The following is a 57,671-nucleotide window of genomic DNA, read 5'->3' on the forward strand; positions in this document are numbered from 1 at the left end:
ACTTCCCAATCGTGTGAGAACGATAAAGAAGTGTACAGTATCAAACCTATGCAATAAAATTAGATGAATGTCGACATTTTTCTAATACTAACTATTGAGCGCGTACAGCTACCAACTGTATGCGTTCTTTTTGGGTTAGAATGGGATGCAGTATTCGTGGTTAATGTAAATGATGAATTATACTCTCGGATTATTGAACAAGAAGAACAATTATTAGTAAGTAGTATTGATGTTGCAGAGATGACTGGGAAACGACACGGAAACCTAATCCATATTCCTTTTTACCCAAACCAGTGAAATGGTTCTCTTCGTTCCGAATCTAACTTCCCTGGTATAGACGAAGCTGAAATAGTGCTTTCGATGAGTTTACCAATCAGAAGGAAATGCTGTTTCACTCTGTCAACATTAATTATTCTTATCTGGAAGAATGGATGGGACATCATCCATTTTCAGATGACTATGTGATGGAAGAAAAAGTAACTCAGGCTGGTATGCGTCAACAGTCCATTAGGAAAAACTCAAAATCAACTAGATAACCTATATAACGCTCATTCCCAATTGCGTACGCCAAATGCACTTACATTCAACATGCCACCAGCAAAAACAGAGATCCCTAGTATAGGTGCGGCTAAAGGTAGTAGAATTGAGGTTCCTTATGGAGCGTACATTGGTAAAGTTGGTAATAGAAAGGTATTAGAAACGAATGTAAAGTACAAAACAACTAACGATTTTCCGTTCCTTTGCCAAGTCGTAATTCAGCATCGACGCCATCAATACGACCAAATTCATTTGTTTCATAAGTGTATCCTCTCAAAGTAATGTGGGGGAAACAGACCGAATCCGAGGTATTTATCCAGAGAGAGATGACGGCGGTCATTTAATTGGTAGTCAATTTAAAGGAACCGGAGATATTGATAATTTGGTGCCTATGAATTCCCAAATAAATGAAGCAGGTGGGAAATGGCATCAGATGGAACAAGAGTGGGCATCAGCTCTAGGTAGAGAAGGAGGTAGCGCGAAAGTAAAAATAAAACCTCAATACCCTGGTAGTTCCGACCAGATAACTTTATAGTCGAGTATTCAATCGATGGTGGTAGGGTAAAAAAGGTAACAGTCCAAAATCAGAATGGGGGTTAGTAAACTTATGGAACAACAGATGAATCAGATGTACCCCGTGATAGCAGAGGATATCCTTGGTATGATACCTGATGGTAATTGGTATGAGATTTACTTATATGCTGAAATTTTGGATGGTTCTGGAGAAGTGTTCTTTTATTTCAATACTTACGAGAATAAAGATTTTATATATTCTCATGATATTCCTGCAAAATATAATGTAAGTGAAAAAACCTATGATAGCTTGTTATTAGGATTACAAACTAAATTTCATGATTTAAGACAAATATTTATTGATAATGATCAAGAGCCTTGGACGAATTTAACACTAATATTGAAGTATCCTGGAAAGATAAAAATTAATTATGATTATGAAGACGTAATAAATTCGGTTATATCTCCAACGCAGCGACAAATGGTTTTTGAATATCAACATTTAGGGTTGTTACCTCAAAGTGAGATAAACAGACAGTTTGTGCGAAATTATGTAAATAATAAAAATGAGAAGAGATAAAATTCGAATATCTAAAATTCTGACTAGCTGTATGAATTACAAGGCTTATATAAGTGTCGGGTACCAGGTACTCAAACAATTCGCTACTCTAGTAATTTAAATGTAGGTCCAGGAGTTAAGTGTATAATAGCTTCACATCAGGATTTATCTCCTGTGTGGGGCTTTTTGTACATATATCCCACTGACTTATGGGTAAAGGAACATGAACAGCTGATCGGTACGATGATTAATGCAGCAACTTTTCAAACCCTTGAAGGAAAGAAAGTAACTACTATTGAAGAAAATGTAGAGGGAAATATAAAATATCATGAGTATATAAATGGTTTTCTCATTAAAGAGTATGTTGTAGGACAAACAGTTTTCTATGAAGTTGTTTCCAAAGTTGAATATAAAGCAGAAGAGATCGTTAAAGTCGACAAACCGAAAGAAAACAAATTACTAGATTTTTTTCAGGTTGGATTAGATATTGCAGGGCTTGTACCTGTTTTTGGTGAAGCAGCAGATGGCGTAAATGGTGTTATCTATGCGGCGAGAGGGGATACATTAAATGCGGCCCTTTCTTTTGGAGCGATGATTCCCGTTGCTGGCTGGGCAAGTACGGGTGAAAAATTAGCCATAAAAGGTAACGATTTAAATCAAGTAAGTAAAGTGGTAAGTACAGAGAAGATGGAGTCCATCTATTCCCCAATTTACCAAGATGTCGTCAACAGTTCACTAGGCAAAACTCAAAATAAACTAGATCTTTTATCTAACACTCATTACCAATTGGGTACGCCAAAGTATTTGATTCGAAATCGACGGCTACTCGGCCGAAAGGAACTCAACAAACATATGAAGTTTTTAACAGCCAGTTTGGTAAAATTAAACCTAATCCTAGTTTTCCTATAGAGCGAAAAAAATTCAATGCAGATACAAGAGAATATTGGAAATTGAGAATAGAAAATAAATAAATAAATTGTAGAGAGGGATTGTATTATGAATAAAAGAAATTTAGAAATGAAAAAAAGATACGAAACTCTTTATTCTGATGATGGAATTAACAATGAAGAGTTAATAGAAATAGAAAAAATGTTAGAAATAGAATTGCCAGAAACTTTTTGCGAAATATCAACATTTTTTAGTGGGGGATATTTGGGTAGTATTAGTAATTATTCTTTTTCTAGGGTAGGTAACAGTTTAAATATCATCGATGAAACGATTAGATTGAGAGAGTCTGAAAATTTGCCAACCAGATTTGTCGTTCTAGCTGAGCCATCAGAAAGTCTTATAGTCATGGATACAAAAAATACTCCTTCAGTTATTTGGTTTGATGCAGTGGAAATTTCTGAATTGGAAAAAAATCTTTTACCTCAAAACCAGATGAATGGGAGACCTATGCTGATTATTTTAATGAACAACTTGAGATAGAAGAGGAAGAGCAAGGGTTATAGGTTATACAGCTTAGAACACTTAAGGACGACAAAAAGTGTTAAACCCATCTTTGTTTCTTGTGGAAACTGGATTGATTTAGATACAAGCACCGAAATGGTTATGAACTGTATCAATAAAGAGAGTCGTTTACCTAAATCTGTTAGATTAACAGATTTAGAAACACAAAAGTGAGAAAACAACTAACACAATGATGATTAGAGCATTAAAAAAGAAAATTGTTACTTAGATTAGCTAATGCTAATCTAGGTTTTTTTTATAGAAGAGGGCTCTGGACCAATATTACAAAAGCTGATGATGTTGTAGAGAAGAAAAGTGATAGTATTGGTGACGTTGCGGGTGAGATTACGGTAAATGGTAATTTGCATGATATAAACGCAATAAAAAAAACCTAGTTATTGGTAGCGACAAGGGGACGTTTGATAAATAATTGAATCATTGCCGACTTCAACAATGGAGCGTACTCCCATCACGGATACGCTCTTTATTATATATATATACAGAGCAGAACACCTATGCATATTGAGTCCTGTTATTCCACGAGACAAAAACACATCCGAGACTAATAAACAGAAACAACCAACATTTACATCTGTTTCTTTGTAACTCCAAAGTCAATCCCAGAAATTATATAAGGAATGGCCGATTTGATAAATTCCTCTGGCGCTATCTCCTTACTATATCTTTTCCACTCTACAGAAGCTCCATAAATTCCCCAGCTTAATATGACAGCAGTAATTTTTAGAGCTTTATCCTCTTCAGTTTTATTTTGATTTAACAGCATTTTATAAAAAATGATTTCGAGCTGCTCCCTAATGATACGGGCAATTGTATCTTCGTATCCTCTATGACAACGACTAGATAATGATTTTTGAAAATTTGTAATCGCTTTGAAAATGTTAACCAGCGTTTCTTCATTTAGTTCATTTTTTTGATAGTAGTCAAAATCCAAATTAACCAATAATACTTCCGATAATACCTTTTCCAATAAATCATATATATCTTCAAAATGATAATAGAATGTGGCACGATTAATCATAGCTTCAGCAGTAATATCCTTAACGGTAATATCCTTAAATTCAGTTTTACTTGATAGTTCCATAAAGGAATCCATGATTAATTTACGGGTACGTTGAATTCGAGGATCCGTTTTTGGTTGAGTCATATTGATCTCCCTCCTACTTTTTAAACAAATTCTTCAATGTGTTGTATAAACGACATTTCCAACGAACTATTGGTGTTGATAATTTTCATTATGTTATAAGATTCAATTGTAAGCAAATAATCCACTTTCAAAGCGATGTTTAATAACTATGCATTGTAATCCATAATAGGGGGGAGTTGTTTGGTTAAAATCGGTATAGTTACTGGGAGCACAAGAGATGCAAGAGGGAATTTTCAAATTGCAGAATGGAGTTTAGTATGAAAAAACCGTGAACGGTTTATTTTCGTCACCCGGAATATAACATAGCCGTTACGTCCGAGTTAAAATATCTAAATGTTGAGTGGAATCTTGTTTTGTATGTATGTAATCGTAATATTATAGAAATGAGGGATGATCAATTGAAGAACAATAATAATATGATTTGTGATTTAGAAACTGGTGTATGCGGTGTAGCTGGAGAAGAGGAAATTGAAATCATCGATTTTAATCAACCAGAAAAAAAGATTAATCTTTATTATGTGACAGATCCCATTTGTTCTCATTGTTGGGCAATTGAGCCGACACTACGTCGTTTTGTAGAGCAATATGGTGATTATTTTAATTTTCATACGGTTATGGGCGGTTTGCTGGAAAAATGGCATGATGGACCCATCGATCCTGCCAACGGAATATATAAACCAGCTGACGTTGCTGGTCATTGGAGAGAAGTTGGAGAACATTCAAGAATGCCAATTGACGGTACTTTAATGATTGATAATCCAGTTCAATCTTCTTACCCGGCTTCTCGTGTGTTTAAAGTAATCCAAAAAAATCATAATGATGCTACAGCATTTGAGTATTTACGCCGTGCCAGAGAAGCACTTTTCGCATTTAATCAAAATATTTCAGATCCATCGGTTATGATTGACATTGTAAATAAACTTGGTCTTGATGGAGAAGCCGTTGTAAATGAAGCCGAACAACCAATTGGACAACAATTATTAAACAAAGATTTTGAACTAGTTAGAAGCCTAGGTGCCAGAGGATTCCCTACAATTATCATGATGAATGAGGACAATAAAGGTGTGAAAATTGTTGGTGGACGTCCGTTTGAATACTATGTTGACGGATTAAAACAAGTGCTAAACACGGAAGAGCTTCAACCAAAACAACAACCATCCCTTTCTAGCTTGCTTGAAAAAGAAAAACTTCTATTTTCCAAAGAAATTGAAGTCATGTACGATCTTGAACAATCAGAGATTAACTCTTATATTGAAAAAGAGCTTACACCAGATCGTTATCAAACGCAGGAAATTCTAGGAGAATTCTATTTTACAACTACTAAATAGGTTGGACCTGTGCATCAAACAAAGATAAGCAATTCACAGATCTAAACAAACATACGAAAAATAGTGATCTTCTAATTCTTCTGACTTTCATTGTGGTTTTATACAATAGCAGTGAATTACCAAGTTTGTGCCGCATGCAGATACCTAAAGAGACGATTTCATCTATCCAATAGATGAAATCGTCTCTTTTTACGTATAAAGATTTTAACGACAAATTAAATGAAGTATATTTTGGTCAAGTATAGAAATACAATTCACACATCTGAATTCACATACAAAAAATCGGTAATTCACTGCAATTACATATTATATTAGCGTGGACTAGGTATGTACTGCGATTTCTAATTTCATTATTTTAGTAAGACTTCATTTAATGCTTGTTGTAAAGTACCAAAGGTTTTCGTTTCTTTATCAAAATTAATACCTAAACTGATTAATTGTCTAACAACATCTGGACGCAAACCAGTAATGATTGTGCGACATCCCATCATGGAAGTGCCGTAAATAGTTTTCATAAGATGTTCAATTACATTACTTTCCATACTTGCTATGCCAGATAAGTCAATGATTAATGTTTGAACATGGAGTCTGTTAATCTCTTCTAAAACTTTTTCCTCTAGGATAGTTGTTCTAAATGAGTCCATTGAGCCAATTAAGGGAAGTATACATATGCTCGGTGTTATCGGAATAATAGGGACAGATAAGTTTGCAACTATTTCCTTTTGAGCCGAAATCAATGAATCTTTATATGTTGAATAGCTAATAAAGAATGAATTTAAAAAGTCATCTATTTGACTATTAAATTGTTTTTCCAATATGAAAACCATATCAATCGTGAACTTTTGCTCATCCTTGTTATATTCTTGTATGAAGTTCCAAAGAGTCCTGCGAATCGCTTGTACCCATTCTAGTTTAAAAGATAAAGGTATGGAATGTGTAGCCCATGCTATTCCTTCCTGTTTAGCAAATAACTGAAGTTCCGTAATTTCATCACCATTAATGACATAATTAACTAGTTTATGTGCATTGTTAATGAGGTCAACTTCCCCAAACTTTAAGATATCGTCAATTTTATCTCTTACATTTCCAGCTTGACCTAATAATTGGTTTTCAAAAGCTTGTTTATGATCTTTAATATATTGTTTAATTTCTTCATCTATCAATACGTTTTCCAAATCTCTTCCCCCTCAGAATAATATCCCCTAATTCCTATATTCCCTTATAGCTAGACGTTAAACTAAAAAAAATATACCAACAATCTGAACTAACACGTCCCATACCCGCTATTTTTTCGTCATATGGACAAACTATATTTAAAAGCTTCGTTGGTCGCTTTGATGGTTTGGTGGGAAAGCTTTCGATTGGTCGGCCACTTTGTGGGTTTCGTTGGACACTTGAAATTTAGTGCCTCTGCATCAAACAAAGACAAATAATTCATACATCCAAGTAAACATACAAAAAAGCCGTAAATCGCCAACCTTTCTGACTTTCATTTTAGTATTATACAATTGTAATGAATTACTTGATTAGTGCCACACACGGGTACCGATTTTTAAAAGCACTTGCCTTATGACTTTGTAACTTTAGTTGTGAAAGTATCGAAAAAGAATAAGTCTTTTGGATCTTTTTCTGTAAATAGGAAACTTATACCTCTTTGTATTCGTATGACATGATAGGTAAGTATTTTTATTTATTAGATTTTTGAATAAAACGAGGAGAGGGATGTTTATCGTCAGGGGATTAGTGACTACTAAAAGAGATTGGGAGCAGTTGAAAGTGATTGTCATTGTTGCCAGACAATGGGGGGGCGATACACTTTGAAGGTACTTGATGTTCATCCGTTAAAGGATGGACTCCATCGGAACATCACGATGCTTGATCGTCTAGGCAATGAAATGGAAACCATCCATCGAGCGGTTCAAGGACTCGTTGCGATGGAAGATTCGCTGAAAGGCGAAGGGGGAAACGCAATCCGTGCATTTTACGCGAACTGCCACTTGCCGTTCCTTCAGTTTTTCAAGCTATTTCAGAGCCGTTCCACATACGTCCTAAAACAGATGGACGCAGCCCTTGATGGACTTGAACCAGATTCGTCAGGTTTCATTCGTGAGCATTTCCTAGACGCAGAAATCGAACAAGGGCTGAAGACTATTGCGCAACTGACGGAGAGTCTAACGGATGAAGCGAACAGCATAATGAATCAAGTTGCAGACATCGTTGCTCTTCCACATCTCGATGATAGCGAAGTGCAGGAAGGCGTTCATACTGCTACAATTAAAAGAGATACTACCCTTACACAACTGCATGAATTTGATGCGAATCAGACGACCGCATTAACGCCAATTGCGCAGGATCTACTGACAATGGAAATATGGATTTCGGATATTGAGGGGCTGTTTACGGACGGAGTCACTGACGTAGATTTTCAATCGAACCAGTGGGATGCGATATCAATGAACAGTGGATTGAAAACGGCCATCGAACAACAGAGCTCTCCGGTTAATGGAGGCGTAGAGACCAGAAATCAGGAGAATCTGATAGGCACGGAGATCACACCGGGAACCTTTCAGGCACTCGAGGGTAAAAAGACCAAGACAATTAAAAGAGATGCTTATGGAAACTATAACCTGTTAAAATTCCACGTGTACGAAAATGGTCTGATCGTCAAAGAATACCAGCTTGGGACAAGCAAGCCAATTCAATATGAAGTGGACAACAAAGTGGAAGAGGAATTCGATGATGGTGGTGTCCGCGAGCTCGGTGGGTACTTTGAAGGTACAAAACTTGCATTTGTTGATTATCTAAAACCGAATGCGATTGTCCAAAAAGGTTTCAAGCTCGCTTTCATCTCCGGAGCCAAGCCATCTAAATATAAAGGGGATCTTTCTGTAAAGAAGACTCCCACTGTTGAAAATAAGTCTAAGGGTAGTGTGAATGGTAGTAAAGAGGCGGGAAGCCCTAGTAAGGGGACTGATAAAGGTGTAAAACAAGGTGGATTCTCAGTAACTAATTGGGATGGATATCCAATGAATGGACCGAAGCCTGAGGGACCTTTTAGATTGCTTGAAGGTGAAGAATATCAAAACGCAAGAAAAGCAGCTAATAGTGCCAATGCTGCATTGCATAGAAAAAACCCAGAGCTAAAGGGAAAACAAATTCATGAAATTCAACCAGTTAAATTTAATGGAAGTCCTACTGATAATGGCAATAAAATCCCGTTGAGCCCAAAAGAACACGCTGAATATACAAGATACTGGAACAACCTTATGCGTAACCTGAAAAAGTAGATAAATTGTGAAGGAGGATAAAAATGGATAATCAAATTAAAGCTTTATTAAGCCAGTTTGAACTTAATGAACCAGTTTCAGAAATCGAGATTAAGAAGGTTGAAGAACTACTAGGTGTTAAGTTTTCACAAGATTATTATGACTTTTTATTAATTTCAAATGGTGGGGAAGGTTCAATTGGTGAATCGTATTTAGTTTTGTGGAAATTAGAGGATTTAATAGAATTAAACGATGCTTATGGGGTTGAAGAGTTTGCCTCAGGTTTATTAATCATTGGTTCTGATGGTGGAGATACAGCTTATTGTATTGATATTAAGAGTGAAATTAAACCATTTGTACAGGTACCTTTCATTGGAATGGATTTAAGCGAGGTGCAAGGTTGTAGTAATGATTTCAAAGGGTTTCTTAGTTTCTTAAACAAAGAATAATTTATACTGTTTGACCTTGATTGACTAAATCCCTTCAAGGTTTTTTATGACTTCATACAGTTTTATGGTAGCACTGTAGTAGATGGTACGATAGAAATCCAAGGTGATTTCGGAGGCGCGAAACCCTAATAAGGGTATAGGTAATACTGGTAAGAAATCTAGTGGGATTACTGGGCCCTTTAACAAGTAGTTATAAAGACAGATTGAATCAAATACCTGTCAATAATGGAAAATGGACTGGCGAAAGAGGAGAATCTACTTTTCTTACAGATAGTCAAGTAGTGAAATTATATATTGATGAAGCTAGAGTTAAAGACGCAGAATATAAGAATTTAATGCCAGGCTTTACTCCATTTTAGAAACGTGGGGTTGAAATCTTGGATATGTCAGCTTCTAGACCTTCAATTTTTTCAAAAGCAGACGAATTATTTGCGGAAAATGGTCGATATTTGAAAAGCAATGGACGTAGGCGGATGTTGCGAAATGGAGAGCGCAAAATAAATACACATGGCATGAATTAAACGATGGAAAAACAGTTCAGAATCAAATATAGGACTTGATACCCTTCATTAACTTCAAAAAGTAGCACGACGCGAATAAAGTGATAGGGGGAGTATGACCGGGACTGAGTTGTGTGAGCGGCACCGAAACTAGTCAAAGAGCATTGGCTGACTCTAGGTCATTTACCTTCTGACGTTGAAAATGAAAACGAGTAATAGCGAGTGTAAAGGGCGCCACAACAGTCTATTGTTGTAGCGCTTTTTTGCGTTTGTTAAAAGTAGAAATTCGAAGATAAAATAGTTTTTCAAAACATCACGATGCTTGATCGTCTAGGCAATGAAATGGAAACCATCCATCGAGCGGTTCAAGGACTCGTTGCGATGGAAGATTCGCTGAAAGGCGAAGGGGGAAACGCAATCCGTGCATTTTACGCGGACTGCCACTTGCCGTTCCTTCAGTTTTTCAAGCTATTTCAGAGCCGTTTCACATACGTCCTAAAACAGATGGACGCAGCCCTTGATGGACTTGAACCAGATTCGTCAGGTTTCATTCGTGAGCATTTCCTAGACGCAGAAATCGAACAAGGGCTGAAGACTATTGCGCAACTGACGGAGAGTCTAACGGATGAAGCGAACAGCATAATGAATCAAGTTGCAGACATCGTTGCTCTTCCACATCTCGATGATAGCGAAGTGCAGGAAGGCGTTCATACTGCTACAATTAAACGAGATACTACCCTTAAACGAGATACTACCCTCACACAACTGCATGAATTCGATGCGAATCAGACGACTGCGTTGGCGCCAATTGCGCAGGATCTACTGACGATGGAAACATGGATTATTGAAGGGCTGTTTACGGATGGGGTTACTGCCATTAATTTCTCAGCGAATCAATGGGCTGCCTTGTCGTCAAAAAATACGCTAAAGACGGAATTGGCGCAACATACCGCAGCTATGGCTGGTCTTCCTGTCAGGATGGGTGTGAATGGGCAGCCTACAACGATGCTTGGCGCGCTGTTAGGTGGTGGAAATCCGCTTAAGTTTAGCTATGGATTTGTGGATGGACCGAATCTGCTTTATGATCTAGGCATTTTAACATATTCAAACATGGCGAATTATGGAAGACCGATCGCCACGGTTTATGGAGACCATATTACCAATGAAGAACAAGTAAACGGGTTCATTACTGAGGGGGAGGAGCTAAGTTCAGATGAAGTTGTTCAACTAATTAACTATCTTAAAAATACGGATTTTGATGATCCAAATCGCAAAAGTGGCATTCAGACGCTGCCACCTTATGATGAAGAAATTACATTTGAGGGTATGAGGAAAGTCGTAGGTGGAAATGGACCTGGAACTCCGGATGGCCTTGCGCCCTATGCCATGGGTGCGTTTGACTTCTTTACGGAAGATATCGGTACTATGCTTAGCGCCGATGCGACAGCAAATGAGAGATTAGAAGCTGCGGCTTTTACTTTAATTAAACCTGCTAAAGCACTGGATACTGTGAATGATATTCGGAAATCTGGGGATAAGGTTAAGGACACTGGGAAGGCTACGGGTAAAGATGTTACGGGAGTTAGTGGGGCTGTAGATGATATTATAAGAGATGGAAGTCACAAGATTAAGGGTGGTAAATTAAAACCCAATATTAAATATCAAGCAGGTGAATATGATTATTTATATAAAACAGATGAATCAGGAAGACTTACCGAATTTAATGCAGATGACTTAAAATTAACAGAACGTGATAATAGATTACGGCATAAGCCCAATACGCCAGGAAAAGAATCCGGAGACCATGCAGGGCACTTAGCTGCAGATAGATTTGGAGGATCTCCAGATTTAGATAATCTGGTGTCTCAATCAAGTAGCGTTAATTTGAGTATATATAAAAAGTTAGAAAATCAATGGGCTAAAGCAATAAAAGTAGGAAAAGATGTTTCAGTTAATGTTAAAGTTAATTACAAAGGAAATAATTTAAGACCGAGCGGCTTCGATATAGAATATGAAATAGATGGTCGTATGAGGTTCACAAGTATAGAGAACTAGGGGTGATTAAGTGAAGGTTTTTGAGGATTATTTTTCAGAATTACAAACAGACATGGTGGCTATTTGTTTAGAGTATGTCGAAAATAAAGCAGATGAAATCTTTATTTATTGTTCATATGAACCCGAAATGTATGTTTTTGATTTTTTCTATAGAATTAATGGAAAGATTTTGCATAAACATCAACTAAATGAGGCTACAAAAGAATTAGACAGTCAACACAATCAAGTTTACGATATTTCGAGAGATAGACAGAGGACTGCACTAAGAATTGGAAATCAAAATTTAAAGCTTATCCATAAAAAATGTGAAGAGTTCAATAAAGAAATGCCTACAGAAATGAAATTATATTACAATGTAAATCAAAATAGTTTAAAAGGAAAATATAGATATGATTTAGTTTATACGAATGACGACGAACTATTACCCGATGATATTTTTGATTTATGGTTCGAAGAAGTGAATAAAACTAATTTGTAAAATCAGACCTTGATTGGCTATTCGCCTTTCAAGGTTTTTTTAATAAATAGGTGATAAATAAATATACTTAAACAGTTACTCCCCTCATCAATCCTCAAGAAAAGTAAAAAGGCATATGATTTCCATTAGCTACATCGTACACCGTCGAATGGTATAGCGGCTTCTATTGCCCATCTGAATTTTGGAAAAGATAAAATGGGGCCAGCTCTTGCAGGAGTTTATGATAAAACAACTGGGCAATACCACTATGCTATAAATGCTTTTGATGGAGCAGTTCCGGAGTTAGTTCCTTTACTTAAAAATAGACTTGATAATATACCAATAGAAATATTTGAATCTTATAGTCAGCAAAGTAAGGGGGCAGGCTCCCATGCCGAAGTTATAGCTGTAAATAATGCCCTAAAGACGAATCCTAATGCTCGAATAGAAGAATTAAATGTAAATGTAATAAGAACAGGAATTAATAGGACTAAACCTGGTGGAATTATGTTTAAATGTTGTCCACACTGTACGTATTTACTAGACGGATTTGAAGTAATTTCGGAGGTGCCAAAGATTGGAAGATAAGATATTTTATAAGGAATATATTGTTAAAAATGGTAAAAAATTCGGGAGCAGTTTTGGTTATGGAGGGGATGAATATGATTCCTTTATAGTAGAATATGATCAAGATAATAATGAACATTTATTTACTGGTATAATTTATGACTGTTATGAAAATGGTGATTTAGCAAGTTACTATGTAGTTAAGGGAGGGGTTAAGAACGGAGAAATGCTTTATTTTTATCCTAATGGACAAGTTAAAGAAATTAAATATCTAGCCAAAAATACATTAGAAGGTATACAAAAAGAGTACTATGAAAATGGTGTTTTAAAAGTAGTTGAATATAGAGTTTTAGGTAGATTAAGGACTTTTAAAAAATATGATGAACATGGCAATGTGTTAGAAGGAAAGATAGAACCAACAGAATCAAATTAAACTTATGCTAGAAAATTGGTGGACAATGGAAAGAGAAGAAGTGTTTAAAAGAGAACAAGAAAAATGGATTTCAAAAATTTCATTAAAAAATAGTTTTCAATTAGAAGATATTCGTTTAGTAGCCGGTATTGATATTGCATATTGGACAGAGGGGAAAATAGATTATGGAGTTTGTTGTATTGTAGTAATAGATTATATTACAAAGAAAGTTATTGAAGAAGTAGAATGTTTAGGACAAATAGATGTACCATATATTTCAGGGTACTTGGCTTTTAGGGAACTTCCTTTGGTAATGGGAGCAGTGAAAAAGCTACAAAGTGATCCGGATCTTTTTATGTTTGATGGAAATGGTTATCTTCATTATAGGCATATGGGAATCGCAACACATGCCTCATTCTATCTGAAGAAACCTACGATAGGTGTTGCAAAAAGCTACTTAAAGATAAAAGATACCGATTTTCAAATGCCGAAAAACGAAATAGGAGATTTTACTTTAATTAAAATTGATGGAGAAGTATATGGAGCAGTGTTGAGAACGAGAAAAGATGTAAAACCCATTTTTATTTCATGTGGTAACTGGATTGATTTGGAGACTTCAATAAAAATAACCCTACATTTTGTAGAGAAAAATAGCCGATTACCAATTACGACACGATATGCAGATTTAGCTACTCACGAAAGAAGAGGTGAATATTTCCAGTGAATTCATTAAGGTATTTATTTTACTAGATGTTAAGAAAAAAGAGATAGCATTATATAACAAGAATTTTGCTTTTAGGGTGGTGGTTAAATTGACTGCCGCCCTTTTTTGTTGTTTCTCCATTTCAAGATGGGCTTCGCCGGAACATCGCAATACTGGATCGTCTGGGGAACGAAATGGAATCGAATCATAAGTCGATAGAAGGTCTCGTTGCGATAGAAGATGTGCTAAAAGGGAAAGGCGGGAATGCGATCCGCGCATTTTACGCAGACTGCCATTTGCCGTTCCAAAATTAAGAGAGTTGACCCATTTTTATTTTAAGAAATAGAGGTGCCCAAATGTTGATAGCAAATGGATTTGAAGAAATTTACAATACTTTAGATTTTACTGATAGTATTGTCGAGTGTATTAATTGGGAAAATGATTTGTTAGACTTAGTTTTAACCGTTGATTATTACAATAATAGTGATGAAGAGGAACTGTTAAAATTAAGGTTTAGGGACTGTTTAAAAGCAGACTTTTCTTTAACAACAAATCTTTTAAGTGTACGAGAAGAAGAAAAACGCTCTTACAGTTTGAGTTGGTATACAATTCAAAACTATGAGCTATTAAAAGATAGTGAACTACTCAAACAGTACAACCAAAAAGAGTTAATCCATTTCCAAATATTCACTACCGATCAAGTGATGCCATGGTTATCAGTTGTTAGTAGGGGGATACAAGTAGAGAGAGTCATTAATATTTAAGCTGTATTTTGTGAAAAGAACCTTGATTGGCTATACGCCTTTCAAGGTTCTTTTATGGGGTGGGGTGCCGAATAAACAATTTTTTATTTTAGAGTGGTGCATTAACAGCGTTACAATAAATTTATCTTCAATTTTTTAAGACGTTCCATGGCTGCTTCACAACAGCCCTAAAACAGACGGTGTCTGCCCCTGACTCACCCAAATGCGAATCAGATGACTGCGTTGGCGCGAATTGCGTAGGATCTTATGACGATGGAAACATGGGTTTCAGATATTGAAGGGCTGTTTACAGATGTAGTTACTGCCATTAATTTTCCAGAAAATTAATTTCAGGTACCTATTTAACATAATCGGTACCGATTACTAACTATAGAACTGCGCATGACAAAACAATAGAATCTGAAAGGCTGTGGAATTGGAAGAAAGACTATGAGGAGTGAAGATTCATGGCAGTTTTTGTATTGATGTTGAAGGAGTTTGAGGACGAAGATAGGGTAGTATATCTGTATGGACCAAATGAGAATTCAATGGGGCAAATTGAATATGATAAAAAAAATAGGGTTATAAACAAGATTTATCCAATAAATTCACAGGAGTTTGCTGATGATTTCTTCTTTAAGCGGGCAGGAAGACGTCTTTCAAGAATGATTATTAAAGAGAATCAGAACTTTGTTGATCGAACAACAATAGAATCTTGATAATAGCTAATGATTTTGTGTTTTTTTAAGTGAGAGTCTTCTTTCGGTAAACAGATAAAAAATGCCAATGCGCTTTGTAACCTTTTTATAGTCTATTACAGATAATGAAATAGATGTCGTGACAAAACTAACGGAGTTGTCTATTCAATTAGAGCAGCTCCTACTCGGTAGCTATCAAACCTTACTAATCAATAATAATTAGACAACGGAAAGTATAGAAAAAAGAGTTCCCTCATGTATCAAAGGAACATGGTTTTTCTATGTTGTTGATAATTATTTAAGATTTGCGGAGGAGTTTCCACTGGTAGGAGGGGACGACGTTAAAAGGGAATTATAGCAAATAACAGGGAGTAATAATGGCGGAAAAGGTGTTTTTGAATGGAATGTTGAGCCACAGGATATTCATTGAAAATGGTGTTATACCGGTAAGCCAAATCAAATCCCAAAATAGTAGGAGTTGAATAATATGAACTTAAAAGATTTAAAAAATCGACATATTAATTATGACTGGAAAACTATTTTTGTAGGTGTCCAAGAAAATTATTTTAGTAAAGACGTTATTTCTGATTATGCAGTAGAGTTGATGGAGATTGGTGATGAAAGTGGGTTTGTTAGTGAACTTGCATGGGGTGTATCTAGTGAAGATTTAGATAAAGTGATGTTAGAAATAAAAACTAATTATTTCCCTCAATTAGATGAAGAAAGCACAATATTAGTAGAGGAGAATAGAAAACTCAGATTTGTTTGTTTGTCTGGAATAAAAGAAAGATGTAAAGAAGATAATGAATTATTAAATAAAATTGCAGAGTTTTATGGAAATCATCACTACCCAGAAGATATGGTGAGTTTTGTTAATTATATGCCTCAAGAAGTCCCAACTACGAAAGAAAATATGGTAAATAGGTTAGATAGATTTTTAAAATTAGAGAGTGTGAGATTTAGTTAGCTATTTGACCAGTTTAGTAATCATGTCTAATGGTTGTTACTACCACTTATGACGCCAGATTTTTTAGAACCAGGCACTTTGTAAAGTTGGAAATTCCTACGCTCGGACATTCTTGATAAGACATCTACATCCAGACGACAGAAGGTGTGGATATCCATCTTAATGCGTCGGATATATGTCACGATTCATTATCTACATGGTAAACTAAAGGCAGATGAATTTCGAGGAATAGGCGAACTATTCTTAGAATACACAACAAGTTTATTGATATACATCGAAGCTGATGCCAAACGATTACGGTTTCAGTGATTGTACACATATGTGAATGAACGTGACTGTTTAAAAAAGGTAACCTGTAAGGGTTTACTGAGAAAATAATAGGTGGTGCTTCCATGATTGGCATGGGCTATCGGACGATAAAAACTTCTGTAGGAGCAGGGCTGGCAATTTGGATCGCGAGTATATTGGATTTGGAATTTGCAACGTTTGCAGGAATTATTGTTATTATGTGTATCGAGAAAACGAAGAAAAAGACATTAATTACAATGAAGGATAAATTCTTAGCCTCTCTCTTATCCTTGATGATTGGTGCTTTGTTTTTTGAAGTATTAGGTTATCATCCCATTGTCTTTTCCTTATTTATTTTATTATTTATTCCAATCCTTGTAAGAGCTCACATCCAGGCTGGTTTTGTCACAAGTATGGTTGTCGTATTACATGTTTATACGGTACAGGATGCTACCTGGTCCCTGTTTCTGAACGAGGTCTATATTATTTTCATCGGTATGGGAATTGCTCTTCTCGTCAATAGTTTCATGCCAAATTTCAAGCAAGATATTGAAAACTTTAAGAAGGAGATTGAACAAAAGTTTGAAATTATTCTCTTTGAATTCTCTGCCCATTTAAGGGATAGTGAGCGAAACTGGGACGGGAAAGAGATACTTGAGGTTGAAGATTTGATCAATCAATCCAAAAACGTTGCCATTCAAGATGAAGAAAATCGTCTGTTGCAAAAACGGAATATAGATTATTATTATCTGGAAATGCGAGAGGACCAAGTTGAACTCCTAAAGCATATGATGAAAATCGTTGCTATTTTCTCTTCATTCAGCCTAGACGTCAAACAGAAAGAAATGTTTGCAGACTTCTTGGAGAACTTAAGTAGGAACGTTCATTCGGGGGATACAACCGACATTTCATTAAATGAGTTAGAGGAATTAAATGCCTTGATCGGCGAGATGGAGTTGCCGAAGACTAGAGAAGAATTTGAAATACGGGCGAATCTGTTTTATTTGATTTTTGAAATGAAAAACTATATAAACATAAAGAAAAAACTTTTTGCGAAAAGAAGTCGATAGGGGAAGAATACTGAGAGAGAGGGTATTCAACCGATTCATCACGATTTTATAAAATAAACAGCTATTTTGTTAGGCAGCTTGTAAGGTCTGCATTCGGTATTGCACCGGATTCAGACCTTTTAGTTTTGCCTGGTTACGTTTTTGAGTAGTGGTGGCACCCTTCACTCATGTACATAATGGGCAGTTGCGGTATAATACTAGTTGGTGAATATATAGACTAAGTCTACGAGAATGATAGTAGTAGATCCCTTGAAGCTTAATTTTAAACCACATTGAAAATAGAAAAGAAGGTAGTGAAACGTATGGCAATCGCATCGCATTCCGTAAACATTTCAGCATCGGTAGAGAACGTATGGGAATATGTTAGTCACATTGAAAACTGGGCCACGATGGTTCCAGCTTATAAGGAGCATGAACAAATTGATGAACAAAAGTCCGTTTGGACATTTGAAGGGAACTTCAAGGGCCTAAAAAAGACGGTGAAAATGGAATTAGACATTACTGAATTTCAAGCGCCAACGACGATTCGTTTTGAAATAAAAGGGTTGACGGACAAATTCACTGGGAGTGGACAGTTTACTGCCGAGGAAACAGCAGAGCAAACAACGATGACAGGGACAATTGAGGTAAATGCGGGTGGCTTATCAGGTGCAGTGTTGTCACCTGTTCTTAAAATGGTGTTACCGAAAGTAACATCACGCTTAACAGAGAAAATTGCGCGTCAAATTAAACAAGACAAGGTGCTTGTCTAATCTACTTTTCTATATCTGAACACAAGAATAGCTTCAAAGTAAATAAAAGAGTGCCTGCCGGCCATACGATTTACATTTGTATGATTGGCAGGGACTCTTTATTTTTTCCTTAATTCCGTATTGTATACTGCGAATCAGCATTAAATTTTGGGGTACGAAACACAAAGACAAATAATTCACAGTACTGAACAAACATACGAAAAAACAATGGATTCGCCAATTATTCTGATTTTTATTTGCCTACTACCTATTTAATATAATAGACTACCTGAAATTAACAATAGGTTATTGCAAATAACTAAAGTTATAATATAATTTAAAAGAAAGTCTATGAATAATACTTTCGTTAAATTCAATATTCATTGGGGAGAGGTAAAACATTGAAGAAATCCAGCATCTTAGTCATTTCCCTTTTACTGTTTGTAGCAGGATTCACAATAGCACCCATCGTACAAGCAGATACAGTTCTTCCTTTTGATACGACTGTAACGGGAACCATTTCCGAACAAGAACCAATGGATGCGTACACCTTGACAGTCAAAGAAGCAGGTACATTGAACATTACTGTGGATGCATATTTTTCCGCGGCAACGATAGAACTACGTGGATCGAATAATGAACAGATTGGCCATTGGGGAGGGATTTATAATGGCCGACCGGAAAATCCGACTTCTTTAAGTAAAGATATGAACGTAGAACCCGGTGTATATACATTGTTTATTAAAGATATAAATAAAACCAGTTATGGTAAATATGCTGTGAATGTTACATTTGAACCGGCGAATAATACTGAAATTGAACCGAATCAGACATTTATAGAGGCGATGCCTATTCAAGTAAATGGGGAACGGATCAAAGGATTTATTAGCTGGAATGATACAAAAGATTATTACAAAATAGAATTGGAAGAACCAGGTAGATTGGTTTTTGATATTAATTCCAAAATGATGAATGGCGTCTTCAATCTATACGATTCGAAAGGAGAAAATATCTCCTGGGATCACTTCGGGTTCTACCAAGGGTTGCCTCTTCTATGGAAATCACATACAGATCTTGAGGCGGACACCTATTATATTAGTATAAAAGGCAACGATTCTTATCAAGGAATCTATGAGATGCTCGTCTCTTTTATCCCTGCTAATAATGAAGAGATTGAACCAAATAATAGTAGGAAGCAGGCTATCCCTCTTCAAATAAACGATATGAAAACCCACATCGGCTTTTTAAGTTACACGGATAAAGTTGACTATTATAAGATTGAAATGAAATATGATGGCTATTTAATGATTGACTTTTCATCCGAATTTAGTGGGTATTCATTGATGAAAGAAGAAAGTATTTCATATGATTCCCATATAAGCAGTGGCGCTATAGGGGATCCGGAAAAGTCATCCAGAAAAGTCGAGCTAGAGAAAGGCACGTATTATTTTATTCCCTCTGCGAAAGTCATTTGGCAGGGCGGAATCTATACAATGTCATTCAGGGCCGAACCCGCCTTCAAGGATGTAACGGGCAAATATTCTCCTGCTGTAACGTATTTGGCAGATAGGGAAGTTGCTAAAGGGATTTCCAAAAAAGAATTCGGGGTACAAGATAGGATTAAGCGCGTGGATGCGGCTATTTGGCTGGCTAAAATCCTGAACCTTGATACAACGAATTCTAAATCCACTCCATACTTTGATGTTCCTGAGAGGGCATGGGGCGCTGTAAATGCTTTAAAACGGGAAAATATCGTAAACGGAAAATCATCAACCTATTTCGGTGCTAATGATACGATGACACGTGGAGAAATGGCGCTATTGATCCAAAGGGCGTATAAATTATCCGGTGAAGGGGTGAAACTACCCTTTACAGATGTCTCCTCACGCTATGAAGAAGCGGTCAGGTCCTTGTTGAAAAACAATATCACCCAGGGGAAATCGTCCAGTCAATTCGGAACCATCTCGGCGATCACCCGTGGGGAAATGGCGTTATTTTTATATCGCGCGGATTCAAAATAATAAATGGGACCGGTGTGGATTTAATGATCTTGCGCCGGTTTGTTATTTGCTAAGAGTAGTCATGAAATGGGTACTTTCTTCTAACAAGGGTAGCCAAAACGGTGATAGTTCGTAGAAAAGAGGACCAATCCCTCATATATCTAAGGTAATATCGTATAAAACCAGTGATTATTTCCGTTACATAACCTGATATACAGGAAAACTCAAAAAAGTACGCCGAATAAGTGATAGTTCCAGTGGGATATGGGTACTTTCTTCTAACAAGGGTAGCCAAAACGGTGATAGTTCGTAGAAAAGAGGACCAATCCTACATATATCTAAGGTAATATCGTATAAAACCAGTGATTATATCCGTTACATATCCGGATATACAGGAAAACTCATAAAAGTACGCCGAATAAGTGATAGTTAAGTGGATATGGTAACTTTCTTCTAACAAGGGTAGCCAAAACAGTGATAGTTCGTAGAAAAGAGGACCAATCCTTCATATATCTAAGGTAGTTTCGTACAAAACCAGTGATCATTTCCGTTATATAACCGGATTTACAGAAAAAAATCGTTAAAAGTACGCCTAATAAGTGATAGTTAATGAAATAAAGCCGGATATTATGAAAAACACGTCTCTTCCGTAGATTATAGACCTCTATTCACGCCGAAAAAGCGATAGTTGAACACCGAAATACGATTACATCGGATAAATATCCATTTCTGCGCTGGAATGGTGATAGTTTAAAATGACTAACCCACTAATAAATGTAATAAATTTATTCGCACGCCTAATTAGTGATAGTTAAACAACAAATTGGTGATAGTTCACGCCGAATGAGTGATAGTTATACGACATAAACCCTTGTAGCTCTAAGGCTGAACGACTCTCTAAAACACTTAAATAGGTTTAAAACATCTAAATCAATTAAATTAGTAGTACAAACAAAGAGTCGTAGGTTGTGAGAATATAAATACTAAGTTACAGTTTAATACCAACGTTCAAGAACAGTATCAATGTTTCTGCACAGAAGGGATTGGAAAGTATTGATTTTGAAATTAACTAATCCCATAAATCCTACTAATTTTACTTCCAGCGTAAGAGAAGGGCGATTGGACTTACTTAAGTGGATTGCCTTTATGACAATGGTCATTGACCATGTAGGTTATCTATTCTTTCCAACTATCACTGAATTCCGCATGATTGGCCGCTTGGCTTTTCCTATTTTCGCATACCTTATTGCTGCTGGATCAATCCGAACGAGTAATAAACAGAAGTACATGGAACGCCTATTATTATTTGCAATCATTAGTCAAATTCCTTATATGTTGTTCTTTCAATCAATGAATCCGAATATCTTATTTACACTTGTAATCGGGCTATATTTCATCCGACTAACTGGATACCACGTAGCGGTCTTGATCCTAATAGGTCTACTTTTCCCAATTGATTACGATTGGTGGGGACTATTACTTCCAGCATTATTTGTCTATTGCCGCGACCGTAAAGTATTTGGCTTTGTCTTGCTTGCATCGTTTACGATTGCTTATGTACTTTCGACCGGAATGTTGATTCAATTATTCGCGATTGTGGGCCTCTTGTTGATATTTGGATTACCAGCAATGAACGGAATCAAAGTTCCTATTTTGAATCGTTGGTTCTTTTATTTGTTCTACCCTGTTCATTTATTATTATTATTATTTATACTCTCGTTATTCATATAGTCATATTTAAGCTGTAAACTGAATAACTAATTCATTTTTTGATTGGATTTCTCCCCCTTTTATTGCAAGAAAGACATTCCGGCCTTGCCGGGCTAATGACTTGATAGTTAATATTGTTTATATTTACTACCAAAAGTGAAACTTATTCTCTAGTAATATTTAATAGTCACAAAATACTGGTATAATAACCTCATTATCATTTTAAAGTTAAATTCAAATTAAGGAGAATCATTATTTATGGTCAGAAACATACTCATTAACATGAAAGAGAAAATTAAACAACTAGGTATAGTTACAGAAAAAGTTGAAACTGATATGTTTCCGATAGAGGAGACACCACAATATCTATATATTGTGACTAATTATAAGGAAATCCAATTCTGTCAAGAACAAGAGGATATATTGGGGGCAGAATCTTTTTATGACCGTCCAGATGAAATGAAAGCATTTATGAAGTATGGAAGTCGTAAAATGGTAGCCTATGACAGTATAAACGCTGTAAAAGGAGATCCAAGCTATAGAAACGCCCTACTGCATTACGAAAAAAAACTATCTGACAACATTTATAAGGCTTCAACTCAGGTCAAACAAACGACAAGCCCTGAATATGATTGGATTACAAGGCAAAGAGATAATATTGAATTTGCAGAATCACAAATCGCACTCCTAAGTATGAGTGACAAGGATGACGAGCTTGTTCAAGAGATAATTAACGATTATCAGAATCAAATTGCTGAAGCCGAGCACGAAATAGAAAAAACGAGACAATCACAAGCAGAGTATAGGTATTACAAGGAGTCTGATAGGACAACAAGTAACGAGGTTGAGGAGGTAGAAGAGGTAGAAGAGGTAGAAGAGGATAATTGGATGGACAAACTCAAGAGGGAAAATACTGAATCGGAAGAGAAAGAACAAGCTAAGCTTCGATCCCTGAACGCAAGAGGATTGGGGAGAGACGCGTACGATATTAAGCAACTTGATGATGACGCTGGATTATCAAAGTTAGAACGCGAAATACTTGATAGAAGGTCTGACTATGAAAGAAAGGAAGGCGATGTTTTTTGGTAATAAAATAAAAAATATAACCTTGAAACTTTCGTTTCTCCAACTTTTCGGGAAAAATACGGATGGTATATAGATGTGTTATCTAAGTAGATTGTACTTCAGTCTGTATTTTGCTACACTAAAAGCATATCTTTTTCTATTTGATTCTTTTGCAAATTCACCTCTTGGTGCAATTCTGCGGTGACGACTAATTGAGGCCTTTGGGCTGTTTGTGTTTCATAGCAATCTTTTTTCTTTTTGCTATGTGAACAAACTACCCAAGGGCTTTTTTGCGTTTTCACAACAATTGAAAAGATAAATTGGAAAAGACCGTAACTTAGATTTTGGTATGGAGAGTACATTAATGAACAATACAACAACACAAAACGTTCCGGAAATTTTCCTTTAAGAAAAGGAGGATGGACCATTTTAGTTGTTAGGCAGAGGCAAAATGGATTATCCGAAATATCGGTTAGTCCATTTTTTTATTAACTAAAAAAGGGGATGCATCAATCATGCAAACAGAACAATTATCAATTTTCGATATGCCGATTCAAGACACAAGTAGAGTTAAGTCAATCGAAAAGAAGGAAAAGAAAACAAGTTCACTAGTACGTGATGTTCGATCTACTGGACAACAAACAAGAACTGTGGCGTTTGATGTTGGTGAGAAAATAGGAGGAGCACGTAAAGATTTAGCGCAGCAGCGCGAGAAATTCCTTGCTCGGCCAAGTGTAATTCTCTTAAAAGAAATCGAGCAAATGGATGTGGCTACTGCGGCTGGTTTTATTATTCGTGATACATTCTTCAATTGGTTCTCGTTTGAGGATTGTCGTCAGCGGTGTGTTGAGCCTGGTGTTGCAAAAGCGATACAACTCATCATTAACCGCATACCCAAAGAATCGATAGATACAGCGGAAGATCGGCGCAAGTATGTGAATACAATGAACTTTCTCAGTGACTTACTCAAAACGATTAAGTCAAAAAAGGAGTATTCGCTTTTCGAGTATCGTGTTCTTGCAGTTATTTCAGCCCCTAGCAAACGTCGCACTGAATCTATTGAACAAGAGATAAGGCAGTTAGACGTACTATCATCTGATGACACTGAGGAACAAATCGCACAGAAAAGAAGGCAAATTCAAGAAAACACTGCACGATTGTTCTTGCACGACCTTGACCAGTCAATGGCGTTATATGACTACAAAGGTCCATTCAAGAATTATTTTAGTAAACATCAATCGCGCGTTTCTGTCTTGAATAATGCTTTTTCCGTAAAAGATTGGAGTGAATTGATTCCAACAACTGAGGTTATAAAAGTCGCAGGTAAGGGTGGTTCACGTAAACCTGTTTGGGAGCGTATATTGCCGGAAATTCCCACTCGTATGGGTGGATCTACTGTCAGTATAGAGAACCCGAAAGACTACGTTGACCATTTTAATTTTCGTGCTTCGGAGTTTGGACATTACGTGGATGACGAAAAAGGACGTGAGCATCTACTTCGTTCTGCAGAAGCTTATACGGACTTAGCGGAAATCTTAAACATTCCAATTCAAGCGGTCAGTTTGAAAGGTGAACTGGCAATGGCTTTTGGCTCGCGTGGACGTGGACGAGCGCTTGGCCATTATGAACCTAGTCGTAAGGTTATCAATTTGACCAAAGAAAAAGGTTCGCTTGGTATCTTGGCGCACGAGTGGTTTCATGGGCTTGACCATTTTCTGTTCAGTTATAGCCATTCCTTTGAAAATGGGAAAATCGGATTTTTGACTGACCAACAATTTGGCGAAATGCCCTATGAAGTTACCGACGCACTTAACGAACTGCTAGATGCTATAAAAATTGGACAGTCGAACGCATTTATTGATGTGCGTGACTGTAAGCGGACCTATTCAGTCAGGAGAGAATTTATCGCCTTGTATGACGAAGTGGAAGGCGATTTACAGCGATTCATGGATAAACGGTTAGAGGCATTTGCTATTCGAGTCGAAAAGCACCTGTCGCAATGTGTGAGTGAGAGCTATCAAAGTCAACTTCGGGTGAAATATGCAAAGCAGCGTTTGAAAGAAATAAAAGCGAGTGCAGAATCTCTTGCGAAGTATCACGAGAAGAGTACCGGCAAAGCGGTCGATCTTGTCCCGTATACAACTGAACGTTCAACCTATTTCCAACATGCAATCAATATGGATAAAGGCAAGATTGGGAAGTATTGGTCTTCAAACGTGGAACTGGCTGCGCGCGCATTTGAGTGTTAAGTGTACGAAAATTTGAAAGAAAGACTTTGGGTGAGTGATTATCTTGTATGTGGCATTCGGGATAGCGTATTTCCGCAAGGGATAGAACGTGACCGCATTTTTACGGCTATGTCCGCATTTATAGATACAATTCGCTCGTTTCTAGCTGAGTAACAGTGATTGGTGCCGCCTTGATTAATTGATTGATAGGCGGCATCGATTACCTAAATATACGATTATGAGTGAGAGGATGTTTATTTATGTGTAAAGAGATTAGTTATTGTCCGAAAAAGATGCGGGAATTCTCGAAACAAGATGGATTGTTGCGTTTTGTTGTCAAGGATTTGCAGTCGAATGGACACAAAGAGGTAGACGCCTTGCGAATCGCATTTAACAGTTATGTGTTAGAGGATTCTACGATGTGGAATATTTACAAGTCGATAAAAGGAGATGAATAAGTAAAAATAGATCTTATCAATGAATCTATTCAAAATGATAAGTGAGAAGCGGTTTTATAGTTGAAGAACTGCTATAATAATAAGTGTTACCGCCCTTTTAAATGTAAGGGCAAAAAACATGCGACCAATTTATTGGCTGCATGTTTTTTTGTTCATTTTCATTTTTTATCATATAAATGGTGTTTCTTGAGACCCCGTTTCTTTAAAGTTCGTTATATATGTGTTCTTGTTTATGCTTTACAATAAACATTGTTGATAGTGTCTGATTCCTGATATTCAAAAGTTACTTTTCCATCATTAATCACAAGTTCAATGCCACCACAATATAAACCTTTCACCTCGGTAACATCATTATAAACAGTTCTTTTTCCGAAACTATCAACTTTCACAATTTTTCCGTCAGTTCTATTACTATCCGTATTGATAATTTCTTTTGCGATTTTTTCAGATGTTTTTTTAGACATTTGAGAGTAATACCTTTTATGGAAATCAATCTTGAAAGCTTATTAAAATTCCATCTTCAAAATAAAGGTATTGTCCCTGTCCGTACACCCATTGCTCTCTTTCAGTATATTGAGTAACTGTTCTATTAATCTTTTCTGGTTTCCCCCAAAGTGATACTTCAACTTGTCCAGTTGTCATTCCAAGTGTTGGGTTTTTTCCTACTGCCTGAGCTCTTTCTTCTACGCCTTCTTGTTTATTTTGAGCTATATTTTCTTCGATAGCTTTATAATCCGATTGCCTTTTCTTCATGTCCTTCCATTGAAACTCTGCGAAAGGTGGCATAGTATAAGGATCATCCTTGTAAGACGTATTAGTTACACCCTGTAAAATTTCATTTCTCATTCTCCCTTGATAATTATATTCAACTGAAACACCTAAAGTTATAGAAGTATCCTGTGACTTCGGTTCAGTTTGTAAATACAAGGAATAATGATACATAGCGGATGCTTCTTTATCATTTTGAAGTATTGGTTCATTTTCATATAAATTCTTTACCTTATCAAATTCTTTGTTATTTAAGGCAATTTCCATTTCATCTAATAATGGTTCTTTTTCATTTTTTATGAAATCCTTAAACTTGTTTCCATTGTCTATACTTTCTATACTTATATTAGCGATATTACCGTAGTTTTCCAATATGAATGGAAAGTCCCTTTCATTTATTAATTTCATTACGAAAGAATCAATTATTCCTGTAAATTCCTCTTTTGGAATATCGGCTTTTTTCGCCTCGGTAATTGTATCTTTAAAATTAACGAGATCATTCTCTTGTGCATACTTTTTCAAATCCTCAATAACTTCTTGCTCTTTTGAATCCACTTCTTGAGTTTGAGAATCTACTGTCTTAGTTTCGGGTTTTTTCTCTACTTCATTGGCATTACAACCCGTTAAAATTAATATAATCGATAGCGAAATAAGTTTAGATTTGATATTCATTCCTCCTATTGGCAAAAATAATTAACCAATTGTACCATGAGTATTATCGGAAGTGAGTGAATAGTTAGTTCGTATAGGTAAATTTAAAGAATGAAATCGGTTCAATATATAAAAGTGCCAAAGAGTTTTTAACAGAGCGTACAGACAGCTTGATGGCCTTTAAGAGCGTATTTAAGGATTTGGTAGAATAAAGTGAAGAAGAAACCCCCCGAAAGGAGCAGTTAGACAAGCGTGAGCGACGTCTTGAGAGAAATCGCGGGGACTCAATTTCCTCAACGATGGTCGTTGATATATTTGGAACAGGAACTATGGCAGCAACGTTATTGCTTTTATTTGGTGGTAGATGATGATAGGTTAAATCTTTATACAACGAAAGATGGTGAACAAAAACTTTCCTATCAGTATGAAGTAGAACAAGAATCAAAGAATAATGTGACGTTTTATGAGCTGGATGAGGAGGAAAATCGAGTAGAGGGATCGACTATTAAACTGAGTAGATGATTTAAAAGTATACCTAACGAAAGTAGAAAGTTCTACTTTTGTTAATCCCTAAATCTCAAGTATATAGTATTTTGAAGAACCTTCTAAAGCTTGCCATTGGATTATATAAGAGCCATTTATATAAAATTGTTCATCTCTTTTTCCTGTTGGTTTAGTAATTTCTCCATGTAGGGGGTTATTCGAACGGAAATATCCATAAATACCGGCAATGTTTGAGCCACTATAAAATAATTTGTCTTCTGCATATGAAATTGCGTAAGTGTGAGAAAAACCATGTTCTTTCATTTGCTCCATGAATTTAATGTCCTTTGCAAAATTAAACATTGTCTCTGGGTGTTGACCGTTCTTTGGAAACTTCAGTTCGATTGCATATCTTTCATTTGCTGTCGGGTTATAGATGACTATATCCAATTCTTTTTTAATTAAGTTCTCCGTGATATCAAAGAATTTGACGTTGCGTTCAAATTGAATTTTGAAAGAGTTATCTAAATGATTTCTTAGGTATAATCCGAGCTCATGCTGTAATGAAAACTCGTTATAAATTTCAATCTTTTGAAACTTTACAAGTTCAAAAAAGGATTGGATGTACCTAGGTAAATTCATTTTAGTCAACTCCTTTTTTGTTTAGTATAACAAACATGAGAACCATATCGTGAAAGGTTATGTTGATGAAAATCCAGAACTGCAACATTTCAAGTCAGTTTTGGAGAGGGAGCAGGGGGCTACTAGGCAAGGTAGGTCAGGAGAGAAATTGTCGAGGATTTTAGGTGAAAATGCTGATAAAAATCATAAAAGGCCATTTTAAGTTTTAACGATAGTCTTAAAATTTTATAAAAGTTGTCTTATCTACAATGGTTCTAAGTCAATATCATGGACACAATAAAGTTAAGTTCTTTTCAAACTGGCGTCAACTCATTGTCTGCCCTGTATCCAGAGAAATTAATAAATGAAATAGGAGCCTTTAATTAGTTTCTCTAGATACAGGAAATGAGCGTAGGTTCTAAACTCACGGACTACTTAGATGATTATGAGAGCAGCTTCTCTCATCAAGTCATACGCTAATTGAATTGCGACATGAATCTTCTAGTTGCTGCGGCGTCATGTATTGAATTGCTCCGTGAATCCGCTTCCGGTTGTACCATGATTCGATAGAGCCCACTTAGATAAAATCTAGTGTATGTATGAAAGTTGAGAAGATTAACCTGGATCTGACATGTAAACTAAGAACTGACATAGCTAACCCTTGTTCAAAAAGAACGGCTGGCTGTTGGTAGTCCATGATCTTCCTGGATAGATTGTTCAGCGTCTGATGAATACGTCGTCTAGAGTAATCAGAAACAGCTTTTCCATTCGGAATAAAACGTCTTAGAAGTCCATTGTGTGACATTCGTTGGATCCTTTTCATATGGGGCGCAAGGACGAGCAAAATAGACAACCGTACTTTCTTTCAAGCCTCTTGATAGATTAGGAAACTCACTTCCAGTATCCGACGTTTTCAAGTACTTCGGGAAGCCTACCAGCTGACAGACGTCACATTAGGGATAGAGACGACAGCTCACTATCTATAAGGGCCTAAAAAATGGTTGCCTGTCCACCGCACAATTCAGATATTACTCAGAACTATTCTAGAGTGGTATTATACACAGCCGGAGTTCACTAGGATGGGGAATGTACAGGTGTGGTCAGTTAAACCACGCCTTGAACGGTTAAGATCACGTGAATAGCTGAATTACCATGCGTGTGCACGATTACGTATAAAAAGTATACGCTGAAGATAGAACGATGTTGGACACATTAAATTTCTATATACTAATCGTATATAGAAAGGGGTCGGATTCTATGAATACAGTTACACGTACGATGTTAGCGACTGGAGGTTTGCTAACGCTGGGTGCATGCATAGATTGGGGAAAATCGGAGTTGTTCGCGGGCGTTCTTTTTACTGGACTGGGCATACTGATTGCAATTTCGTTGCATGAGGCCGGTCATGTAGTGGGCGGAATGATCGTAAAATCTAAACTTATGTTTTACGCAGCAGGATTGCTAGCAATAAAACGGACAGAGCGCGGCAAACTCAGAGTGACGTGGCCCGAAAATTGGACGCAAGTATCAGGGTATGTGCAAATCGAGCACAGTGAGCAGCGGTTGGAGAAGTCAATTTTATATACGGTACTTGCGGGTCCCTTAGCAAGTATACTTGTTTCCAGTCTCTCTTTCAGTAATCTCTTTCTCTTTCAAGTGATTGGGATCACGAGTTTTTTATTGTTTGTGGTAACGTCTCTTCCTTACCAAATGAATGGGTTATTCTCCGATGGGTACACGGTCCTTCAAGTTGCAAAAAACAATACCGTGTTCATTAACTATTATCGTATGACAAATAAGCTGTTGGCTAAAAGTCATTCGTCTACATGGGATAAAACGCTCCAAATGAAGGCTTCAAATATTCCAGCATCGAAGTTATCGACTCCCGAATTAGCTATTTATCTCATGTACTTATTCTATAGTGCAATCGAAACGGACAATAAATATTATCTTAAGAAGTTTTACCAGTCAATTGACATCCACGGTCTGAAAGCCAATCATAAGAGTGTGCTGGCAGGTGTGTATCATTATTATATTGCCACGCAATACTATCTCGGTGAACCGATTACGATATCGAAGAATGTGATGGATGAATTACCGGTCATTGATCCGCTGTCATCGGCACGTACGAATGCATTACTAAGTGGGACCCCGTTAGTAAAAGAAGCGTATATGCAGTATGTGAAGACGATAAAAAAAGATTCGCATAGCTTCCTGCAAGCGGAGAAAAGATTTTTCGAACACTATGTTGTGAATTAACGGAACAGGTTGTTGTAAAAGACAGAAATGTCTTTTGCGACAACTTTTTTTATTTCACTTGAGTACACTACAGCTAACGTTACGGCCTTTGAAATTTCTCTACGACATCTGATCCACTAAATCTTTGAATAAAGGAATCGAGCTGACATAATTTTGATTATTCACATATGCAACAATAGCTAGTAAAAGTTTCTTTTATACGTCATTCGAAAGTACGTTAATGCAATCATCAACGTGAATTCTCACCTGTAAAATCTACGGTTAAGTGAAAAACAACACATGATATGGGGAATTAGGATGTTCATGATGGTGACGCTTTATAGTTAGGTTCAAGAACAGTTAAGTCATACAGTTCTTGAAAGGGGAGGGAAGTATTTGACAACAAAAGAATATGCAGGTCCAACATTTGAGGAACTATCGATGGATGAAATGGTAGCCATCCAAGGTAGTGGAGATGTACAAGCAGAGACGACACCAGTTTGTGCAATCGCAGCAACAACTGCAGCAAGTTCGGCAGCATGTGGCTGGGTGGGCGGCGGTATCGCAACAGGCGTCACAGTCGTATTGAGCATTAAACACTGTTAATCAAAAAAACAAAGGAGGAAAACAACATGACAACAAAAGAATATGCAGGTCCAACATTTGAGGAACTATCGATGGATGAAATGGTAGCCATCCAAGGTAGTGGAGATGTACAAGCAGAGACGACACCAGTTTGTGCAATCGCAGCAACAACTGCAGCAAGTTCGGCAGCATGTGGCTGGGTGGGCGGCGGTATCGCAACAGGCGTCACAGTCGTATTGAGCATTAAACACTGTTAATCAAAAAAACAAAGGAGGAAAACAACATGACAACAAAAGAATATGCAGGTCCAACATTTGAGGAACTATCGATGGATGAAATGGTAGCCATCCAAGGTAGTGGAGATGTACAAGCAGAGACGACACCAGTTTGTGCAATTGCAGCAACAACTGCAGCAAGTTCGGCAGCATGTGGCTGGGTGGGCGGCGGTATCGCAACAGGCGTCACAGTCGTATTGAGCATTAAACACTGTTAATCAAAAAAACAAAGGAGGAAAACAACATGACAACAAAAGAATATGCAGGTCCAACATTTGAGGAACTATCGATGGATGAAATGGTAGCCATCCAAGGTAGTGGAGATGTACAAGCAGAGACGACACCAGTTTGTGCAATTGCAGCAACAACTGCAGCAAGTTCGGCAGCATGTGGCTGGGTGGGCGGCGGTATCGCAACAGGCGTCACAGTCGTATTGAGCATTAAACACTGTTAATCAAAAACAAAGGGGAGATCATCATGAGTGAACAAGTAAATTATGCAGGACCAAAGTTTGAGGAACTAACAATCGAGGAAATGATGAAAATCCAAGGTGACGGAGATGTCCAAGCGGAGACAACGCCAATTTGTTTTACAGTTGGTTTAGGTTTCGGTGCTTTAGTATCAGCGACGGTGTGTTAATTGAAAGGGTTAGCATATACAACAAGTATGTATATGCTAACTTACTTTATGGTTAGGGGGAAACGACATGACAGTTATGATTGAGACAATTGACAGGCGATTAGTAAACGCATTGACGATTGAAGAACGGGCAGGCGAAATTTTCAGTATGACCGAAGGAACGTGGGAAGATTGGAAAGAACGGAAATCCTTGCTAAAACAAACCGATATGGATTTCATATTCGATCATTATCAAAGTGAACAATCTTTTAAAAAGGGTATTCAGCCAATCAACGAACAAGATAGAGATGGTCTGTTACGAAAAGTAGAAGAATCCGATTGGTACAAAGTGTATCAACAAATTATCGAGAACTACGAAGAAGAACAACATTTCGATAAATATGACTACACGTATGCAATTCGCTTCTTTTTACAATTTATGAAACATTTTTTAAAAGAGAAAACAGCTGCATCCACACAATACAAATTTCATGTAGATGCTATTGTTTCAATTGTTCAAGGGTACTCAGAAGAACTGATAGGCATAATGAGCCGTACACTAGCGGCGGATATTCAACAGGTGAAAAAGGAAGCTGGATTGACAGGGGAAAATGGAGAGGAACGATTCCAATCTTATATGAAGCATCGTTTTGGCAATGTGGAATCCGCAAAAAACTTTTACCACGAATATCCAGCGTTGCTGCGGCTAATCTCCACTAAAACTATATTTTTCATGAAAAATATAGAAGATTTCATCATTCGTCTGAACGAAAATGCATCTGAAATCCAGTCCACATTGGGCCAATCATCCACTGTCGTGCAACGAATGGGTTTGTCTGCAGGTGATTCACACGACCAAGGCAAAAGTGTCATGCTCGTTTATTTCTCTGAAACAGAACTGATTGTGTATAAACCGAAAAATTTAGTTTACACAAAACAGCTAGATAGGTTTTTTGATTATTTAAATCGGAACTTAGGGACTGATTTTTATAATGTAAGAAGAATCGTAAAGCCAACCTATACGTTTGAACAATTTATCCAGCGTGAGTCATGTACTTCAGAAAGTGAAGTACGAAGTTTTTATAGACACTACGGAGAACTTATCGGATTAGCCTATCTTTTGAGAGGAACCGATTTTCATTATGAAAATATTATTGCGTATGGAGATCACCCCGTATTGATAGACGTGGAGACCTTCTTCCAACAGCATGTGCCGCTTGAGTTTGGAGAAAGTGCACATGTCCAAGCAAAAGAAAAACAAATGGATTCCGTTGTGCTGACTGGACTAGTGCCATTTGATATTCTAGCGGATCGTTCAGATGACAAGAAAAAAGGAATCAATATAAGCGGGCTTAGCCACGGAACACAAAAAACACCATTCAAAATTTTGAAATTGAATCACCATTCCACTGATGAAATGAAATTTGAATATATGGATCATTTCATCTCATCGAAATCGAATACGCCACACTTACATGGAAAAGAGATTTCATATGAACAGTATCAACAAGAAATAGTAGAAGGATTCCGTAGCTTTTTGACGTCATGTATGAAACATAAGGAAGCCTTCGCAGCGGAGTTGGAAGAGGTCTTTCAAGCAGCGCGTGTTCGAAATGTAGTTAGACCAACCCAGCGGTATGTAGATCTTCTGCAGTTTTCCTATCACCCTCATTGCATGAAGAATATGATCGAGCGTGAAAAGGTGTTACATAATCTGTTTGCTTATCCATATCGCGACAAACGAATAGCGGGTCATGAGTTGAATGAAATGTTGGAAGGGGACATTCCGCAGTTTTTCAACGAAATTTCCGATGCGCATTTATACAATTCTCAAAATGAAATGATTTCAAACGTATACAAACGAACGATTATTTCAGAAGTAGTGCAAAGCATAACGAATTTGTCAGACAAGCAAATTGAAGAACAGTGCTTACAAATTGAACTGTCCATGGGTACTTTCATGCACACTGCATCGATACCAGAGCAGTCGAAAGAAAATGTTGCGATATCTCAGGAATCTGTATTGGATGTAGTGAAGGAAGTATCCCAGTTGTTATTGGACGAAGCCATCTACGATGAGAAAACGGAGTCTATGACTTGGATTGACCTAGTCTGTAAAGATACATGGAAGTATGAGGCTATGAACAACCAGTTGTATGATGGGTTGCCTGGCATGTATGCATTTTTTGCGGCCCTGCAAGCAACAGATCCCTCAAACACGGCAGAGTATACAACGATTAAACGCAAGATATTAAATACAATGCTTGTCATCCCTAGTGCTCCGAAGGCATCCATGTTCTATGGCAATGGCGCATTGATCTATCCTTTGCTTATCGATTTCAAATTGAATGGCAATGAGGAAGCCCTAAAACTAGCATCGCAACTTGCAGACCAGATCATGATATTTGACTATGAAGATACAAATGATTGGTTAATAGGAAAACCAAGTTTAATAGTAGTCTTCCATCAATTGAGTTTGTTAACTAATAACGCAAAGTATGAAGCATACGCACAGAAATTGAGCGACAGCCTAACCTATGATGAGCAAACCCCGTTTGTAGGACTGATCCATGGAAATAGCGGCGCATACTATGCTAAAGCAATGATGGGTCTTGCAGAATCTAGTATCGATACTTGGATCACACGAGAAGATGAGCATTGGCAGGGAAGCTACTGGAATGATCCAAGACCGGAGAAGACTGGCATGACTCACGCGGTTTGTCATGGTAGCACAGGAATTTTGTTAAGTAGATGGTTGACAGAGTGCTATACGAATTCAGATAAGGAAGTGCAACAAAAAGTAGAAGCCATCGATTCTTTGTTCAATGACAAAAGAGAAGATTCAGTATGCCATGGAACTTCGGGGGATATTGAACTATTACTTGCATTGCAACAGAAAGGGAACGACACGGATGCGCTGTTAGAAAATAAAGTAAAGCAACTTGTTTCGAATTATAGAGCCTATGGACAATTTAGATTGCAAGGATATCAAACGATACAATCCAAAGGACTATATACGGGCATTACAGGAGTTCTTTACACCTTATTGCGGACAATCAATCGCGATATTCCTTCGTTTGTCCTACTACAAGCAATGACAGAGGAAGTGGAGTAAATGATATGGCAAAAATAAAGCTAATCCAACAAGCAGAGCATAGTGAGTGCGGACTTGCTAGTCTGACTATGCTGATGAATTATCATGGAATGTCGACCTCTTTGCCTGATTTACGAAATACGTACGGGGTACCAAGAGGTGGCTTCAAGATTTCAGATATGATGGTGATTTTAGAGGATCATGGATTCGAAGCGAAAGCATATAAAGTAAACACGGGGATGGAACAGTTGCAAGTGCCCTGTGTTGCTTTTTGGAATAACCGACATTACGTGGTCATTGAGAAAGTGAAAAAAAGTAAAGTCTGTATTTGCGACCCGGCAACTGGGAGAAGGTGGATCCATAAAGAGGAAGCGGAGGAATGTTTTTCTAACATTGTTATCCAAGTGGTTTCGCAAAATGAGGAGAAGTCACAAGCTTCAGAAAAGAAGACATCTTTCTTATTAGACTTTCTGAATAGTTCTTTCAAAAAACCGTTGTTCTTTTTACTCTTCTTAACAATCGGGATTCAGGGCTTAATGTTAATCGTTCCGATTGTTACGAAGTATCTTATCGATCAGTCCATAACAGTTGAAAAACATTCAATAGGTATCGTCATGCTGCTCGGTTTTGTTGTTTTACTAGGCTATTACGCCTTACAAGTAGGCAGAGGATTCATCGTTGCTCAGTTTCAGAAAATCTTCGATGATAAATTGATGTCCTTGTATATGGAGAAATTGTTGGAATTGCCTTTGCCCTTTTTCTCGAATCGCTCTACTGGAGAGCTGATCTTCAGGTCGAATTTGAGTGTGTTTATTAGACAGATACTGACGCAAAAGGCTGTTCTTCTACTCGTGGATAGTGTGTTTTTGATATTTTATACGATTCTCATGTGGAATTACTCCCCGACGCTGGCGATGATTACTGTCTTAATTGCCATGACTATGGTAATTATTTCAGTCTTAAATACTCAAAAAGTCCGACAGTTCATTGATTTAGAAATGATTGAGCAAGCAAAGGTTCAAAAGAATATTACAGAAATTATAGAAGGAATCGAAACTGTAAAATCTACAGGATCTGAGCAAACATTTTTCAAGAGATGGGAAGAAGATTTTCATAAACAACTAAAAATAACAAATGCAAAAGAACGTTTTTCAGCAGTGTTTTTGACTATTCCTCAAACGTTACAATTTGGTTTACCATTACTTTTGCTATTGATTGGATTGTATTTCGTGCAGGAGCAATCGCTTACAATGGGGACGGTCGTTGCCTTTCTCACATTGGCAAGCTCATTTATCAATCCGGTTATGGGGCTGGCTAATGTATATAATGATTTTGTGTTATTACACTCATATTTCAACAAAATCGAAGAAATCATTACACATCCAACCCAGCAAGAAGGTACTGCAAAACTAAATTCGTTTGAAAAAGTGTCCTTGCATAACGTTTCATATAAGTATAGTGAATTTGACGAACCTGTCTTGCAAAATGTCAATCTAACGATCGAACGCAGTGAAAAAGTAGCAATAGTTGGAGAAAGCGGTTCGGGTAAAAGTACATTACTGAAATTGATGGCAGGTCTGCTCCCGCAGACTTCAGGTGACATTTCCTATAATGATGAATTGCTAGTCCGCATCCAAAAAGATAGTTTTAATAAGCATGTTGCCTATACCAATCAACAAGCGATGATTTTTAACGATTCCATAGAGCAAAACATCGTACTTGGACGCACGCAAGAAGCGAACACAGAGTATTATCAACACTTACAAGATGTACTGGTCAAGTCCGATGTGTACAGTATTATTGAAAATTTACCGCTTGGTATTAGAAGCATTCTTTCGGAACAGGGTGCAAACTTATCTGGCGGCCAGCGCCAAAAAGTTGCGTTGGCAAGAAGTCTATTTAAAAAACCCGAGTTGCACTTGTTGGATGAGCCAACCTCGGCATTAGACAACATATCAGAAAGGCATGTAATGAAATCCTTATTGGAGGAAGACGCAACATGCATCGTTGTTGCCCATCGTTTGCAGACGATTCAACACGTAGACAGAATCATTGTACTAAAAAACGGAGAAATTGTAGGAGAAGGTACGCATCAGCAACTAATCGCGAACAACCTTTACTATCGACAACTATACAATGAAGAAAAAAGAATGGAGAATGCTTCTTGAAGAAACTTTATATACAAATTTTGCTACTAACCGTCGTTTGGCTTGGCTCTTATTCTGTTGCATCGGCATCAGACCGATTAGAGGTGTTTATGTTCGATGAAAGTTCGGAACTTCAGCAATATAAAAGTAAAATAAAGAACGAGTATCCGGATCTAGAGATAGAAGCGATAGATGAATTAGGACTATTACGTGTAGACGGGAAATCCGAGCAAATTGATATGATTCAGCCTATGTTTGTAAATGACTTTGTTGAGCAAGGGACTTTGCCAAAAATCACTTCTGAAACGATGGTACAAGAACCTAAAACGCTCTACCCTAAAGAATTTGAACGGTTTGCTTGGGCATTTAAAACCCCTGAATGGCCAAAGTTTGACTATTTCGAAGCAATGGGAAGTAAGGGCGTTATAATTGCAGTGATTGATAGTGGAATTGATACACAGCATCCACTGTTTACGACAAATGTTAAAGAAGGAAGAAGTTACATTGAAAACAAAGAGCCTTCAACAGACGAATTCGGACATGGTACTCAAGTGGCAGGCGTACTGCGGATGACCGCACCGAAAGCAACGCTAGTTCCCTACAAGGTTCTAGAAAGTGATGGAAACGGGGACTCGTTCCATACATTACAAGCCATTGTCGATGCCGTTGACGATGGCGCAGATATTATTAATGTGAGTGTGGGAACCTACAAATCGGAGAATTCTTCAGATGAACGTCTGACGAAGATGGCATATGAAAGAGCTGTGAAATATGTAAAACGACATAAAGTTGCAATGGTAGCATCTGCTGGAAATGAAGGATACAACTTGGATGATAAATCAAAATCAGAAGGTATTTATCACTTGCCTGGCGGTCTTCGGGATGTAGTTACTGTAGGCAGTACGACAAAGAATCATGAGTTAGCGTACTATTCTAATTATGGGAATGGTGTGGATTTGGTAGCAGCAGGAGGGGATTTCGGTCCGACTTTTTTAGAAACAGGTGAAATGAATGTTTCGTATATGATGTTGACGACAAAACCTTTACAACAACCGCATAACTTTATTGACGCTGCGGTCGAATTACCGGCAGGGTATACGTTATCATTTGGAACGAGTTTGTCGGCACCTATGGTGAGTGGAACAATGGCTATTCTAATGTCCAATGACCGTGCGAGAAAGCCGAATCCTGAAAAGTATATACGAAAAATACAACGAACAGCTACCGACTTAGGGGCACCTGGTAAGGATCCCTTGTATGGGTACGGGGAAATTAATATCCTCCGAGCGATAAAGTAAGAATGAACAAGTAGTCATTTTACAAATTGCTGCCTGTTTTCTTTTAATCTCATTTTCTTTAGGTAGGAGGAAAACTATGTATATTCTAGTGAGTTCCAATTACCCTTTAATTTCGGATCTTTTGCTAACCGCCTTTCAGAAAAAGCGACCGAAGTGGAGAGTCAACGCTCGGACTTCTTTAGCAGAATTTAGTGGAATCACTACTGAACGAATGGACAATTATGACGTAATTATAATTGAAACCTCATATGAACGGTTCTCATTTTACAAAATGAACTTAAACGAACTACGTGAATGTGCGAAACCCGTTCTATTTTTAACGAATGAAAATATCGGGGAAATTTCTTATCACACGTACGGCGTGAAAAACTTTCACGTACTGAATAAGAGTATTCCGTTCAATAATTTGATAGAAGTTATTGAAAACGGTATGGAGAGTATTGTTAACAGCTCCAAAACCAAATTGGGTGAACAAGAGCGTAGTATTTTACGGGAATTGGCAAAAGGACATTCAGTAGATTATATCTATAAGGACAAAAAGATTACGAAAGCACAAGTGGATGAGCTAATCTCTAAGATTAATATACATTTTGATACTACACACTATTTACAAGCGTTGCATAAAGCATACAACCAGAATTATCTTTAATAAGGAGTACTTTTTACGTTCGCGTGTTAAAAAACGACGTTCATGTAGTGAAGTGAGAAAATCGAAACGCTTAGATAGAAAAATAACAATGTTGTGGGTTATTCGACAAATACCTTATCCCTTTCGATATACTGTAAATGAAAGGGGTGAGGGAATGGAGTTCACCGTAAGGGAAGAAAAATTCATACAATATTATGTATCGAAAAAAAAACTATCACAGATCGAAAAAGTCAAATTAGCTTTCGGATTACGGATTGTCACCCGTGAGATGAAAAAAGTCATAGTGATTTATGGGATTGCGTTGTGGATGGGTTTACTTTGGGAAATGCTAATCGTACAGTTGGGATTTTTGTACGTACGTCAAGTAGCGTATGGGTTGCACTGTACTTCTTCAAAGGTCTGTCTTGTTGTAAGTAGTATTCTATTTCCATCGGTAACCTGGATAATGACAACTATGACAGTAACCCCGCTCGCAATTTGGGGCTGCTACCTACTAACACTAGCCATATTGTTAGTAGTAGGACCTACAAGTTCACAAAAGACGAAAGTACGAAGCAAAAAACATTATATATTTTTGTATAAAAAGTTAGTCGGACGCCTATGCGTGGGAACTATAGTCTTACTATTTCTTCCATCTCAGATAGGTGCATTGATTGTTGCAGGGATAATGATCTCAACTACTTTAGTTGTACTGGCTAAAATACAAGACAAAGGAGAATGAACATGGTCAGTTTACTTGAAATTATTTTCGTTAAATTTGGGGAAGTTTTAATAAATATCGCAGGTTTTGGTTCACGTTATATGTGTTGGGGGTTTTTGGATGAAGAAGAATTGCCAAATGAGTTAAAATCTGACGAATTTTAAACAATTGACTGCCAAATGGTCTATACTAGTATACAAAGGTATATTTACTAGAGGTCGGTGGTCCATAAATGTGGGAGATACAAATAATATTTTTATTAATTGTACAATGTATTGTGTTAATCGCATTTCCTATCGTATTCAATGGTATAAAAGTAACGAAAAAATTTGTCTTCATTGCAACGTTTTTCATTATTGTTCCAGCAGTTCTATTAATGTTTGTAATCGGCACATATTCAATTCTTTATGTGATACTATCTATCAGTATTTTAGTATATGTAAAAACACGAAGTGGAATCAGTCTATTTCATGTATTAATGAGTTTAAGTTTAGCGGTATTAGCTGATCATACGGCATCTTTAATCGTCTACCACTTTTTCGATAGACGTACATACAGCGATCTGTACCCCATTCTGCAAGTCATCATGTTTTTGGTGATCATGACAGGGTTGGCCGTCGTTTACAAAAAGGCATTCAATATTTTCAAAGGAATGAACATTTCAAATCGGTACATTTCATTATTGAGTATACTCCTTTTATTGATGACACTCATCTTTATGTATACCAATATTTTAAAGATGGACCAGGCGATTTTCATTAGTTCGGTTCAAGCAAATTTATTTATCTTCATTATTTATATTTCCCTTTTTTTCATAATCATCGGATGTATTCTTTACATAGCCAATAAGCAGCTACAAATTAAACAAAAAGAACAAGAATTTGAAGGTTTTAAAACATATATCGAATCTATTGAAATGATCAATCGGGATATGCGAAGATTTAAACATGATTATCGGAATATTTTAACGACAATGCGTCACTTCATAGATGTGAAAGATCATGAAGGTCTTGAACAATTTTTTTACAATCATATTTTACTGGAAGAGCGTAGAGAAGTAGAGGATCAACAGGCGCTGTCTTCTTTGAATCGCATACAAATGATCAGTTTGAAAGGGTTACTTACGACTAAACTCTTGCAAGCTCATAGCGCTGACATTCCAACATATGTAGAAGTTGTTGAAGACATCCAGACAGCAAACATGGACGAAATTACACTGAATCGGATGATAGGGATTCTTATAGATAATGCTATTGAGGAGAGTAAAACACTGGATGACCCCTTGCTACGGATTGCATTCATTCGCATGGATTCGAATATACTATTTGTATGCATGAATAGATATAACATCAGGCGAGAGTTGAAAATTCATGAGCTTTTTCAAGAAGGCTACACAACGAAAGAAGAAGGTCGAGGATTAGGATTGGTGAACTTACGCCATCTCATGAGGGATAAAGAGAATATACGCCTTTCGACGAAACTTCAAGGAGATTTATTCATTCAAGAATTGGTCATTGGGGGGAATTGAGGAAATGAAAATCGTCATATGTGAAGATGATGAGGTTCAGTTGCAAAAAATCCATACCATCATCGCAAACTACGCCATGATGGAAGGTAACGGGATGACCGTGGTATTGGCGACGACAGATCCAGAAGAAGTACTTTCCTTCATCGACCAAGAACAAGCAGATTGCTATTTCTTGGATATCGACTTGGAAAATAAAATCACTGGATTATTGCTAGGGGAAGCCATCCGAAAGAAAGATCCATTATGTAGTATTGTTTTTGTAACAACTCATGCAGAAATGACCTATTTGACATTCATGTACAAAATAGCAGCGTTAGATTTCATCATAAAAGACCAAACAGAGATGTTGCAAAGCCGAATACTGACGACATTGCAGGAAGTACATCGTAAATACATTCAAATAGGCCAACAAGATAAGGTAACATCCAAAATACAAATCAAAATCGAAGGTCAAATTCGTAATATTGATATTGATGAGATTTACTTTTTTGAAGCCTCACCCACAATACATAAGATAATCGCACATCTTGAAAACGAGCATCTAGAGTTCTACGGACGTCTAAAGGATTATGAGGGTGTGCACGAAACCCTATTTCGTTGTCATAAATCGTTTATTGTAAATCAATCTAAAATCAAGAGCATTGACTATAAAAGCCGGATTATCTATCTAGAAAACGAAGAAACGTGTTTAGCCTCGGCACGGTTAATTAAGGGATTGAAAAGCAAACATTGTAATCATTCTCCGTGGAATTAAATTATTAATAGTAACCCATCTTTTAACTAGCCTTCTAGCAGTTCAGCTGCTGAGAAGGCTAGTTTTTCGTAAGCCCCCAATGAATACCATTCATTCTCCGCCCCTTTTTCGGATTCATTTGCTAAGTTAGTAGGTTTTTAAAGCTATTCATGTTCATTATTCTCGTCTTGTTTTTTATCCATCTTCTTCAATACTTCTCGTTGTTCATCCTGAGAGAAGTTCGTATACTAGACAGTTGTCTCAATCGTGTTGTCTCCTTTGACAGGTGGCCGTTATTTGACGGTTCTTTCCATTGTTAGTTGAATTTACGGGATTCAAGCAATAATAGTTTATTCCGTAGAAGTTCAAAACTGTTTCTGCCATACATGATACGTTTGATGGTTTTCAACTTATTTATGCTACCTTCAGCTAATCCGTTGTTATAGGGAAGCGTACATGCATTTTCAACCGCATCTATATCCTTTTTAATACCATTGAGAAAACTAGTCAATTCATTTAATTCAAGGGCTGCGGTCTCTGATATCCATGTATGTAACAACTCTTTATCTCCCGAATGAAGAATCTCCTTGAAGCGCCAAACCAAGCGAAGTAAAGTACCGACTAACGGATACTTCTGAACAACGTTTTTTACTTGTTCTGGGGAAATAGCTTTCACTTTATTTAGTGGCTTGTAGAGTAACTTTACCAGCCACTTTCTTTCCACAATCTCCGTGGAACCTGCGGTGACGTCATCTTCCAAATCACTTTGTAACCTTTTTTCTTTCGCTATGAATTGTCTAATCGCAGCTTCTGATCCTGTATATCCTTTTTTATAAATGGAATTATAGATTTCTTTATATGTTGTTCCTTTCGAGCGCAAGGCAATTACTTCATTTCTAAAAGGGGACAATTTTCCGGGGCGCTGTACACCATATTGACCATGGATAGGATTAAAATTGGGGGATAAGTAATTTTTTATTGTGCGTTTTGTATAGCCCGTCTCTTCAGCTATTTTTCTAATACTATATCCTTTTTCTTGTAATGCTTTCACTTCGTTGACTTTATCCATAATCCTCTGGATTGCTTCATTATGTTGACGACCACGTTGGGCCTCTGAATCTATAGGGATATCTTCTTCTCGCATTCTAATGTATGTTCGAATAGTTTGAAGGCTGCACTTCGTTTGCGTTCGGATATCTTGCTTAGTGAGACCTTGAGACGCTAGGGACTTGACCCAGAGGATTTTAGTACGTCGTGAAAGTTTACTCGTTAACAGTTCGTTCATCGCGTTCTGTTCCTTGGTCAATGGAATGACAATTCGCCCACTGATATGGTGGGCTTCAGGATGGGCTTCCCGAATAGCAGCGGCATAGGTAAAGGAGCCATCTCTTGAGACATATTTTATATTAGGAAAAAGAGAGAGCCAGATAACTACGTCTTCTTTCTCTCTTGATTCTATGAGATCAATGACTCTACCATTGGCTAGGTTCACCATGATGGTACCGTAACACTTTCTCTTTTTCATTGCGAAATCATCGATACAAATAGCTTCAATATCGTCATTATTTATTACCAGTATGCTTTTTTTTTTGATAATTACAGATTGTGCTCTTTTTAACGTCGACTACGTGTTTCGATAGATAAACTGCAGCAGAGACAGAACTTTGTGCCAGTGAAACTTCCAGAATGGTTTCTTTCAATCGTTTGGTTTTCTTCGCTTTATTGTCTATAAAAGAAAAAGTTTCGGCAAATGTCGTCCGATGACATGACGGATTATCACAAAACATTTTTCGATTAGATAGCTTAATAACTACCTTTTTATCTTGAATCGGCAAATCTTGAAAGTTTCGGTTATAGCGAGAGTGGACTCGAGAAGATACACTTTGACAGGAAGGGCACACACATTCTTTTCGATTAGATGTCGCAAAGAAATAAATGAAATTTGAAGATATGTCCGTACCTGTACAAATCAAATTTCCGTCAAGTAATGTGATGAGTTCATCCATAAAGCAATCCCTCCTACATTCTTTTCCACTCTATTATAACGGAATATACCACCAATTCAACCAACGGTGGAAAGAACCATGAAATGCATCCCAAAAGTTAGAGTCAAAATCTAATTTTTGGGGTGTTTTATTATGGCTTAATGCTGATTCTTTTAAGCTCATGTTTGTAATTGATAGCCCGCTTATTTTGGGGTCGACCACTATGCATCGCACAAAGACAAACAATTTACAGGAATGAATAAACATACAAAAAAGCAATGATTCACCAATTTAACGACTATTATCCTGTTATTGTGAAATGTGTAGAATATACTGATTAATTGAACGCTGGTATCTGAAACTTTGTTAAGATGATACTCGAAGGGATGATTCAACATGGAGTTTAATCTTGGTAATGGTGCCATTCTGGGAAGCGGTCTATACAATCTTTCTTTACCTGAATACGAGAATAGCTTCAAAGTAAATATAAGAGTGCCTACCGACCATACGGTTTACATCTGTATGGTTGGCGGGTACTCTTTATTTTTTCCTTAATTCCAAATCGTATACTGCGGACAACCATTTGTTTCATTCGTTTCTGAAAAAATAAAAGTCTATGGCATTGAAGTATTGCCGTCAATTTCACAAGACAATTTTCAGGTACCTGTGCACGAAACTATTCTGGTAAATCACTACAATTACATATTTATGAACTGGAGATTAGATAGGTACATGATAATCTAATCTCTATTGGTATTATATACAATTGTGTTCGTCGTTGTTTGTTGCAAAGCTACCGTAGGCTTATTCAATAAAATTACGACATTTTTTCGAATTAACTTCTGTAAACTGTTTTATAATCGTTTTCCTTCTTCTCAACATATAATGATGAGAACTTAATTAAAAGGAGTGAAATAACATGGGTTATTTCCCATCAGAGGGGACAATGAGACCTCAATCTCCTCCCCCCTCCTATAGACCATCAAAACCTTCTACATCGTATATTATCGACTGCCAATATCAATATACTTATGTATGGCTTAATAATGGAGAACAGTTCTGGTTCTACCCAACTCGCGTGGAGTATGAAGGAGCAACTGGATATAGATGGAACGGCGCGGTCTGGGTTTACTATGCAATTGATGCAAGAAATATAGATGCTGTAGCTTGTCCTCCTATCCCAACACCATACTAAAATATTGAAAAAGTCTTAACTTGACTAGTATTAAAATATAACATTATTCAACATACTTAAAGTTTTGGAGGTATTGTATGACAAATTTTTATTCTTTTCATGGAACTGTCATGGTGATTGGTGATTTTTTAACAGGTCAAAATGGTGAAAGTGAAGGCTGTTATAAATTATTTACTGTTGAAAATGAATTGGGTGCAATCGTAAACTTCGTCGTTTCACCCTCTACTTACTTTGTTGACCATGAAATGATAGTAGTAGGAGATCGTTTGACAGGATATTATGACGGAGATGCACCTGCTCTCCTTATTTACCCACCACAATATCAGGCACTTGTTATGGTAAAAGATAACCCAAATCAAAATGTAAAAGTCAATTACTTTAATAACCAATTAGTGAGTAGTGACGGACAATTACAATTAAATTTATCTCCATTTACCCAAATAATATTAACAAACGGGCAACTCTTTTCAAGATATCCGGCGAACCGTGATCTAATTGTTATCTATGGACCTACAACCAGAAGTATCCCTGCTCAGACCACACCCTATAGAATAATCGTTATGTGTTAGGCGTAATATTATTTAAAACTCGTTCAGTTTATGGCGAGTTTCAAATAATATTTTGTTCTTTCCACAACCCTATAAAATTGATATTCCTTCTTCATACGAATAGGACAGGTTTTGAAGTTATCGCTCCTTTTTCACCGCGTTCACATAAGTACATGAGGCTTTCACCTCATACTGCGTTCCAACCAATCCAAAAAACCAATCATTTTGAACCTGTTCCCATTCCTCGCTCTTGTTCAGTTCAACAAGTAATGCTCCCCTTGTCTCAATCACTGGGCATACAACCGTTGTTGTACCAATTACTTTTTCTTGGCCAGTTGATCAGTCAGTCATCACCAAATTACAGTCAATTCGTTTTGCCTCTTGATCGATGACACTTTGATAACGGTAAATAAATTACTTTTAATAAAAAAAACGAGTACCAGGTTCTAAATTAATTCAGAGTTGAATTAAAACCTGGTACCCTTCACTTACACTCAAAGAATACTTTTCATCGTGGGAGAATATATACAGAATAGGAAGCTAGATATTTACTTTCTGGTGAAGGGAGAATTTCATGAGTAATTTAGTAAATGACAATCTGTATGAAACGAGAAATAACTTAGTAAAGGAGATTACTTCATTAAGTAATTCTCAATTTAATGGTAGGCTTGGTATGAATATGTGGAGTATAGCACAAGTTTGTCATCACTTAGTTTTAGTGGAACAGGCAACAATAAAGGCTATTGCATGGGGATTAAAAAAGGTTGATAATACTCAAACAGAACGTAAAAATGTTCATTATTTGTTGGATCGAACGAAAAAGTTTAAAGCTCCTGAAATCGTTGAACCAGATGTAGAACCATTTGAAGTTCAGTCAATCATTGATTTGTTAAACGATTCGAGAAAAAAATTTCTGACATTCCTTAGTACAATAGAAGATAAATATTTATTGGTGGAAAAATCATTTAAGCATCCTGCCTTAGGTGAATTACCACTTGACCAATGGATTGAACAGATATATTTGCATGAACAGCGACACACAGAACAAATAAAAGAGATAAAATTACTTTTAGATGCGAGGCACTAAACTTATGATTATCAAAAGATTTCTGTTTAAGTAAAGTAGAAAAAGAATTTTAACTTTTGAAGAAATGTACTTAAAGTAACGGGCTCTATGATAATACCCCTCCTTATGTAAATACTCTAATCCTTCTAATATATCGTTAAAAATAAGCCGTAGTCGCTCATAATCTGTGGAAAGCTATGGCATTAGACTTATAAGGCTAGTTTTTGACATTTTATTATGTCACACAATTTCATTGGGTTTTTAAAAGAATAGTAGCACAAACCATGGCCATGGTTTGTGCTACTATTTTTAATTTGTTTAATACGCCTTTATTTTTGCCTACGAATCTGTCATTACATAGAGTTGATAGAGGTCGAATCTCTGTTCTCTATGGCTGTTGTGAGCGAAGTAGCTCATTCATCATACGGTCGTATTTGCATGTCATCAAGCATATTACACAAGCTTTCTAGTGCTTTTTCTGGATTATTGTAATATGTGCTGCCTTGTAGGCCCCGTTTTGTATTAATTCCAAATCGTATACTGCGGATTTACAGTTGTTTCATTCATTTCTGAAAATATAAATGTCCAAGGCATAGAAGTATTTCCGGGAATTTCACAAGGTAAGCTAAACGTAGCATTGGCTTGTTGTTTGCCTTGTTCATTATAGGAAATGACTGTATTGTCAAAGCGGAAATTTAACTTCTCGAAATTGTGAATGAGTACGGTAATCAGCTGTTCACCTTTATGATTGCGAGCTTTCCATAAGAATGACAGATGGACGCCGTCTTGTAGCTGTTTTGTTTGTTGTAGGAAATGATGCATCATTTTTTCGCGATCAGTAGGGGCAATTGTTTTGTCCCATGCAGGTTCAAAATAGAGTTTTTGCATCGTCGTGGTCATCCGCCTACCTCTCAATATCGTTGGCGAACTCTTTCTCCGTACTTCCGGCGGGAACGCTCTGAAATGATTGCAGTGATTTTAGCGAAGATTTCTATGATCTCCAGTTTTTTGGGGGAGATGCGGAACCTATCTCCGTGTCCCGTGCTGTATTTAGTCTAATTCTGATTCTAAAACTGGTTGTAATAAAAGACGGACTTCATCCGTTGATTTTGTATTCATTAATTGGTTTCTCAGTTCGCCTGCACCACTAAATCCTCGAACATAGATTTTGAAAAAACGATGAAGTTGCTTGAATGAACGCGGTTCGATTTCTGTTGAATATTTATCGTGAAGTTCTAATTGTAAAAGTAATAAATTGAGAAACTCTTTCACACTATGCTCTTTAGGTTCTTTTTCAAAAGCAAATGGATTCGTGAAAACGCCGCGGCCAATCATGACACCGTCAACGCCGTATTGTTCTACTAATTTTAACCCGGTTGCACGGTCAGGAATATCTCCGTTAATGGTTAGTAACGTATTTGGAGCGATTTCGTCTCGTAGTTTTTTGATTTCGGGGATTAGTTCCCAGTGTGCATCTACTTTACTCATCTCTTTTTTTGTACGAAGGTGAATGGAAAGATTCGCGATATCTTGTTTCAATATATGTCCTAACCACTCGCGCCACTCGTCCACAAATGTGTAACCCAATCTTGTTTTAACACTAACTGGTAAGCCACCTGCTTTTGCTGCTTGAATAATTTCTGCTGCAACTTCAGGATGCCGTATTAATCCAGAACCTTTGCCATTGGCTGCGACGTTTTGTACTGGACATCCCATGTTTAAATCGATACCTCTAAACCCGAGTTTTTTCATATCAATACTCATCTGTTTAAAAAACTCAGGTTTATTGCCCCAAATATGTGCGACAATCGGTTGTTCATCTTCTGTGAACGTTAACCGCCCACGTACACTGTCTCTTCCTTGAGGGTGACAATAACTTTCTGTATTTGTGAATTCTGTGAAAAATACATCGGGTGCTGCTGCTTCACTAATGACGTGGCGAAACACAACGTCTGTGACATCTTCCATTGGTGCTAATATAAAAAACGGCTTCGGTAAATCAAGCCAAAAATTATCTTCGTTACTCATTTTATATCCTCCTGTTGCAACAATAAAAACAATATTCATCTATTGCAAGATCTTTTACTCATCATACATATTATCATTTCTTGTAGTTGGATGCACTGATACACTTCTCGAAAATGAATCCAAAAGAGAAGACATTTTCAAATGGTGTTACAGTTTGCCGGACATGCTTATTAAAAAAATGCTAAGTAGGGTAGGACTCTATTGTACGAACAACTAGCCTTTTTAAGAGGTGCTTCTAAATAGTTAAATTAAACAGGACCGATGTATTCAAGTTATCCTAATTATAATGAGCTACATCGATCTTGCTGAATATATCAGTTGATGTGTGGGTTTTAACCTGTATTTCACAAACGGTTCAGATTTGTGGAGAATCCGAAATGCATATCACTTTAGTAAAAGGGCAATAATATAGAATAAGATAGAATGTTTTATATTTATCATTTAACCAAAAGGTTGAATATAAATGAGAAGTTTGTTATATTTAACTACATGGTTAACCATGATGAAAATCAATTAAATGTAATTTTTCAAGCTTTAGCTGATCCAACAAGAAGAGAAATCGTTCATATGATGGCTCAAAAAGCAAGGACAGTTTCAGAGTTAGCAGAGCCTTTTGATATGTCTTTAGCAGCTATATCTAAACATATAAAGGTTCTGGAACGAGCAAATTTAGTAGAGAGGAGTGTAACGGGAAGGACGCATATCTGTAGCTTAAATGCAGAGTCATTGTCTCAGGCTACTGAGTGGCTCCGTTTTTACGAGAAGTTTTGGAGTCATCGTTTTGATATTCTGGAAAGTGAGTTATTGAAAGCAAAGAAGAAGGAGCACTAAATCATCGGAAGGGGAATTTTATGAATAACATCTCAGCTACATCATTAGTAATGAAAAGAGAATTTAATGTAAAACCTGAAAGAGTTTTCGACGCATGGCTGAATCCAGAAATGATGAGAAAATGGTTTTTTACATTGGAAGGCACGAATAAGGTGACGCAAAATAATCCTCAAGTAGGCGGTACTTGGGAAATTGTTGACCATAGGGAAGGACAAGATTACCGTGCGATTGGGGAGTACCTTGAAATTGATCCTCCGAAAAAAATCGTGTTCACTTTTAAGATGCCACAATTCAGCGAATTAGAAGATACGATTACAGTTGAGCTAAAAGAACTCCAACAAGGCTGTGAGATGACGTTCACACAAGTGATCCATGTGCCTCAAGAAGAGAATTGGACAGAGTCCGATATCGAAAAAGCTCTTGGCGAAACGCATGATAGCACTGAACATGGCTGGAATTATATGTTTATGGGGCTTAAGGAATTATTGGAGACAGGAAAAATTAGCTATACAGGTTAAGAAACATTTTAGACCTTAAAAGTTGTGTCAACGAACGTGTTTAATGAACAAACGGGTGTCGTTTGATTCAAGATGAGAAGTTACTCGAGTTTTCATTAACATTCGCTCTTATATTTTTGGGGTGTAAACAGGTAGTTGAAACAAGGTAACAACAATAAAGTCTATGTGAAGAAGGGAAAGCTAAATATGAAAAAGGTTACACCATTTTTAATGTTTCAAGGCGGTATTGCCGAAGAGGCTATGAATTACTACATATCACTCATCGAGGATTCAGAAATTAAAAGCATTACTCGATACGGGGCTGATGGACCTGGAAAAGAAGGTACAGTTGTACAAGCTGTATTCTCGTTAAAGGGGCAGGAGTTCATGTGTATCGACAGCCATGTTGATCATGAATTTGCGTTTACCCCGTCTTTTTCTATCTTTCTAACGTGTGATACCGAAGAGGAAATTGACAGCCTTTATGATAAAATGATGCAAAATGGCACAGCACTCATGCCTATCAATAACTATGGGTTCAGCAAAAAATTCGGATGGCTGAATGACCAGTTTGGCATATCCTGGCAGTTGAACTTACCAGAGTAATCTGGTTGCAAATGATATATGAGATATTTCACAAACGAGCATGATTGAAATGATTTTGTGTCAGAAACAGGCCAGAATGTGATATACCGCTAAGAAGGAAAAAGAATTAATAATAATTGTATTTGAGCCACAGGGTTATTTTAAATAACTTTTTGGCTTTTTTGTATTATGCATTATACTAAACAACTATTTAATTACTTCTCTTGGGGAAGTGATCAAATGGGATAACTAATTAATTTTAGGCACCTTTGCGTTGCACAAAGACAACAACTCAATAAACATGAAAAAAGCACAGATGCCCCAGTTCATCCTATTATTAAGAAGTAGCAGAACGGAATATCAAGGCATGTGAATGTGACTAAATTGACCTAGTAAATTCTTGGTTGTATGATGTTAATCCTTTTCCTGCATAACTTAGTGAGAATAAGGGAAAGTAATGATAGACACTGCTTAAAGTAAACATAGCACTGTTAAAAAGGCATAAATAATCGTGTGTATGATTAGTTTTTAATACGATAGCCCCAAAAAGTATAGAAAGGTGATGAATAAGATGGGGGTACATCAATATTTTAAAAGCTTATCTGATTTAGAACAAATTATTCGTTGTCCAGGAAAGTTTAAATTTCAGGAGCATTCTGTCGCCAGTCATTCATTTAAAGTTACGAAAATTGCTCAATTTCTTGGAACAGTCGAAGAGGAATCTGGACAGAAAGTGGATTGGAGAATCTTATATGAAAAGGCATTGAACCATGATTACGCGGAACTTTTTACAGGAGATATAAAGACGCCTGTAAAATATGCTTCGAAAGAGTTGAAGCAACTATTCAGTGAAGTAGAGGAAGAAATGACAAGAAAGTTTGTAGAAAAGGAATTACCATATGAGTTTCAAGCCATTTATTTGGAGCGACTTAAAGAGGGTAAAGATGAGACATTGGAAGGGCGCATATTATCTGTTGCTGATAAAATAGATTTGCTTTATGAAGCATTTGGTGAGATTCAAAAGGATAATCCAGAGCCATTGTTCATAGAGATATACGAAGAAGCATTAAGGACAATACTGCTGTTTCAAGATATGAACTGTGTAGAATACTTCCTAGAACATATTCTAACGGATATGCTGAGTGAACGATTTACTGAACATGGCGAGTTGACGGGTATTGCAATGCGGATAATTGAAGAACATGGAGGTTGAAAAAAATACATAAAAATAGCCAGTTCTAAAGCAAACCAACGTACAATGCTAAACCTCCATAATGGGGCTAATTTCTTGAATAACACTTAATGAACCTCCCACGACTGAAGTCACGGGTGTTCTCGGCATAATCATAAAATAAAGTAGATATGTATGTTAAACTATAATTAGAATTATGAATTAATTTGTGTGGTAATAAAAAGTGGGAAAAATAACGATTAGGGAAAAGGGGATTGAAAATGAATGTAAGATTTCCAATTGGGGAGTTACAAGTTCCAGAAAAGGTAAAGTTAGAAAACATTCAAGAATGGCTAAAGGAAACTGCTACTTATACGAATCGGTTAAGAGAAACTGTTGACTCATTAAGTGATGAGGAGTTAAGCAGAACCTATCGTGAGGGTAGCTGGACAGTTCGTCAACTTGTTCATCACATTGCAGATTCTCAGTTGAACATGTATCAACGTTTGAAGTTGGCATTAACAGATGAGAATCCAACAGTACCAGATTTTGATCAAGAAAAGTGGGCAATTCAACCGGATACAAAGCTTCCTGTAGAAAGTTCTATTAAGATGCTAGAAGGTATAAATGAGCGCATCGTATCTTTAGGAAATAGCTTAACTGAAGCGCAATTAGATCGAGTTTTTACTCACCAGAAAAACGGTGAAATAACGGTTGCAACAAAAGTTGCAAAATTAGCTTGGCACGAAGAGCACCACTTAGCCCATATAAAAATCGCATTATCAAAGTAATATAGTATGTATGAAATTGGCTTGTCGAACTTCGATAAGCCAATTTATTTTTTAAAAAGTAAGGAATTATAAAATGTGCCATAAGATTATTAAAGGTTAAATATATAGATGGTGAATGAGAAAACGAACAATTCATAGGATGCATAAAGTATCGAATGAAATTAGAAATTGTAGTAAATAATCCTCCCATATAATTGTATCGTCCTTTTCAGGTTCATCGGACCATCGATTGTTGAATAACACAGGAGGTTTTCAAGAAAAATATGGGGGAAAAGATGAAAAAAACAATAAGAGCAAGTGTGTGTGATAGAAAAGGGCTCTAATTGTGACCAAAAATAAAATTAAAAGGTTTTCATAATCGGGCACTTTTCTAAAACAGGATTGACAACCTTGTGTATGAACCATATAATACACTTAATGTGTATGAACCACTTAGTACATACGCTAGAAAATCATGTGTATGCACCCAAGAACGTATAGGAGTTGTTTCGATGAATGTAAATTTTAACAATCGCGACCCGGTCTATTTGCAGGTTGTTCGGTATTTTAAAGAAAAAATTGCAATAGGCGAATTAGTACCTGGTGAAGAAATACCATCTAGACGGGAGTTGGCAAACAGGGTGAAGATAAACCCTAATACCGCACAACGAGCGTATAAGGAAATGGAGGAACAGGGTTTGATCCATACCGAACGGAATCATCCGAGCAAAATAACAACCGATGAAAAGATACTAGGTAAGGTTAGAGAAGAGTTGCTTGTTGAGGCAGTTGAAACGTTTGTAACATCCGTTCGGTCTATTAAAGTTCCAGTTGATGAATTATTGAACTTGGTAAGAACAAAGTACACAGATAATAACGATGATAAGGGGGTATAAAAATGATTGAAGTAAAAGAGATTACAAAGAACTATGGCCGGAAAAAAATATTAAAAGGTGTGTCTTTTACAGCCAACAAAGGTGAAATAACTTGTTTACTTGGAATTAACGGTGTTGGCAAAACAACCATTTTAAATGCCATTATGGCACTTACCCCGATTAACAAAGGGCAAATATTAATCAACGGAGAAACCATTAATAAAAACATGTTTGAAAAAATCACTTTTATTCCTGATGCAATAACGATGCTGCCACAGATGAAAATCTCTGAGGCAATGGATTTTATGAATGATTTTTATACATGTTGGAACCAGAAACGTGCAACAGAACTGCTTGGTTTTTTAAGATTAAATGAGCAGGATAGAATATCTTCCTTATCAAAAGGAAATACGGCAAAGGTCAATTTGTTACTGGGTTTAGCAATGGATGTTGACTTTGTATTAATGGATGAGCCATTTTCAGGAATTGACATGTTTAGTCGTGAAGAAATTGCCAAAGTGTTCACGAGTCATTTAATTGAAAATAGAGGCGTTATCATAACGACACATGAAATAGGTGATATCGAACATTTAATCGATAAGGTTGTGCTATTAGATGAAGGGATTGTTATCAAGGAGTTCAGCGCGGAAGAAGCTCGTGAAAACGAAGGGAAATCTGTGGTGGATGTTATGAGAGAGGTGTATCAGAAATGAAGAGCTACTTGAAGCTGGTCAATTTTGAATTCAATCGTTTTGCAAAAATATTTGCAGTCCTACTAAGCATTACGCTAGTTGTACAAATTGCTGGAGTCATTGTGTTGTCGAAAATCTACCTAAACATGGCCAATGAAAAAATATATGAGGAGTTTATGCCCAAAGCAGAATTCTTATTAAACTATGGCCAAATGAGTTTCCTGGCGGTTATCAGAAGCGTATGGTTCCTTGGTCCAATCGCTTTATGTATTGCCGGTGTTGGGTTCTATATTTTCCTGATCTGGTATCGCGATTGGTTTGGAAAAAATACATTTATTTATCGATTATTAATGCTACCAACAACTAGATTGAATGTTTTCTACGCAAAGATAACAAATATTCTACTAGCGACGTTTGGCTTTGTGGCATTTCAACTTATTTTGATTCCAATAGAGACAATGGTTTTTAGATGGATGCTGCCAAAGGAATTCCGAGTGGATATGAGCGTCAAAGAGATTGTTAGCAGCATGCCTGAATTACAAATACTTTTTCCAAATAATTTTCTTGAAATGATATTGTATTATGGAGCAGGGTTAATGGTTGTGTCAATTCTATTTACTGCAATCTTATTTGAAAGAAGCTTTAGGTGGAAGGGCATTTTTGTTGGGATTTTGTTCAGCCTAGTAGCTGTTGCTGTATTTATATCACCTCTTCTTTTGCAAGAATTTGTACTAAATGACTATTTCTATCCACTAGAATTATTTGTACTTGAAATAGTAATGGGATTAATCGTACTCGCAGGATCCATTTGGACGAGTGGATTCTTATTAAAAAACAAGATAACTGTATAAGGAGTGTGTGGAGATGAAAAAGTATTGGAAGTTTACTTCAATTATTGCAGTTATTATGCTAAGCATTGGAACGTTTTATGTTAGTGCTGCTAATTCGGCAACACAATATCCTGAGTTTGTGATTATTAAGAAGAGCGGTGATGCTGAAGAAATAAAACCTTTGGCGCTGGAAGGATTCTATCATGAAGGGGGATCTATGAGTTATGTAAACACTCACTTGAAAATTACCTCTGATGGTTCGGATTATAGAAACGAGAGTTCGATTATTGACTCGGTTATAGGACACCCCGCACCAATGATTCAGGAGTTACAGGAGAAACATCGTAATTTCATGAGAGGGAAAGGCCAAAGCGTAGTTTCGTTTTTTGAGAACAATAAGTTGCTATCTTATGCAGAAGTGAAGTATAAAACAGGTTCATTTAAAAATAGAGATTTTAAATTCGCCATATCCATATTAGACAAAGATAATGGCAGTACATCTTCCTTCTCTATTGAAGTTCCAGACAGCTCAGCAATTGAACATATATTTGTTGAAGACGTCCAGGTGGTTGATAACGAACTAAAAGTGATTACCCATAATAGTATTAGAGAGAATGACAAATATATTAATGAAAAACATATCTACTCTTTCGACATATCTACTGAAAAAATAAACAGTAATGAAACGATTTTATCCATCCCTGAACAACAAGACAATGACCATACCTATGCAGACCTAATTCAAACAAGCCATAATCAAGCGAATGAAAATCTTTTATTCATACAAACTCAAGAGAAAATGATACAAGATGAAGAATCGGATAGGCTAGAAGAAACAATTCAGGAGTTAATTTATTACAATTTAAAAACAAAAGAAAAAGAGAAAATTGATCTGCCGGACAGTTTGAAAGATAATCAAATCAGTTTTTTTGATGGTTCAACGATTTATTTCTCGAAATTAAGTGAGGAAAATTTGGTTGTAACTCCTTATAGTATTGAGAACGATCAAGTTGGTAATGAACTTACTATACAGCTATCACACGAAACAAGTAATGGTGAACCACCAATTATTATCATGAAAGACGGTAAGTTATATGTGACAACACATGTAACGAATTTTAAAACAAAGGCTAGCATCACTGTTATTGATTTGAAAACTATGAATACAATTTACCAGGGTGAAGTAATCAGAAAAGATTACCCTGAAAGTGCAGAACAATTTGAATTATATTTATATGATATGATGATCAAATAAGTTATTAAACGGACTTGCTATAGATTCTATAGCAAGTCCTTTTGTCTGGTTTAAAGTGACAAATTGACCTTTTCAATGGTATCGATCCTGTCCCCTGTCTCTCTTGAAAATAACTTTTAATCTTTATTAACGTTGGCAGGCGCAATTTAAAATAAGAATTTGCGCCTGCCAACGTTCAATTTGTAACTTTTAAAAATAAATGTCGTCGAATGTAGAAAGGAGTGCAAACTATGAGAAAAATAAATCTCGCAGTTGCCCTAAGAAAACATTAAATTGAATTCTAACAATGAAGATTTGCAGGTTCTTTGACATAACATAATGGTGATTGTACTTCGGATGACACACCAAGAACTTTTGTCATTCAGGGCGATAAAGACATATCTAAAGATATAAAGAAGGTAGTTATTACGCAAAGCGGCACTGAAACCGAAGTACCGATTGAAAAGTAAAGTTTGATATAAGCGGCTTTATTTATACCATATACTTTATATTCTGTAATCGGTAGCGTTAACAGAATTAAGAAAATACCTGTTTTTTCATTTACGGAAACCGTGTATGTCAATCCAGGAAAGGCGGCTGAAAGAAAATGAAATCAACACTCAAAATACCCATAACCCCCATAGCGAACCTGCATGAAGAGATGAAACACGCGACTCCGCTTTCGATTGCAATCGGACATCATAACGATGTATTCGTTCTTCTGGCGGAAGAGCAGCCTCCTTTAATTAACGGGATGTTCCCTGCAACGGTTACGGAAAATAGCTACAGTTATCAAGTCATTCATCTGAAGGATGGGCGGAAGACTGTGCTGGACTTGTCGGAAGAGACGTGGAATTATCATTACGTACAGCCGATTGATGAAGGGCATATACTGCTTGTCTGTGCGCGGTCATATTACCATGACGCGCAGAATATTGAAGAAAACGCACGAGTGTATGATGAAAATGGACATTTGATCCGGTCATTTTGTTTAGGTGACGGCATTGAGCATGTGTACGTGACAAAGAATCAGGAGATTTGGACAGGGTACTTTGATG

The 57,671-nt window shown here is 36.8% G+C and carries 63 protein-coding genes and 1 pseudogene (1 of these 64 only partly in view); 54 read left to right on the forward strand and 10 right to left on the reverse strand.

Annotated features, from left to right (window positions below; genetic code table 11):
- Window positions 1–383: 383 nt before the first annotated feature.
- From AC25Y6_RS06175 to AC25Y6_RS06200, 6 genes and pseudogenes are all read left to right on the forward strand, one after another.
- The gene (locus AC25Y6_RS06175; protein ID WP_488142361.1) at window positions 384–536 is read left to right on the forward strand and encodes a hypothetical protein; all 153 of its coding nucleotides are present in this window, start codon (window positions 384–386) and stop codon (window positions 534–536) included.
- 284 nt (window positions 537–820) lie between these two features.
- The gene (locus AC25Y6_RS06180) at window positions 821–1,072 is read left to right on the forward strand and encodes a DNA/RNA non-specific endonuclease (protein WP_488142362.1); all 252 of its coding nucleotides are present in this window, start codon (window positions 821–823) and stop codon (window positions 1,070–1,072) included.
- Between the two features lie 72 nt (window positions 1,073–1,144).
- Window positions 1,145–1,630: an antitoxin YezG family protein gene (locus AC25Y6_RS06185; protein WP_488142363.1), complete on the forward strand. Its 486-nt coding sequence runs from the start codon at window positions 1,145–1,147 to the stop codon at window positions 1,628–1,630.
- A gap of 153 nt (window positions 1,631–1,783) precedes the next feature.
- Entirely contained in the window at window positions 1,784–2,518 is a 735-nt protein-coding gene (locus tag AC25Y6_RS06190) for a hypothetical protein (protein WP_488142364.1), read from the forward strand.
- Between the two features lie 87 nt (window positions 2,519–2,605).
- Window positions 2,606–3,037, forward strand: coding sequence for an SMI1/KNR4 family protein (locus AC25Y6_RS06195; protein ID WP_488142365.1), 432 nt, complete (start codon window positions 2,606–2,608; stop codon window positions 3,035–3,037).
- A 42-nt stretch (window positions 3,038–3,079) separates the two neighbouring features.
- Window positions 3,080–3,232 (forward strand): annotated as a pseudogene (locus tag AC25Y6_RS06200) (endonuclease V); the annotation flags it as partial.
- 412 nt (window positions 3,233–3,644) lie between these two features.
- On the opposite strand, the gene AC25Y6_RS06205 reads toward AC25Y6_RS06200, so the two are convergent.
- Entirely contained in the window at window positions 3,645–4,223 is a 579-nt protein-coding gene (locus AC25Y6_RS06205) for a TetR/AcrR family transcriptional regulator (RefSeq protein WP_488142366.1), read from the reverse strand.
- A 383-nt stretch (window positions 4,224–4,606) separates the two neighbouring features.
- On the opposite strand from AC25Y6_RS06205, the gene AC25Y6_RS06210 reads away from it, so the two are divergent.
- Window positions 4,607–5,551 carry a DsbA family protein gene (locus tag AC25Y6_RS06210; protein WP_488142367.1) on the forward strand — a complete coding sequence of 315 codons (945 nt, stop codon included), beginning with the start codon at window positions 4,607–4,609 and terminating at the stop codon, window positions 5,549–5,551.
- A gap of 350 nt (window positions 5,552–5,901) precedes the next feature.
- On the opposite strand, the gene AC25Y6_RS06215 is transcribed toward AC25Y6_RS06210, so the two are convergent.
- On the reverse strand, window positions 5,902–6,726 hold the full coding sequence (locus AC25Y6_RS06215; RefSeq protein ID WP_488142368.1) for an STAS domain-containing protein: 825 nt from the start codon (window positions 6,724–6,726) through the stop codon (window positions 5,902–5,904).
- Between the two features lie 642 nt (window positions 6,727–7,368).
- Here AC25Y6_RS06215 and AC25Y6_RS06220 point away from each other — a divergent pair.
- The 16 genes from AC25Y6_RS06220 to AC25Y6_RS06295 all read left to right on the forward strand — a co-directional run bounded on the left by AC25Y6_RS06220 (window position 7,369) and on the right by AC25Y6_RS06295 (window position 23,256).
- A complete protein-coding gene (locus AC25Y6_RS06220) occupies window positions 7,369–8,838 on the forward strand; it encodes a ribonuclease YeeF family protein (RefSeq protein WP_488142369.1) in 1,470 nt (489 codons plus the stop codon).
- Between the two features lie 23 nt (window positions 8,839–8,861).
- Entirely contained in the window at window positions 8,862–9,266 is a 405-nt protein-coding gene (locus AC25Y6_RS06225; RefSeq protein ID WP_488142370.1) for an SMI1/KNR4 family protein, read from the forward strand.
- A gap of 818 nt (window positions 9,267–10,084) precedes the next feature.
- Complete coding sequence (locus tag AC25Y6_RS06230; RefSeq protein WP_488142371.1) at window positions 10,085–11,821, forward strand: T7SS effector LXG polymorphic toxin; 1,737 nt, start codon at window positions 10,085–10,087, stop codon at window positions 11,819–11,821.
- A gap of 10 nt (window positions 11,822–11,831) precedes the next feature.
- Entirely contained in the window at window positions 11,832–12,299 is a 468-nt protein-coding gene (locus tag AC25Y6_RS06235; RefSeq protein ID WP_488142372.1) for a DUF600 domain-containing protein, read from the forward strand.
- A 174-nt stretch (window positions 12,300–12,473) separates the two neighbouring features.
- Window positions 12,474–12,866, forward strand: a complete 393-nt coding sequence (locus AC25Y6_RS06240; protein ID WP_488142448.1) for a YwqJ-related putative deaminase — start codon at window positions 12,474–12,476, stop codon at window positions 12,864–12,866.
- Window positions 12,856–13,278, forward strand: coding sequence for a toxin-antitoxin system YwqK family antitoxin (locus tag AC25Y6_RS06245; RefSeq protein WP_488142373.1), 423 nt, complete (start codon window positions 12,856–12,858; stop codon window positions 13,276–13,278). Before AC25Y6_RS06240 ends, AC25Y6_RS06245 begins: the two co-directional genes overlap by 11 nt.
- A 25-nt stretch (window positions 13,279–13,303) precedes the next feature.
- Entirely contained in the window at window positions 13,304–13,981 is a 678-nt protein-coding gene (locus tag AC25Y6_RS06250; RefSeq protein WP_488142374.1) for an endonuclease V, read from the forward strand.
- A gap of 92 nt (window positions 13,982–14,073) precedes the next feature.
- Window positions 14,074–14,274 (forward strand): T7SS effector LXG polymorphic toxin, encoded by a 201-nt coding sequence (locus AC25Y6_RS06255; RefSeq protein WP_482106453.1) that lies wholly within the window; start codon window positions 14,074–14,076, stop codon window positions 14,272–14,274.
- Between the two features lie 42 nt (window positions 14,275–14,316).
- Entirely contained in the window at window positions 14,317–14,724 is a 408-nt protein-coding gene (locus tag AC25Y6_RS06260; protein WP_488140818.1) for a hypothetical protein, read from the forward strand.
- Window positions 14,725–15,170: 446 nt separating this feature from the next.
- Entirely contained in the window at window positions 15,171–15,422 is a 252-nt protein-coding gene (locus AC25Y6_RS06265) for a hypothetical protein (RefSeq protein WP_482102313.1), read from the forward strand.
- A 466-nt stretch (window positions 15,423–15,888) separates the two neighbouring features.
- Window positions 15,889–16,368, forward strand: coding sequence for a DUF2247 family protein (locus tag AC25Y6_RS06270; RefSeq protein WP_488142375.1), 480 nt, complete (start codon window positions 15,889–15,891; stop codon window positions 16,366–16,368).
- Window positions 16,369–16,760: 392 nt separating this feature from the next.
- Complete coding sequence (locus AC25Y6_RS06275) at window positions 16,761–17,726, forward strand: aromatic acid exporter family protein (RefSeq protein ID WP_488142376.1); 966 nt, start codon at window positions 16,761–16,763, stop codon at window positions 17,724–17,726.
- A 272-nt stretch (window positions 17,727–17,998) separates the two neighbouring features.
- The gene (locus AC25Y6_RS06280; protein ID WP_488142377.1) at window positions 17,999–18,478 is read left to right on the forward strand and encodes an SRPBCC family protein; all 480 of its coding nucleotides are present in this window, start codon (window positions 17,999–18,001) and stop codon (window positions 18,476–18,478) included.
- A 380-nt stretch (window positions 18,479–18,858) separates the two neighbouring features.
- Window positions 18,859–20,478 (forward strand): S-layer homology domain-containing protein, encoded by a 1,620-nt coding sequence (locus tag AC25Y6_RS06285; RefSeq protein ID WP_488142378.1) that lies wholly within the window; start codon window positions 18,859–18,861, stop codon window positions 20,476–20,478.
- Window positions 20,479–21,576: 1,098 nt separating this feature from the next.
- A complete protein-coding gene (locus tag AC25Y6_RS06290; RefSeq protein WP_488142379.1) occupies window positions 21,577–22,188 on the forward strand; it encodes a TraX family protein in 612 nt (203 codons plus the stop codon).
- A 261-nt stretch (window positions 22,189–22,449) separates the two neighbouring features.
- Window positions 22,450–23,256: a hypothetical protein gene (locus tag AC25Y6_RS06295; protein WP_488142380.1), complete on the forward strand. Its 807-nt coding sequence runs from the start codon at window positions 22,450–22,452 to the stop codon at window positions 23,254–23,256.
- A 110-nt stretch (window positions 23,257–23,366) separates the two neighbouring features.
- Here the strand turns inward: AC25Y6_RS06295 and AC25Y6_RS06300 are convergent, their stop codons facing one another.
- Window positions 23,367–23,534, reverse strand: coding sequence for a hypothetical protein (locus AC25Y6_RS06300; protein WP_488142381.1), 168 nt, complete (start codon window positions 23,532–23,534; stop codon window positions 23,367–23,369).
- A 213-nt stretch (window positions 23,535–23,747) separates the two neighbouring features.
- Here AC25Y6_RS06300 and AC25Y6_RS06305 point away from each other — a divergent pair, with 213 nt between their 5' ends.
- From AC25Y6_RS06305 to AC25Y6_RS06315, 3 genes are all read left to right on the forward strand, one after another.
- Window positions 23,748–25,481 (forward strand): hypothetical protein, encoded by a 1,734-nt coding sequence (locus tag AC25Y6_RS06305; RefSeq protein WP_488142382.1) that lies wholly within the window; start codon window positions 23,748–23,750, stop codon window positions 25,479–25,481.
- Window positions 25,482–25,634 (forward strand): hypothetical protein, encoded by a 153-nt coding sequence (locus AC25Y6_RS06310; RefSeq protein WP_488142383.1) that lies wholly within the window; start codon window positions 25,482–25,484, stop codon window positions 25,632–25,634. It begins immediately after the preceding gene.
- An 86-nt stretch (window positions 25,635–25,720) separates the two neighbouring features.
- Complete coding sequence (locus AC25Y6_RS06315; RefSeq protein WP_488142384.1) at window positions 25,721–25,918, forward strand: hypothetical protein; 198 nt, start codon at window positions 25,721–25,723, stop codon at window positions 25,916–25,918.
- A gap of 230 nt (window positions 25,919–26,148) precedes the next feature.
- On the opposite strand, the gene AC25Y6_RS06320 is transcribed toward AC25Y6_RS06315, so the two are convergent.
- Both AC25Y6_RS06320 and AC25Y6_RS06325 read right to left on the reverse strand, forming a co-directional pair.
- Window positions 26,149–26,382 (reverse strand): hypothetical protein, encoded by a 234-nt coding sequence (locus AC25Y6_RS06320; RefSeq protein WP_488142385.1) that lies wholly within the window; start codon window positions 26,380–26,382, stop codon window positions 26,149–26,151.
- Window positions 26,383–26,407: 25 nt separating this feature from the next.
- Entirely contained in the window at window positions 26,408–27,358 is a 951-nt protein-coding gene (locus tag AC25Y6_RS06325) for a hypothetical protein (protein ID WP_488142386.1), read from the reverse strand.
- Between the two features lie 231 nt (window positions 27,359–27,589).
- Here AC25Y6_RS06325 and AC25Y6_RS06330 point away from each other — a divergent pair, with 231 nt between their 5' ends.
- Window positions 27,590–27,859 carry a hypothetical protein gene (locus AC25Y6_RS06330; protein WP_488142387.1) on the forward strand — a complete coding sequence of 90 codons (270 nt, stop codon included), beginning with the start codon at window positions 27,590–27,592 and terminating at the stop codon, window positions 27,857–27,859.
- A 48-nt stretch (window positions 27,860–27,907) separates the two neighbouring features.
- Here the strand turns inward: AC25Y6_RS06330 and AC25Y6_RS06335 are convergent, their stop codons facing one another.
- A complete protein-coding gene (locus tag AC25Y6_RS06335) occupies window positions 27,908–28,462 on the reverse strand; it encodes a hypothetical protein (protein WP_488142388.1) in 555 nt (184 codons plus the stop codon).
- Window positions 28,463–28,511: 49 nt separating this feature from the next.
- Between AC25Y6_RS06335 and AC25Y6_RS06340 the strand changes: the two genes are divergently transcribed.
- The 15 genes from AC25Y6_RS06340 (at window position 28,512) to AC25Y6_RS06410 (ending at window position 42,327) form a co-directional block, all read left to right on the forward strand.
- A complete protein-coding gene (locus AC25Y6_RS06340; RefSeq protein ID WP_488142389.1) occupies window positions 28,512–28,664 on the forward strand; it encodes a hypothetical protein in 153 nt (50 codons plus the stop codon).
- A 1,034-nt stretch (window positions 28,665–29,698) separates the two neighbouring features.
- Complete coding sequence (locus AC25Y6_RS06345; RefSeq protein ID WP_488142390.1) at window positions 29,699–30,700, forward strand: site-2 protease family protein; 1,002 nt, start codon at window positions 29,699–29,701, stop codon at window positions 30,698–30,700.
- A gap of 375 nt (window positions 30,701–31,075) precedes the next feature.
- A complete protein-coding gene (locus tag AC25Y6_RS06350) occupies window positions 31,076–31,285 on the forward strand; it encodes a lichenicidin A2 family type 2 lantibiotic (RefSeq protein ID WP_317934202.1) in 210 nt (69 codons plus the stop codon).
- A gap of 26 nt (window positions 31,286–31,311) precedes the next feature.
- Entirely contained in the window at window positions 31,312–31,521 is a 210-nt protein-coding gene (locus tag AC25Y6_RS06355; protein WP_317934202.1) for a lichenicidin A2 family type 2 lantibiotic, read from the forward strand.
- Between the two features lie 26 nt (window positions 31,522–31,547).
- Window positions 31,548–31,757 (forward strand): lichenicidin A2 family type 2 lantibiotic, encoded by a 210-nt coding sequence (locus AC25Y6_RS06360; protein ID WP_317934202.1) that lies wholly within the window; start codon window positions 31,548–31,550, stop codon window positions 31,755–31,757.
- Between the two features lie 26 nt (window positions 31,758–31,783).
- Complete coding sequence (locus AC25Y6_RS06365; RefSeq protein ID WP_317934202.1) at window positions 31,784–31,993, forward strand: lichenicidin A2 family type 2 lantibiotic; 210 nt, start codon at window positions 31,784–31,786, stop codon at window positions 31,991–31,993.
- Between the two features lie 23 nt (window positions 31,994–32,016).
- Window positions 32,017–32,178 carry a mersacidin family lantibiotic gene (locus tag AC25Y6_RS06370; protein WP_488142391.1) on the forward strand — a complete coding sequence of 54 codons (162 nt, stop codon included), beginning with the start codon at window positions 32,017–32,019 and terminating at the stop codon, window positions 32,176–32,178.
- A 67-nt stretch (window positions 32,179–32,245) separates the two neighbouring features.
- Window positions 32,246–35,272 (forward strand): type 2 lanthipeptide synthetase LanM family protein, encoded by a 3,027-nt coding sequence (locus tag AC25Y6_RS06375; RefSeq protein WP_488142392.1) that lies wholly within the window; start codon window positions 32,246–32,248, stop codon window positions 35,270–35,272.
- A 5-nt stretch (window positions 35,273–35,277) separates the two neighbouring features.
- The gene (locus AC25Y6_RS06380) at window positions 35,278–37,419 is read left to right on the forward strand and encodes a peptidase domain-containing ABC transporter (RefSeq protein ID WP_488142393.1); all 2,142 of its coding nucleotides are present in this window, start codon (window positions 35,278–35,280) and stop codon (window positions 37,417–37,419) included.
- Window positions 37,416–38,696 (forward strand): S8 family peptidase, encoded by a 1,281-nt coding sequence (locus tag AC25Y6_RS06385; protein ID WP_488142394.1) that lies wholly within the window; start codon window positions 37,416–37,418, stop codon window positions 38,694–38,696. Before AC25Y6_RS06380 ends, AC25Y6_RS06385 begins: the two co-directional genes overlap by 4 nt.
- 76 nt (window positions 38,697–38,772) lie before the next feature.
- Complete coding sequence (locus tag AC25Y6_RS06390) at window positions 38,773–39,345, forward strand: hypothetical protein (RefSeq protein ID WP_488142395.1); 573 nt, start codon at window positions 38,773–38,775, stop codon at window positions 39,343–39,345.
- Between the two features lie 154 nt (window positions 39,346–39,499).
- Window positions 39,500–40,066, forward strand: a complete 567-nt coding sequence (locus AC25Y6_RS06395) for an accessory gene regulator B family protein (protein WP_488142396.1) — start codon at window positions 39,500–39,502, stop codon at window positions 40,064–40,066.
- 2 nt (window positions 40,067–40,068) lie between these two features.
- Window positions 40,069–40,209: a cyclic lactone autoinducer peptide gene (locus tag AC25Y6_RS06400; RefSeq protein WP_488142397.1), complete on the forward strand. Its 141-nt coding sequence runs from the start codon at window positions 40,069–40,071 to the stop codon at window positions 40,207–40,209.
- Window positions 40,210–40,277: 68 nt separating this feature from the next.
- Window positions 40,278–41,573 (forward strand): GHKL domain-containing protein, encoded by a 1,296-nt coding sequence (locus AC25Y6_RS06405; RefSeq protein WP_488142398.1) that lies wholly within the window; start codon window positions 40,278–40,280, stop codon window positions 41,571–41,573.
- Between the two features lie 4 nt (window positions 41,574–41,577).
- Window positions 41,578–42,327 (forward strand): LytR/AlgR family response regulator transcription factor, encoded by a 750-nt coding sequence (locus tag AC25Y6_RS06410; protein ID WP_488142399.1) that lies wholly within the window; start codon window positions 41,578–41,580, stop codon window positions 42,325–42,327.
- A 295-nt stretch (window positions 42,328–42,622) separates the two neighbouring features.
- Here the strand turns inward: AC25Y6_RS06410 and AC25Y6_RS06415 are convergent, their stop codons facing one another.
- Together AC25Y6_RS06415 and AC25Y6_RS06420 are read right to left on the reverse strand one after the other, a co-directional pair.
- Complete coding sequence (locus tag AC25Y6_RS06415; RefSeq protein WP_488142449.1) at window positions 42,623–43,903, reverse strand: transposase; 1,281 nt, start codon at window positions 43,901–43,903, stop codon at window positions 42,623–42,625.
- Entirely contained in the window at window positions 43,869–44,312 is a 444-nt protein-coding gene (locus tag AC25Y6_RS06420; RefSeq protein WP_488142400.1) for a transposase family protein, read from the reverse strand. Before AC25Y6_RS06420 ends, AC25Y6_RS06415 begins: the two co-directional genes overlap by 35 nt.
- Window positions 44,313–45,563: 1,251 nt before the next feature.
- On the opposite strand from AC25Y6_RS06420, the gene AC25Y6_RS06425 reads away from it, so the two are divergent.
- Together AC25Y6_RS06425 and AC25Y6_RS06430 are read left to right on the forward strand one after the other, a co-directional pair.
- The gene (locus tag AC25Y6_RS06425; protein WP_488142401.1) at window positions 45,564–46,055 is read left to right on the forward strand and encodes a hypothetical protein; all 492 of its coding nucleotides are present in this window, start codon (window positions 45,564–45,566) and stop codon (window positions 46,053–46,055) included.
- Window positions 46,056–46,608: 553 nt separating this feature from the next.
- Window positions 46,609–47,121: a DinB family protein gene (locus AC25Y6_RS06430; RefSeq protein ID WP_488142402.1), complete on the forward strand. Its 513-nt coding sequence runs from the start codon at window positions 46,609–46,611 to the stop codon at window positions 47,119–47,121.
- A 501-nt stretch (window positions 47,122–47,622) separates the two neighbouring features.
- On the opposite strand, the gene AC25Y6_RS06435 is transcribed toward AC25Y6_RS06430, so the two are convergent.
- A complete protein-coding gene (locus AC25Y6_RS06435; RefSeq protein WP_482106429.1) occupies window positions 47,623–48,000 on the reverse strand; it encodes an SLAP domain-containing protein in 378 nt (125 codons plus the stop codon).
- 150 nt (window positions 48,001–48,150) lie between these two features.
- A complete protein-coding gene (locus tag AC25Y6_RS06440) occupies window positions 48,151–49,128 on the reverse strand; it encodes a tRNA dihydrouridine synthase (protein ID WP_482102304.1) in 978 nt (325 codons plus the stop codon).
- Between the two features lie 489 nt (window positions 49,129–49,617).
- Between AC25Y6_RS06440 and AC25Y6_RS06445 the strand changes: the two genes are divergently transcribed.
- From AC25Y6_RS06445 to AC25Y6_RS06490, 10 genes are all read left to right on the forward strand, one after another.
- Window positions 49,618–49,959: an ArsR/SmtB family transcription factor gene (locus AC25Y6_RS06445; protein WP_488142403.1), complete on the forward strand. Its 342-nt coding sequence runs from the start codon at window positions 49,618–49,620 to the stop codon at window positions 49,957–49,959.
- Window positions 49,960–49,979: 20 nt separating this feature from the next.
- Window positions 49,980–50,477 (forward strand): SRPBCC family protein, encoded by a 498-nt coding sequence (locus tag AC25Y6_RS06450; RefSeq protein WP_488142404.1) that lies wholly within the window; start codon window positions 49,980–49,982, stop codon window positions 50,475–50,477.
- 186 nt (window positions 50,478–50,663) lie between these two features.
- A complete protein-coding gene (locus AC25Y6_RS06455) occupies window positions 50,664–51,062 on the forward strand; it encodes a VOC family protein (protein ID WP_482102301.1) in 399 nt (132 codons plus the stop codon).
- Between the two features lie 550 nt (window positions 51,063–51,612).
- Window positions 51,613–52,254 (forward strand): HD domain-containing protein, encoded by a 642-nt coding sequence (locus tag AC25Y6_RS06460; RefSeq protein ID WP_482102300.1) that lies wholly within the window; start codon window positions 51,613–51,615, stop codon window positions 52,252–52,254.
- 239 nt (window positions 52,255–52,493) lie between these two features.
- Window positions 52,494–53,003: a YfiT family bacillithiol transferase gene (locus AC25Y6_RS06465; protein ID WP_488142405.1), complete on the forward strand. Its 510-nt coding sequence runs from the start codon at window positions 52,494–52,496 to the stop codon at window positions 53,001–53,003.
- 491 nt (window positions 53,004–53,494) lie between these two features.
- A complete protein-coding gene (locus tag AC25Y6_RS06470) occupies window positions 53,495–53,878 on the forward strand; it encodes a GntR family transcriptional regulator (RefSeq protein ID WP_482102298.1) in 384 nt (127 codons plus the stop codon).
- Window positions 53,879–53,880: 2 nt separating this feature from the next.
- Window positions 53,881–54,570 (forward strand): ATP-binding cassette domain-containing protein, encoded by a 690-nt coding sequence (locus tag AC25Y6_RS06475; RefSeq protein WP_482102297.1) that lies wholly within the window; start codon window positions 53,881–53,883, stop codon window positions 54,568–54,570.
- Window positions 54,567–55,400: a hypothetical protein gene (locus AC25Y6_RS06480; protein WP_488142406.1), complete on the forward strand. Its 834-nt coding sequence runs from the start codon at window positions 54,567–54,569 to the stop codon at window positions 55,398–55,400. The genes AC25Y6_RS06475 and AC25Y6_RS06480 overlap by 4 nt, the downstream gene beginning before the upstream one ends.
- Window positions 55,401–55,413: 13 nt before the next feature.
- Entirely contained in the window at window positions 55,414–56,634 is a 1,221-nt protein-coding gene (locus AC25Y6_RS06485) for a hypothetical protein (protein WP_488142407.1), read from the forward strand.
- A gap of 586 nt (window positions 56,635–57,220) precedes the next feature.
- Window positions 57,221–57,671: the beginning of a hypothetical protein gene (locus AC25Y6_RS06490; protein WP_488142408.1), read on the forward strand. Its footprint extends 473 nt past the window's final position; the window shows 451 of its 924 coding nt (coding positions 1–451); it begins with the start codon at window positions 57,221–57,223; its stop codon lies off the right edge, out of view.

This window comes from Sporosarcina sp. Y1004 (assembly GCF_057669665.1).

What these genes read in the sequence shown, in the direction of transcription:
- AC25Y6_RS06175 (WP_488142361.1), top strand. Translation starts at nt 384, where the DNA reads ATGCTGTTTCACTCTGTCAACATTAATTATTCTTATCTGGAAGAATGG.
- AC25Y6_RS06185 (WP_488142363.1), top strand. Translation starts at nt 1,145, where the DNA reads ATGGAACAACAGATGAATCAGATGTACCCCGTGATAGCAGAGGATATC.
- AC25Y6_RS06195 (WP_488142365.1), top strand. Translation starts at nt 2,606, where the DNA reads ATGAATAAAAGAAATTTAGAAATGAAAAAAAGATACGAAACTCTTTAT.
- AC25Y6_RS06205 (WP_488142366.1), bottom strand. Translation starts at nt 4,223, where the DNA reads ATGACTCAACCAAAAACGGATCCTCGAATTCAACGTACCCGTAAATTA.
- AC25Y6_RS06210 (WP_488142367.1), top strand. Translation starts at nt 4,607, where the DNA reads ATGAGGGATGATCAATTGAAGAACAATAATAATATGATTTGTGATTTA.
- AC25Y6_RS06225 (WP_488142370.1), top strand. Translation starts at nt 8,862, where the DNA reads ATGGATAATCAAATTAAAGCTTTATTAAGCCAGTTTGAACTTAATGAA.
- AC25Y6_RS06230 (WP_488142371.1), top strand. Translation starts at nt 10,085, where the DNA reads ATGCTTGATCGTCTAGGCAATGAAATGGAAACCATCCATCGAGCGGTT.
- AC25Y6_RS06250 (WP_488142374.1), top strand. Translation starts at nt 13,304, where the DNA reads ATGGAAAGAGAAGAAGTGTTTAAAAGAGAACAAGAAAAATGGATTTCA.
- AC25Y6_RS06260 (WP_488140818.1), top strand. Translation starts at nt 14,317, where the DNA reads ATGTTGATAGCAAATGGATTTGAAGAAATTTACAATACTTTAGATTTT.
- AC25Y6_RS06265 (WP_482102313.1), top strand. Translation starts at nt 15,171, where the DNA reads ATGGCAGTTTTTGTATTGATGTTGAAGGAGTTTGAGGACGAAGATAGG.
- AC25Y6_RS06270 (WP_488142375.1), top strand. Translation starts at nt 15,889, where the DNA reads ATGAACTTAAAAGATTTAAAAAATCGACATATTAATTATGACTGGAAA.
- AC25Y6_RS06275 (WP_488142376.1), top strand. Translation starts at nt 16,761, where the DNA reads ATGATTGGCATGGGCTATCGGACGATAAAAACTTCTGTAGGAGCAGGG.
- AC25Y6_RS06295 (WP_488142380.1), top strand. Translation starts at nt 22,450, where the DNA reads ATGAAAGAGAAAATTAAACAACTAGGTATAGTTACAGAAAAAGTTGAA.
- AC25Y6_RS06305 (WP_488142382.1), top strand. Translation starts at nt 23,748, where the DNA reads ATGCAAACAGAACAATTATCAATTTTCGATATGCCGATTCAAGACACA.
- AC25Y6_RS06315 (WP_488142384.1), top strand. Translation starts at nt 25,721, where the DNA reads ATGTGTAAAGAGATTAGTTATTGTCCGAAAAAGATGCGGGAATTCTCG.
- AC25Y6_RS06320 (WP_488142385.1), bottom strand. Translation starts at nt 26,382, where the DNA reads ATGTCTAAAAAAACATCTGAAAAAATCGCAAAAGAAATTATCAATACG.
- AC25Y6_RS06325 (WP_488142386.1), bottom strand. Translation starts at nt 27,358, where the DNA reads ATGAATATCAAATCTAAACTTATTTCGCTATCGATTATATTAATTTTA.
- AC25Y6_RS06335 (WP_488142388.1), bottom strand. Translation starts at nt 28,462, where the DNA reads ATGAATTTACCTAGGTACATCCAATCCTTTTTTGAACTTGTAAAGTTT.
- AC25Y6_RS06345 (WP_488142390.1), top strand. Translation starts at nt 29,699, where the DNA reads ATGAATACAGTTACACGTACGATGTTAGCGACTGGAGGTTTGCTAACG.
- AC25Y6_RS06355 (WP_317934202.1), top strand. Translation starts at nt 31,312, where the DNA reads ATGACAACAAAAGAATATGCAGGTCCAACATTTGAGGAACTATCGATG.
- AC25Y6_RS06360 (WP_317934202.1), top strand. Translation starts at nt 31,548, where the DNA reads ATGACAACAAAAGAATATGCAGGTCCAACATTTGAGGAACTATCGATG.
- AC25Y6_RS06365 (WP_317934202.1), top strand. Translation starts at nt 31,784, where the DNA reads ATGACAACAAAAGAATATGCAGGTCCAACATTTGAGGAACTATCGATG.
- AC25Y6_RS06370 (WP_488142391.1), top strand. Translation starts at nt 32,017, where the DNA reads ATGAGTGAACAAGTAAATTATGCAGGACCAAAGTTTGAGGAACTAACA.
- AC25Y6_RS06375 (WP_488142392.1), top strand. Translation starts at nt 32,246, where the DNA reads ATGACAGTTATGATTGAGACAATTGACAGGCGATTAGTAAACGCATTG.
- AC25Y6_RS06380 (WP_488142393.1), top strand. Translation starts at nt 35,278, where the DNA reads ATGGCAAAAATAAAGCTAATCCAACAAGCAGAGCATAGTGAGTGCGGA.
- AC25Y6_RS06390 (WP_488142395.1), top strand. Translation starts at nt 38,773, where the DNA reads ATGTATATTCTAGTGAGTTCCAATTACCCTTTAATTTCGGATCTTTTG.
- AC25Y6_RS06395 (WP_488142396.1), top strand. Translation starts at nt 39,500, where the DNA reads ATGGAGTTCACCGTAAGGGAAGAAAAATTCATACAATATTATGTATCG.
- AC25Y6_RS06400 (WP_488142397.1), top strand. Translation starts at nt 40,069, where the DNA reads ATGGTCAGTTTACTTGAAATTATTTTCGTTAAATTTGGGGAAGTTTTA.
- AC25Y6_RS06405 (WP_488142398.1), top strand. Translation starts at nt 40,278, where the DNA reads ATGTGGGAGATACAAATAATATTTTTATTAATTGTACAATGTATTGTG.
- AC25Y6_RS06410 (WP_488142399.1), top strand. Translation starts at nt 41,578, where the DNA reads ATGAAAATCGTCATATGTGAAGATGATGAGGTTCAGTTGCAAAAAATC.
- AC25Y6_RS06420 (WP_488142400.1), bottom strand. Translation starts at nt 44,312, where the DNA reads ATGGATGAACTCATCACATTACTTGACGGAAATTTGATTTGTACAGGT.
- AC25Y6_RS06425 (WP_488142401.1), top strand. Translation starts at nt 45,564, where the DNA reads ATGACAAATTTTTATTCTTTTCATGGAACTGTCATGGTGATTGGTGAT.
- AC25Y6_RS06430 (WP_488142402.1), top strand. Translation starts at nt 46,609, where the DNA reads ATGAGTAATTTAGTAAATGACAATCTGTATGAAACGAGAAATAACTTA.
- AC25Y6_RS06435 (WP_482106429.1), bottom strand. Translation starts at nt 48,000, where the DNA reads ATGACCACGACGATGCAAAAACTCTATTTTGAACCTGCATGGGACAAA.
- AC25Y6_RS06440 (WP_482102304.1), bottom strand. Translation starts at nt 49,128, where the DNA reads ATGAGTAACGAAGATAATTTTTGGCTTGATTTACCGAAGCCGTTTTTT.
- AC25Y6_RS06445 (WP_488142403.1), top strand. Translation starts at nt 49,618, where the DNA reads ATGGTTAACCATGATGAAAATCAATTAAATGTAATTTTTCAAGCTTTA.
- AC25Y6_RS06450 (WP_488142404.1), top strand. Translation starts at nt 49,980, where the DNA reads ATGAATAACATCTCAGCTACATCATTAGTAATGAAAAGAGAATTTAAT.
- AC25Y6_RS06455 (WP_482102301.1), top strand. Translation starts at nt 50,664, where the DNA reads ATGAAAAAGGTTACACCATTTTTAATGTTTCAAGGCGGTATTGCCGAA.
- AC25Y6_RS06460 (WP_482102300.1), top strand. Translation starts at nt 51,613, where the DNA reads ATGGGGGTACATCAATATTTTAAAAGCTTATCTGATTTAGAACAAATT.
- AC25Y6_RS06465 (WP_488142405.1), top strand. Translation starts at nt 52,494, where the DNA reads ATGAATGTAAGATTTCCAATTGGGGAGTTACAAGTTCCAGAAAAGGTA.
- AC25Y6_RS06470 (WP_482102298.1), top strand. Translation starts at nt 53,495, where the DNA reads ATGAATGTAAATTTTAACAATCGCGACCCGGTCTATTTGCAGGTTGTT.
- AC25Y6_RS06475 (WP_482102297.1), top strand. Translation starts at nt 53,881, where the DNA reads ATGATTGAAGTAAAAGAGATTACAAAGAACTATGGCCGGAAAAAAATA.
- AC25Y6_RS06480 (WP_488142406.1), top strand. Translation starts at nt 54,567, where the DNA reads ATGAAGAGCTACTTGAAGCTGGTCAATTTTGAATTCAATCGTTTTGCA.
- AC25Y6_RS06485 (WP_488142407.1), top strand. Translation starts at nt 55,414, where the DNA reads ATGAAAAAGTATTGGAAGTTTACTTCAATTATTGCAGTTATTATGCTA.